Origin of the sequence: Methylobacterium sp. GXF4 (genome assembly GCF_000272495.1) — a bacterium.
GTDB lineage: Bacteria > Pseudomonadota > Alphaproteobacteria > Rhizobiales > Beijerinckiaceae > Methylobacterium > Methylobacterium brachiatum.
This window is the reverse complement of record NZ_AKFK01000058.1, coordinates 55,943-110,868: the sequence shown is the minus strand read 5'-3', so window position 1 is coordinate 110,868 and position 54,926 is coordinate 55,943. Positions and strand designations below refer to the sequence as shown.

At 70.6% G+C, this 54,926-nt stretch carries 52 protein-coding genes and 1 pseudogene (1 of these 53 cut by a window edge); 33 read left to right on the top strand and 20 right to left on the bottom strand.

Annotation, left to right across the window (positions count from 1 at the left end; translation table 11 throughout):
- Positions 1 to 34 precede the first annotated feature (34 nt).
- Both WYO_RS13675 and WYO_RS13670 read right to left on the bottom strand, forming a co-directional pair.
- Positions 35 to 598: an isochorismatase family cysteine hydrolase gene (locus WYO_RS13675; protein ID WP_047170821.1), complete on the bottom strand. Its 564-nt coding sequence runs from the start codon at positions 596 to 598 to the stop codon at positions 35 to 37.
- Positions 599 to 767: 169 nt separating this feature from the next.
- Entirely contained in the window at positions 768 to 1,277 is a 510-nt protein-coding gene (locus tag WYO_RS13670; RefSeq protein ID WP_007563347.1) for a ferritin-like domain-containing protein, read from the bottom strand.
- Between the two features lie 302 nt (positions 1,278 to 1,579).
- On the opposite strand from WYO_RS13670, the gene WYO_RS13665 reads away from it, so the two are divergent.
- Positions 1,580 to 3,253: a hypothetical protein gene (locus WYO_RS13665; protein WP_007563345.1), complete on the top strand. Its 1,674-nt coding sequence runs from the start codon at positions 1,580 to 1,582 to the stop codon at positions 3,251 to 3,253.
- 15 nt (positions 3,254 to 3,268) lie between these two features.
- Here the strand turns inward: WYO_RS13665 and gstA are convergent, their stop codons facing one another.
- The gene (gstA, locus tag WYO_RS13660) at positions 3,269 to 3,898 is read right to left on the bottom strand and encodes a glutathione transferase GstA (protein ID WP_007563343.1); all 630 of its coding nucleotides are present in this window, start codon (positions 3,896 to 3,898) and stop codon (positions 3,269 to 3,271) included.
- A gap of 150 nt (positions 3,899 to 4,048) precedes the next feature.
- On the opposite strand from gstA, the gene WYO_RS13655 reads away from it, so the two are divergent.
- Positions 4,049 to 4,372 (top strand): helix-turn-helix domain-containing protein, encoded by a 324-nt coding sequence (locus WYO_RS13655; RefSeq protein WP_039902901.1) that lies wholly within the window; start codon positions 4,049 to 4,051, stop codon positions 4,370 to 4,372.
- 28 nt (positions 4,373 to 4,400) lie between these two features.
- Here the strand turns inward: WYO_RS13655 and WYO_RS13650 are convergent, their stop codons facing one another.
- Positions 4,401 to 5,000, bottom strand: coding sequence for a PAS domain-containing protein (locus WYO_RS13650; RefSeq protein WP_007563339.1), 600 nt, complete (start codon positions 4,998 to 5,000; stop codon positions 4,401 to 4,403).
- A 416-nt stretch (positions 5,001 to 5,416) separates the two neighbouring features.
- On the opposite strand from WYO_RS13650, the gene WYO_RS13645 reads away from it, so the two are divergent.
- From WYO_RS13645 to WYO_RS13605, 9 genes are all read left to right on the top strand, one after another.
- Positions 5,417 to 5,923, top strand: coding sequence for a hypothetical protein (locus tag WYO_RS13645; protein WP_039902899.1), 507 nt, complete (start codon positions 5,417 to 5,419; stop codon positions 5,921 to 5,923).
- 230 nt (positions 5,924 to 6,153) lie between these two features.
- Positions 6,154 to 6,417 (top strand): hypothetical protein, encoded by a 264-nt coding sequence (locus WYO_RS13640; RefSeq protein WP_007563335.1) that lies wholly within the window; start codon positions 6,154 to 6,156, stop codon positions 6,415 to 6,417.
- Between the two features lie 186 nt (positions 6,418 to 6,603).
- Positions 6,604 to 6,927, top strand: coding sequence for a hypothetical protein (locus WYO_RS13635; protein WP_007563333.1), 324 nt, complete (start codon positions 6,604 to 6,606; stop codon positions 6,925 to 6,927).
- Positions 6,928 to 7,345: 418 nt separating this feature from the next.
- Positions 7,346 to 8,461, top strand: coding sequence for a branched-chain amino acid ABC transporter substrate-binding protein (locus WYO_RS13630; protein WP_007563331.1), 1,116 nt, complete (start codon positions 7,346 to 7,348; stop codon positions 8,459 to 8,461).
- 140 nt (positions 8,462 to 8,601) lie between these two features.
- Positions 8,602 to 9,699 (top strand): branched-chain amino acid ABC transporter substrate-binding protein, encoded by a 1,098-nt coding sequence (locus WYO_RS13625; protein WP_047170820.1) that lies wholly within the window; start codon positions 8,602 to 8,604, stop codon positions 9,697 to 9,699.
- A gap of 183 nt (positions 9,700 to 9,882) precedes the next feature.
- Positions 9,883 to 10,773, top strand: a complete 891-nt coding sequence (locus tag WYO_RS13620; RefSeq protein ID WP_007563327.1) for a LysR family transcriptional regulator — start codon at positions 9,883 to 9,885, stop codon at positions 10,771 to 10,773.
- 116 nt (positions 10,774 to 10,889) lie between these two features.
- On the top strand, positions 10,890 to 11,660 hold the full coding sequence (locus tag WYO_RS13615) for an HpcH/HpaI aldolase/citrate lyase family protein (protein ID WP_007563325.1): 771 nt from the start codon (positions 10,890 to 10,892) through the stop codon (positions 11,658 to 11,660).
- 14 nt (positions 11,661 to 11,674) lie between these two features.
- Complete coding sequence (gene garD, locus WYO_RS13610) at positions 11,675 to 13,243, top strand: galactarate dehydratase (protein ID WP_007563323.1); 1,569 nt, start codon at positions 11,675 to 11,677, stop codon at positions 13,241 to 13,243.
- A gap of 65 nt (positions 13,244 to 13,308) precedes the next feature.
- Entirely contained in the window at positions 13,309 to 14,523 is a 1,215-nt protein-coding gene (locus WYO_RS13605) for a PepSY-associated TM helix domain-containing protein (protein WP_007563320.1), read from the top strand.
- Positions 14,524 to 14,670: 147 nt separating this feature from the next.
- On the opposite strand, the gene WYO_RS13600 is transcribed toward WYO_RS13605, so the two are convergent.
- From WYO_RS13600 to WYO_RS13575, 6 genes are all read right to left on the bottom strand, one after another.
- Positions 14,671 to 16,851 carry a TonB-dependent siderophore receptor gene (locus WYO_RS13600; RefSeq protein WP_039902898.1) on the bottom strand — a complete coding sequence of 727 codons (2,181 nt, stop codon included), beginning with the start codon at positions 16,849 to 16,851 and terminating at the stop codon, positions 14,671 to 14,673.
- Between the two features lie 461 nt (positions 16,852 to 17,312).
- The gene (locus WYO_RS13595) at positions 17,313 to 17,933 is read right to left on the bottom strand and encodes a TetR/AcrR family transcriptional regulator (RefSeq protein ID WP_007563316.1); all 621 of its coding nucleotides are present in this window, start codon (positions 17,931 to 17,933) and stop codon (positions 17,313 to 17,315) included.
- Positions 17,930 to 18,229 carry a hypothetical protein gene (locus WYO_RS13590; protein WP_007563315.1) on the bottom strand — a complete coding sequence of 100 codons (300 nt, stop codon included), beginning with the start codon at positions 18,227 to 18,229 and terminating at the stop codon, positions 17,930 to 17,932. The genes WYO_RS13595 and WYO_RS13590 overlap by 4 nt, the downstream gene beginning before the upstream one ends.
- Before the next feature lie 263 nt (positions 18,230 to 18,492).
- A complete protein-coding gene (locus WYO_RS13585) occupies positions 18,493 to 20,328 on the bottom strand; it encodes an NADPH-dependent assimilatory sulfite reductase hemoprotein subunit (RefSeq protein WP_007563313.1) in 1,836 nt (611 codons plus the stop codon).
- A gap of 216 nt (positions 20,329 to 20,544) precedes the next feature.
- Positions 20,545 to 22,314, bottom strand: coding sequence for a flavodoxin domain-containing protein (locus WYO_RS13580; protein WP_007563310.1), 1,770 nt, complete (start codon positions 22,312 to 22,314; stop codon positions 20,545 to 20,547).
- A gap of 110 nt (positions 22,315 to 22,424) precedes the next feature.
- Positions 22,425 to 22,940, bottom strand: coding sequence for an Lrp/AsnC family transcriptional regulator (locus WYO_RS13575; RefSeq protein WP_039902897.1), 516 nt, complete (start codon positions 22,938 to 22,940; stop codon positions 22,425 to 22,427).
- Positions 22,941 to 23,208: 268 nt separating this feature from the next.
- Between WYO_RS13575 and WYO_RS13570 the strand changes: the two genes are divergently transcribed.
- Genes WYO_RS13570 through cysN form a run of 3 tightly spaced genes read left to right on the top strand, consistent with a single transcriptional unit; the run spans position 23,209 to position 26,374 of the window.
- A complete protein-coding gene (locus WYO_RS13570) occupies positions 23,209 to 24,021 on the top strand; it encodes a phosphoadenylyl-sulfate reductase (RefSeq protein WP_007563306.1) in 813 nt (270 codons plus the stop codon).
- The gene (cysD, locus tag WYO_RS13565) at positions 24,018 to 24,965 is read left to right on the top strand and encodes a sulfate adenylyltransferase subunit CysD (RefSeq protein ID WP_007563304.1); all 948 of its coding nucleotides are present in this window, start codon (positions 24,018 to 24,020) and stop codon (positions 24,963 to 24,965) included. The genes WYO_RS13570 and cysD overlap by 4 nt, the downstream gene beginning before the upstream one ends.
- On the top strand, positions 24,965 to 26,374 hold the full coding sequence (gene cysN / locus WYO_RS13560) for a sulfate adenylyltransferase subunit CysN (RefSeq protein WP_007563302.1): 1,410 nt from the start codon (positions 24,965 to 24,967) through the stop codon (positions 26,372 to 26,374). The genes cysD and cysN overlap by 1 nt, the downstream gene beginning before the upstream one ends.
- Before the next feature lie 119 nt (positions 26,375 to 26,493).
- Here the strand turns inward: cysN and WYO_RS13555 are convergent, their stop codons facing one another.
- The 3 genes from WYO_RS13555 to WYO_RS13545 all read right to left on the bottom strand — a co-directional run bounded on the left by WYO_RS13555 (position 26,494) and on the right by WYO_RS13545 (position 28,193).
- Positions 26,494 to 27,519 carry an LLM class flavin-dependent oxidoreductase gene (locus tag WYO_RS13555; RefSeq protein ID WP_039902924.1) on the bottom strand — a complete coding sequence of 342 codons (1,026 nt, stop codon included), beginning with the start codon at positions 27,517 to 27,519 and terminating at the stop codon, positions 26,494 to 26,496.
- A 61-nt stretch (positions 27,520 to 27,580) separates the two neighbouring features.
- Positions 27,581 to 27,916, bottom strand: coding sequence for a type II toxin-antitoxin system RelE/ParE family toxin (locus tag WYO_RS13550; RefSeq protein WP_007563299.1), 336 nt, complete (start codon positions 27,914 to 27,916; stop codon positions 27,581 to 27,583).
- The gene (locus WYO_RS13545; RefSeq protein ID WP_007563297.1) at positions 27,909 to 28,193 is read right to left on the bottom strand and encodes a ribbon-helix-helix protein, CopG family; all 285 of its coding nucleotides are present in this window, start codon (positions 28,191 to 28,193) and stop codon (positions 27,909 to 27,911) included. The genes WYO_RS13550 and WYO_RS13545 overlap by 8 nt, the downstream gene beginning before the upstream one ends.
- Positions 28,194 to 28,350: 157 nt before the next feature.
- Here WYO_RS13545 and WYO_RS13540 point away from each other — a divergent pair, with 157 nt between their 5' ends.
- Positions 28,351 to 29,553 carry a pyridoxal phosphate-dependent aminotransferase gene (locus WYO_RS13540; RefSeq protein WP_007563295.1) on the top strand — a complete coding sequence of 401 codons (1,203 nt, stop codon included), beginning with the start codon at positions 28,351 to 28,353 and terminating at the stop codon, positions 29,551 to 29,553.
- Positions 29,554 to 29,629: 76 nt separating this feature from the next.
- On the opposite strand, the gene WYO_RS13535 is transcribed toward WYO_RS13540, so the two are convergent.
- A complete protein-coding gene (locus tag WYO_RS13535; protein ID WP_007563293.1) occupies positions 29,630 to 29,956 on the bottom strand; it encodes a type II toxin-antitoxin system PemK/MazF family toxin in 327 nt (108 codons plus the stop codon).
- Complete coding sequence (locus WYO_RS13530; protein ID WP_007563291.1) at positions 29,953 to 30,174, bottom strand: antitoxin MazE family protein; 222 nt, start codon at positions 30,172 to 30,174, stop codon at positions 29,953 to 29,955. The genes WYO_RS13535 and WYO_RS13530 overlap by 4 nt, the downstream gene beginning before the upstream one ends.
- Positions 30,175 to 30,263: 89 nt before the next feature.
- Here WYO_RS13530 and WYO_RS13525 point away from each other — a divergent pair, with 89 nt between their 5' ends.
- The 3 genes from WYO_RS13525 (at position 30,264) to WYO_RS13515 (ending at position 32,918) form a co-directional block, all read left to right on the top strand.
- On the top strand, positions 30,264 to 31,106 hold the full coding sequence (locus WYO_RS13525; RefSeq protein ID WP_007563290.1) for an NAD(P)-dependent oxidoreductase: 843 nt from the start codon (positions 30,264 to 30,266) through the stop codon (positions 31,104 to 31,106).
- Positions 31,107 to 31,526: 420 nt separating this feature from the next.
- Positions 31,527 to 31,865 carry a hypothetical protein gene (locus WYO_RS13520; RefSeq protein ID WP_007563288.1) on the top strand — a complete coding sequence of 113 codons (339 nt, stop codon included), beginning with the start codon at positions 31,527 to 31,529 and terminating at the stop codon, positions 31,863 to 31,865.
- A 102-nt stretch (positions 31,866 to 31,967) separates the two neighbouring features.
- Complete coding sequence (locus WYO_RS13515) at positions 31,968 to 32,918, top strand: DMT family transporter (RefSeq protein ID WP_007563286.1); 951 nt, start codon at positions 31,968 to 31,970, stop codon at positions 32,916 to 32,918.
- A 25-nt stretch (positions 32,919 to 32,943) separates the two neighbouring features.
- Here WYO_RS13515 and WYO_RS13510 read toward each other — a convergent pair whose 3' ends face one another.
- Complete coding sequence (locus tag WYO_RS13510) at positions 32,944 to 33,213, bottom strand: hypothetical protein (RefSeq protein WP_007563284.1); 270 nt, start codon at positions 33,211 to 33,213, stop codon at positions 32,944 to 32,946.
- A 340-nt stretch (positions 33,214 to 33,553) separates the two neighbouring features.
- On the opposite strand from WYO_RS13510, the gene ileS reads away from it, so the two are divergent.
- The 5 genes from ileS (at position 33,554) to WYO_RS13485 (ending at position 41,020) form a co-directional block, all read left to right on the top strand.
- On the top strand, positions 33,554 to 36,520 hold the full coding sequence (ileS, locus tag WYO_RS13505; RefSeq protein WP_085985792.1) for an isoleucine--tRNA ligase: 2,967 nt from the start codon (positions 33,554 to 33,556) through the stop codon (positions 36,518 to 36,520).
- Positions 36,521 to 36,731: 211 nt separating this feature from the next.
- A complete protein-coding gene (lspA, locus tag WYO_RS13500) occupies positions 36,732 to 37,229 on the top strand; it encodes a signal peptidase II (RefSeq protein ID WP_007563280.1) in 498 nt (165 codons plus the stop codon).
- A 160-nt stretch (positions 37,230 to 37,389) separates the two neighbouring features.
- A complete protein-coding gene (locus WYO_RS13495) occupies positions 37,390 to 38,055 on the top strand; it encodes a hypothetical protein (RefSeq protein ID WP_007563278.1) in 666 nt (221 codons plus the stop codon).
- 159 nt (positions 38,056 to 38,214) lie between these two features.
- Positions 38,215 to 39,624 carry a pitrilysin family protein gene (locus tag WYO_RS13490; RefSeq protein WP_007563276.1) on the top strand — a complete coding sequence of 470 codons (1,410 nt, stop codon included), beginning with the start codon at positions 38,215 to 38,217 and terminating at the stop codon, positions 39,622 to 39,624.
- 103 nt (positions 39,625 to 39,727) lie between these two features.
- Positions 39,728 to 41,020 carry a pitrilysin family protein gene (locus WYO_RS13485; protein ID WP_007563274.1) on the top strand — a complete coding sequence of 431 codons (1,293 nt, stop codon included), beginning with the start codon at positions 39,728 to 39,730 and terminating at the stop codon, positions 41,018 to 41,020.
- A gap of 3 nt (positions 41,021 to 41,023) precedes the next feature.
- On the opposite strand, the gene WYO_RS13480 is transcribed toward WYO_RS13485, so the two are convergent.
- Together WYO_RS13480 and WYO_RS29030 are read right to left on the bottom strand one after the other, a co-directional pair.
- The gene (locus WYO_RS13480) at positions 41,024 to 41,344 is read right to left on the bottom strand and encodes a HigA family addiction module antitoxin (RefSeq protein WP_007563272.1); all 321 of its coding nucleotides are present in this window, start codon (positions 41,342 to 41,344) and stop codon (positions 41,024 to 41,026) included.
- A 40-nt stretch (positions 41,345 to 41,384) separates the two neighbouring features.
- A pseudogene (locus tag WYO_RS29030) lies at positions 41,385 to 41,714 on the bottom strand (type II toxin-antitoxin system RelE/ParE family toxin).
- 162 nt (positions 41,715 to 41,876) lie between these two features.
- Between WYO_RS29030 and WYO_RS13470 the strand changes: the two are divergent.
- Together WYO_RS13470 and WYO_RS13465 are read left to right on the top strand one after the other, a co-directional pair.
- Positions 41,877 to 42,839: a ring-cleaving dioxygenase gene (locus WYO_RS13470; protein ID WP_007563270.1), complete on the top strand. Its 963-nt coding sequence runs from the start codon at positions 41,877 to 41,879 to the stop codon at positions 42,837 to 42,839.
- Between the two features lie 254 nt (positions 42,840 to 43,093).
- On the top strand, positions 43,094 to 43,867 hold the full coding sequence (locus tag WYO_RS13465) for a ferredoxin--NADP reductase (RefSeq protein ID WP_007563268.1): 774 nt from the start codon (positions 43,094 to 43,096) through the stop codon (positions 43,865 to 43,867).
- A 118-nt stretch (positions 43,868 to 43,985) separates the two neighbouring features.
- Here the strand turns inward: WYO_RS13465 and WYO_RS13460 are convergent, their stop codons facing one another.
- Positions 43,986 to 47,456: a DUF3971 domain-containing protein gene (locus WYO_RS13460; protein WP_007563265.1), complete on the bottom strand. Its 3,471-nt coding sequence runs from the start codon at positions 47,454 to 47,456 to the stop codon at positions 43,986 to 43,988.
- Between the two features lie 176 nt (positions 47,457 to 47,632).
- Between WYO_RS13460 and WYO_RS13455 the strand changes: the two genes are divergently transcribed.
- The 8 genes from WYO_RS13455 to WYO_RS13425 all read left to right on the top strand — a co-directional run bounded on the left by WYO_RS13455 (position 47,633) and on the right by WYO_RS13425 (position 54,304).
- Positions 47,633 to 48,100 carry a peroxiredoxin gene (locus WYO_RS13455; RefSeq protein ID WP_007563263.1) on the top strand — a complete coding sequence of 156 codons (468 nt, stop codon included), beginning with the start codon at positions 47,633 to 47,635 and terminating at the stop codon, positions 48,098 to 48,100.
- Positions 48,101 to 48,168: 68 nt separating this feature from the next.
- On the top strand, positions 48,169 to 49,335 hold the full coding sequence (locus WYO_RS13450) for a M23 family metallopeptidase (RefSeq protein ID WP_007563261.1): 1,167 nt from the start codon (positions 48,169 to 48,171) through the stop codon (positions 49,333 to 49,335).
- Positions 49,336 to 49,391: 56 nt separating this feature from the next.
- Positions 49,392 to 49,952, top strand: coding sequence for a Uma2 family endonuclease (locus WYO_RS13445; protein ID WP_007563259.1), 561 nt, complete (start codon positions 49,392 to 49,394; stop codon positions 49,950 to 49,952).
- A gap of 61 nt (positions 49,953 to 50,013) precedes the next feature.
- Complete coding sequence (locus WYO_RS13440) at positions 50,014 to 50,577, top strand: Uma2 family endonuclease (protein WP_007563256.1); 564 nt, start codon at positions 50,014 to 50,016, stop codon at positions 50,575 to 50,577.
- A gap of 62 nt (positions 50,578 to 50,639) precedes the next feature.
- Complete coding sequence (locus WYO_RS13435) at positions 50,640 to 50,981, top strand: hypothetical protein (RefSeq protein ID WP_007563255.1); 342 nt, start codon at positions 50,640 to 50,642, stop codon at positions 50,979 to 50,981.
- Between the two features lie 121 nt (positions 50,982 to 51,102).
- Positions 51,103 to 51,954, top strand: a complete 852-nt coding sequence (locus WYO_RS13430; protein WP_007563253.1) for a DUF1206 domain-containing protein — start codon at positions 51,103 to 51,105, stop codon at positions 51,952 to 51,954.
- A gap of 91 nt (positions 51,955 to 52,045) precedes the next feature.
- Complete coding sequence (locus tag WYO_RS31560; RefSeq protein WP_007563251.1) at positions 52,046 to 52,204, top strand: hypothetical protein; 159 nt, start codon at positions 52,046 to 52,048, stop codon at positions 52,202 to 52,204.
- A 96-nt stretch (positions 52,205 to 52,300) separates the two neighbouring features.
- Positions 52,301 to 54,304 (top strand): SDR family NAD(P)-dependent oxidoreductase, encoded by a 2,004-nt coding sequence (locus WYO_RS13425; RefSeq protein WP_007563249.1) that lies wholly within the window; start codon positions 52,301 to 52,303, stop codon positions 54,302 to 54,304.
- 51 nt (positions 54,305 to 54,355) lie between these two features.
- On the opposite strand, the gene blaOXA is transcribed toward WYO_RS13425, so the two are convergent.
- Positions 54,356 to 54,926, bottom strand: the 3' portion of a protein-coding gene (gene blaOXA / locus WYO_RS13420) for a class D beta-lactamase (protein WP_244424166.1). 167 nt of this gene lie beyond the right edge of the window; 571 of the gene's 738 nt are visible here — the last part of the coding sequence; its start codon lies off the right edge, out of view; its stop codon occupies positions 54,356 to 54,358.

The following is a 54,926-nucleotide window of genomic DNA, read 5'->3' as shown; positions in this document are numbered from 1 at the left end:
CAGAGCTTGACTATAACAGTGCAGTGCAGCGCGCTTACGGCCAGCGTTCCAGGATCTCGTCGGTGGTGAGGGTCAGGACTTGGTGCCCGTAGCGCATCCGGTACATCACCATGAGGGCGTCGTGGGCCTCGTCGCAGGAGCTGCACAGGCCGTCCGTGGCCAGCACGATGCGGTAGCCGAAATCGACGCCGCCGAGCACGGCGGCCAGCACGCAGACATCGGTCTCCGCCCCGGTGACGATCAGGGTGTCGACGCCCTGCGCCTGGAGGCGCGCGTCGAGGTCGGATTCGAGCCAGGGCGAGTAGACGGTCTTGTCGATCACCGCGGCGGGCGGGACCAGGCGGGCCAGATCCGGGACCAGTTCGATCAGTCCCGGATCGAGTTCGGCGCGGGTCATGCCCGACCACCGCTCCGAATAGGTCGCCCAGGTGCCGCGCCCCTCGCCGGGCCGGGCGGCCGGGATGAAGCGGGTGAAGACGGTCCGGTCGGGATGGGCCTCGGCCAGCCGGCGCACCTGCGGCAGCACGCGCGCCATCCACGGGGTCTGCCAGTCGGTGGGCTCGGCGAACATGCGCTGCATGTCGACGCAGAGATGCATGCAGGACCGGCCGAGGGGCTCGGTCGCGGATCCTCCGCTGTCGTCCGCATGCGCGTCGGGCGATGACCCGGTCTCGGTCCGTGCGTCCGCGCTCACGCGCATGGGCGGCGATGTTCCTGCGGGGGATATGGGCGGCCGGCCCCGAGCGGGCCGGCCGGGATCGGTCGCGTCAGCGATCGGCCTTCTCGCCGGCCGTGGTCAGCGCGAGGTAGCGCTCGGTGGTCGGCTTGATCAGCGACCGCACCGCCTCGGCCATGCCCTGCTCCTCCTTCAGCGATTGCTGGAAGCCGGTCCGGTGGGCCTGCTGGCCGGCCGCGTCCGCGATCGTGAGCAGCGACTCGTAGGCCGCGATCTCGAAATTTTCGAAGGCGTGGTTGGCGTAGGTGTTCTTCAGGATCTCGTCCTGGGCGGGCGCGTGGCCGAGCGCCATCATGTTGCCGACGAAGCCCAGGAACCCTTCCTTCAGCGCCGAGGGACCGTCGCCCAGGCTCTGCAGGGCTTCCTCGAGGCGCTGGCGCTGGCCGTGCGTCTCCTGGATGTGCCGGCGCAGGGCCTGCTCCATCTCCGGATAGCGCTCCAGGCGCTCGACCTGCCGCTCCATGATCTGCAGGGCCTGCATCTCGACGGCATGGGTGTTCTTGAGGGCCGTGACGTAGATCGAGCGTATGTCAGAGGTCATGCTGCTGTCTCGCGATGGTTGTGGATCGTGACGATCCGATCTCGGGGACAACGCCGCGGCGTCACGGCCAAGTTCCGGTCGGAAGGTCGCAGCCTCCGCCCCGAGCGGCCCCGGACGCGCCCGCCGAGCGCGTGGCCTCCGGGTCACAGCGACCCGGTCACCGCGCGCAGAAGATGGCTTTCCGGCCGGGCGTGGGGATTAAAGGTGGTGCCGTCACGCCCGCGTCGCAGAACCAGCCCGACAAGGCCGGAAACCCACCTCCGGTCCGCCTGCCGGACCGCGCCTGAACGGGGTGACGCTCGATGTCCCGCGTCCGTCTTTCGGGGGCCCTGGCCCTCGCCGCCGGCCTCACCGCCCTCCCCGCCCGCGCCCAGGACGCCGCCGCGATGGCGGCCCGGATGGACGCGATGCAGCGACAGATGCAGGCCCTGCAGCAGGAACTCGCGGCCCTGCGCCGGCAGGCGGGCGCGCAGCGCAGCGCGCTCGCCGGCGAGACCCGCGCCCGCCGGGCCCTGTCGCATGAGCAGGAGCGCCTCGCCGCACGGACCGAGCGTCAGCAGCGGGTGGCGCAGGTGGGCGGCCCCGGCGGGGCGCGGCCGGCCGCCTCCGAGCATACGCCGGTGATCCTCGCCAACGACCTGGTCTGCAACGCCGGCAGCTACGCGCTCGGGCCGGCGATCTGCTTCACTCCGGGGGGCTTCGTCGAGCTGGCGGGCGTGTTCCGCAATCCCAACCTCGTCTCGGACGTCGCGAGCGACTTCAACGGCATCCCGTTCCGCAACAGCCCGCAATCGCGCGAGAGCGAGTTCCGGTTCTCGGCCCGGCAGAGCCGGCTGAGCGGCCTGTTCACCGCCAAGGTCGAGCCGACGCTTCAGATCTCGGGCTATTACGAGATCGACTTCCTGGCGGCCGGGACCACCTCGAACTCGCGCGAGAGCAACAGCTACGTGCCGCGGGTCCGGCAGATCTTCGCCACGGTCGACGCCCTGGATTCCGGCTGGCACGTCCTGGCGGGCCAGGCCTGGAGCCTGATCACCACGGATCTCGCCGGGATCACGGCGCTCAAGGAGCAGGTCCCGCTCACCATCGACGCGCAATACGTGCCGGGCTTCAACTGGACCCGCAATCCGCAGGTGCGGGTGGTCAAGGATCTGGCGCCGGGGCTCTGGGCCGGCCTGTCGGCGGAATCGCCCCAGAGCGTCCTGCCGCCGAGCCCGTTCGCCGCCCCCGGCCTGGTCAACCTCAACAACACCGGCGACGGCGCCGGCCTGCTCAACACCGCGACCACCTACTCGACCAACAGCGCCCCCGACATCGTCGGCAAGCTCGCGGTCGAGCCGGGCTTCGGCCATTACGAGGTCAAGGGGCTGGTGCGTTTCTTCGACGACCGCCTGAGCGCGACGAACATTACGGCCGCGACCCGCCTCCCCGGCCGCTCGGACAGCGCCCTCGGCTACGGCATCGGCGGCGCCGCGACCCTGCCGGTGATCGACAAGATCCTCGACGTCCAGGTCAGCGGCCTCGTCGGCGAGGGCATCGGCCGCTACGGCTCCGCGCAGCTGCCGGACTTCGCCCTCAAGGCCGACGGGTCGATCGCCCCGATCCCGGCCTTCCAGCTGCTGACCGGCGCGGTCGCCCATATCCAGCCCGGCACCGACGTCTACCTCTATGCCGGCTGGGAGCACGCGTCGCGGGCCGGGGCCCGCAACGTCACCGGCTACGGCGCGCCCACCCTGGTGGTCACGGGCTGCGCCGTCGAGGGGGCGGCGAGCGGGACCTGCCAGGCGGAGAGCCGCGACATCCGGCAGATCACCGGGGGCTTCTGGCACGACCTGTACAAGGGCGCGTATGGGCGGCTCGTGGCGGGCGCCCAGGCTTCCTACACGGAGCGCGACGCCTTCCGGGGCGCTTCCGGAGCCCAGCCCTCCGCCCACCTCGTCACCGGGTTGGCCTCGCTGCGCTACTATCCGTTCTGAGGGCCCGGCCGAGGCTTAGCGCAGCCCCTCCGCCTGCAGGGCCTGCCGCACCGCGGGGCGCCCGCGCACCCGGCCGTACCAGGCCTGGAGGTTGTGCAGTTCGTCGAACTGGATGTCGGCCCGGTAATACGAGGTCAGCCACGGGGCCTGGCCCCAGCCGGTGAGCGCGAACAGGTAGGCGTCGGCGACCGTGAACGTGCCGCCCATCAGGAAGTCCCGCCCGGCGAGCTGGGCGTCGATCCAGGCATAGCGCGCCGCGAGCCTGGGCTTGGCGGTCTCGACCCAGCGCCCCGCCAGCCGGGCGTAGAGCAGCGGAATGAAGCCCTTGTGGATCTCGGAATTGAGGAATCCGAGCATTTCCTGGAGGCGGTAGCGAGCGAGGCTCCCGTTTTCCGGGGCCAGGCGCGCCTCCGGCTTCAAGTCGGCCAGGTATTGCAGGATCGCGGGGCCCTCCCGCAGGACCGAGCCGTCGTCGAGGGCCAGCGCCGGGACGTAGCCGTGCGGGTTGATGGCGCCGTAATCCTCCCCCGCCTCCGTCCTGTGCGTGGCGTGATCGACGCGGCAGACGGTAAGGTCGAGCCCGAGCTCGTGGGCGACGATGTGCGGCGCGAGCGAGCAGCTCGCGGGGATGTAGTACAGCTTCATGGATAGACTCGGAAAACGCGCTGTTGCGGCGATGTCGGAAACCGTGGTTTCCTGAGTTATGCCTAGCGCAGACGAGATGATGGCGGAAGAACGCAAGAGTTTGAGCGTTGGGCACAAGAATTATACTGTGCCCGGCCGGGGTCCAGGCCGATGAGGGAGACCGTGACGGGCTGCTCCGTAGAGCACGCGATGCACCTGCTCGGCGGCCGCTGGCGGCTGCTCCTGGTGTCCTACCTGATCGATGGGCCGAAGCGCTTCAACGAGCTCCGGCGCGACATGCCGGGCATCTCGCAGCGGATGCTCACCCTGGATCTGCGCGCCCTCGAAGCCGCCGGCCTGATCAAGCGCACCGTGTATCCGACGACGCCGGTCAAGGTGGATTACGCGCTGACCGAGGACGGCCTGCGCCTGAAGAAGGTCGTGGCCGTCGTCCAGGAATTCGGCTTGTGGCTGAAGCAGCGTAACGCGGTCTGAGCGCCGCCCCGGCCCGCGCCCGTCGCGGTCAATGCAGGGACGGATTCGGCCCGGAGCGCTGCCGGTCGGCCAAGTGCTTGCCGATCTCGAGCAGCAGGGTCTCGGTCAGGGCGACGATGCGCGGGTCGCCGAATTCCGACACGGCGTTGTGCAGGGACAGGCACAAATCGGCGGTCTTGTTCAGCGCGTCCTCGATCGTGCGCCCGTCCCGGGTCGCGAAGGCGGTTCTGGTGGGCTTGCTGTCCGAGATCTCGACGACGACGCCCCGGCCGGTCGTGGGATGGCCGGCCTCGTCCAGGTAGAAATGCCCGCGGGTGAAGAGCCAGCGCAGGCGGCCTTCCGGGGATTGCACCCGGTATTCCGCGGTGTAGGAGCCGCCGGATTGCACGCAATCCAGGATGACCTGCGAGATGTGCGCCTGGTCCTCGTGATAGACCGCCCTCAGGATCTCGGCCAGGCTCACCCCGGCCCTCGACCGGGCCGGGCTGATGTTGAACAGCAGCGCCGTGACCGGATCGGCGCGCGCGTCGTCGTTGACGATGTCCCACATCCAGAACCCGACGCCGCCGGAGGCGTCGAGCGCCGCGATCAGGGCCGCCTCGGAGACGACATCGTCCGAATGGTCCAACAGGATATCCCCCGATATCGGTATCGTACGCCCGCGCATTGCCGGTTACTGAACCTGCGCGGGCTTAGGAGCCGGATGTAACAGAAATCGTCGGGCGAATAGAGCGCGTCGGCAACAGCCGCGCTTGGCTCGGGCGCGGCGCGCCGTCGGACCGGGACGCCGTCCGCATCGACGGATGGGGCGGCGTTCGGTCCCGGAGGTCCGGCCGTTGCAGGGCTGCAGCGCACCGAAGCGGGGCGTGCGAGGGCGTGCAGCCGAGGCCGGGAACGAAGGCTGTGGATCGCAGAAGGTACCGCTAGATTTGCCTTTCAGGGCCGAAACCTTTATAAAATCCATCAATTCGGTTCAAAAAAATGAACTTAGGCTAGATCATGTCAGCGTTGCGGTATATTCTTCTCGGACTCTCCGTCCTATCGTTGGCGGTCGTGCTGGTCTTCTGGACCGTCAGCGGGCACGTGGCCGATCTGGGGGTGTTTTTGGTGACGACGTTTCTGGTCGCCAACAGCATTTATATTTTATTCTCCAGCCCGACATTGCGCGTGAGCTCTGTCTTCGATCGTGCGGCGACGGGGCTTGCTTTCGCGTCGCTCGAACTGCAGCACCAGGCCCAGGAGGCCAAGATCCGGGAAGCCGAGGCCGAGCGGATCCGGGCGGAAGAGGCCGAGCAGAACAAGTCTAAGCTGCGGGCGGCCGAGGAATTCATCAGCTACGTGCGCCAAAACCCGCTGATGCGGGGCCGGCAAGCCGTCGCGGTCAAGCAGATCACGCTGCGCAACGACTCGAAAAGCATCACGCTGCCGGCCCTGGAACTGCCGCGCCCCGCCCCGTCGGAGCTGAACGGCCAGCCCCGTGGCGATCTGGGTGCGACGAGCGTCAGCCACCCGCTGCCGACCCCCGGCGCGGTGCCGCGCCTGGAAGCCTGATCGGCCTCAACCGCCTCAACCGCCTCTCCAGCGGCGGCCCGGCGGCCGCCGGGGATTCGCGCCCGTCACGACCTCGCGATCAGGCGCGCGGCGTCGCGCCCGGTCCGGGCCGCCACGGAACCATCTCGGCAGCCTGCGGCTTGCTGGGCTGGACCCGGGAAGGATTTGCTCCGCTCACGGTTCCTAGAGAAACCACCGCCCCCCGATGGCGGCACGAGAGGAAACATCCTTTGCGCACCACGATCCTCACCGCGGCCCTGCTGGCCGCCCTCGGCGCCGCCGTCGCGACCCCCGCTTCCGCCGCCCCGCTCGCGCCCGGCGCCGTCGCCGCCCCGGCCGATATCGTCTCGACCGTCCAGATGGACCGCATGGAGCGCCGGATGGAGCGTCGCCACATGGAGCGCCGGATGATGCGCCGGCACATGGAGCGTCGCATGATGCACCGGGAGATGCGTCACCGCATGATGCGCCGCGAGATGATGCACCGCATGTAAGGCGGGACGCCGCCCGGGCCGCGTCCCGGGTCGCCCATCGCAGGCCCGGCCGTGGCGGAGACCGCGGCCGGGCCTTTTTCATGCGCCGCGCCGCCGCCGGATCCGGCGCGCCCGAGACGGCTCCGGAGGCCGATCGAACCATCTGCGGCGCACCGCGTTTCAAGCCTCCGATAGGAGACAGGTACGATGAAAGCGTTTTTGGCAGCGGTCGCCGTCGGCTTCGGCGTGATGTCCGCACTCGGTCCGGCTCAGGCGCAGCGCGGCCCCGATTACGGCTACGGGGATCGGGATTACGGCGGCCGGGATCGCGACGACGATTACCGGGGGCGTGACCGCGGCTATCGGGGGGATCGCGGCTACGGCGAGCGCGCCTATGGCGGGTTCGACGAGCGCGAGTACCTGCGCTGCAACCCGGATGTCCGCCGGGCGGTGTCGAACGGCCAGATGGAATCCGGCGCGGCGCATTACCGGACCTTCGGGCGTCGCGAGGGCCGCCGCCTGAGCTGCTGACCGGACCGCCGGCACGCGGGGCTGAGGCCGCGATCGGTCTCGCTTTCGCAGACGACGGGACATGACAGGGCCTCCTCGGCGCCACGTGCCGGGGAGGCGTTTTCGCGCGCTGAAACCCCGGCCTCGGGGGCGTTCCCGGGCCGTGCCGCCGCCGAGCGGTGCTCGCCACCCCACACCCTCATTCCGCGAGCCAGGCCCGCCCGCGTCGCGGCTTCGGCCCTGGAACCGCGTCAGATGAAACCCGCGCGCGGCATCCCGAATGCTTGCGGCCTTGACGGCGGGTCAGGTTGAAAACAAGCTCAAGCCTGTGTCGCCATAGATCGGTGGGCGGCCCACGAGTCTGGTCGCGCTGTTGCCTCAGGCTGCAGACGCGGCTTCATCTTTGAGCGCGGGGGCGGGCGTGAGAACAATACTGTCGATGGCCATTGCTGGTCTTCTGACGATCGGTGCCGTGCAGGCCCAGGAGAAGAGCGGCCCGCTGAAGATCGGTATCTCCGCCGGCGTGACTGGGCCCTACGCGGCCTTCGGCGTGCAGGTGAAGAACGGCGCCAGCCAGGCGATCGAGGACATCAACAAGGCCGGCGGCATCAAGGGCCGCTTCTTCGAGGCGGTCTACGGCGACGACGCCTCCGACCCGAAGCAGGGCGTCTCGGTGGCCAACAAGCTCGCCGCGGAGGGGGTCAAGATGGTGGTCGGCGCCTTCGCCTCGAGCGTGTCGATCCCGGCCTCCGACGTCTATCTCGATGCCGGCATCGTCCAGGTCACCCCGGCCTCCACGAACGTGAAGTTCACCGAGCGCGGGATGTGGAACACGTTCCGCACCTGCGGCCGGGACGACCAGCAGGGCGTCGTGGCCGGCACGTATCTGGCCGCGCACCTGAAGGACAAGCGCATCGCCTTCGTCCACGACAAGTCGGCCTACGGCAAGGGCCTGGCTCAGGAGACGCAGATGACGCTCAAGTCCAAGGGCGGCAAGGAGGTGCTGTTCGAGGGCGTCAACCCGGGCGAGAAGGATTACTCGGCGCTGGTCTCCAAGTTGAAGTCGGCCAATGTCGACGTGGTCTATTACGGCGGCTTCCATACGGAAGCGGGGCTGATCCTGCGCCAGATGCGCGACCAGGGCCTCAAGGCGACGATGGTCGGCGGTGACGGCCTCGCCCCGAAGGAATTCGTGCAGATCGCCGGCGACGGCGCCGAGGGTACGCTGATGACCTTCTCGCCGGATGCCCGCAAGAACCCGAACGCCCAGGCGGCGGTCGCCGCGTTCAAGGCCAAGAACATCGATCCCGACGCCTACACGCTCTACGCCTACGCGGCCGTGCAGGTGCTCGCCCGCGCCGTGGCCGAGACCGGCTCGAGCGAGGGCAAGGTGCTGGCCGACTGGCTGCACCAGGGCAAGACGATCGACACCGTGGTCGGCCCGATCGCCTACGACAAGAAGGGCGACCTCACCCGGCCCGACTACGTCATCTATGCCTGGAAGAAGGGCCCGGACGGCCGGATCGACTACGCCGGCAACGAGGTCGCGCCGTAGGACCGGCGCTACGCCGTGACGCGCGCGCCGCCGGATCGGCGGCGCGTTCCGGGTAACCGCCCCGTCCTGCCCCGGGGGCGCCCTGTTCGATCTGGGAGCGTATCGTGAGAGCAACCCTGGCGTTTTGTCTCCTTGGGCTCCTGACGGCGGGCGCCGCGCAGGCGCAGGACAAGGGCGGACCGGTGAAGATCGGCATCGCCGCGCCGCTGACTGGCGCCTACGCGGCCTTCGGGGCGCAGGTGAAGAACGGCGCCAGCCAGGCGATCGAGGACATCAACAAGGCCGGCGGCATCAAGGGCCGGACCTTCGAGAGCGTGGTCGGCGACGACGCCTCCGACCCGAAGCAGGGCGTCTCGGTCGCCAACAAGTTCGCCGGCGCCGGAGTCAAGATGGTGGTCGGCACCTACAATTCCGGCGTGTCGATCCCGGCCTCCGACGTCTATCTCGACGCCGGCATCATCCAGATCACCCCGGCCTCCACCAACGTGAAGTTCACCGACCGCGGGATGTGGAACACCTTCCGCACCTGCGGCCGGGACGACCAGCAGGGCGCGGTCGCCGGGGCGTATCTGGCCGATCACTTCAAGGACAAGCGCATCGCCTTCGTCCACGACAAGACCCCCTACGGCAAGGGCCTGGCCGACGAGACCCAGAAGGCGTTCAAGGCCAAGGGCGGCAAGGCCGTGATGGTCGAGGGCATCAACCCGGGCGAGAAGGATTACTCGGCGCTGGTCTCCAAGCTGAAATCCGCCACTGTCGATCTGGTCTATTACGGCGGCTACCACACCGAGGCCGGGCTGATCCTCCGGCAGATGCACGACCAGGGCCTCAAGGCGATCGTGGCGGGCGGCGATGCCGTGGCCGACAAGGAATTCGCCCAGATCGCCGGCCCGGCCGCCGAGGGCACGCTGATGACCTTCCCGGCCGACCCGCGTAAGAACCCGAACGCCCAGGCGGCGGTGGCCGCGTTCAAGGCCAAGAACATCGATCCCGAGGCCTTCACCCTCTACGCCTACGCGGCGGTGCAGGTGCTGGCCAAGGCGGTGGCCGAGACCGGCTCCGCCGACGGCAAGGCGCTGGCCGACTGGCTGCACCAGGGCAAGCCGGTGGAGACCGTCATCGGCCCGATCGCCTACGACACGAAGGGCGACATCACCCGGCTCGACTACGTCATGCACGTCTGGACGAAGGGCCCGGACGGCAAGATCGACTATTCCGGCCACGAGCTGACGCCGTAAGGGCGCTGCCCTGCGAATTTCGGGGCTGCGCGCCCCGAACCCCGCCACAGGGCCGCGGGCCCTTTGGAATCCCGGGACCCGTGCGTCGATCCGGCGGAGGCGGGTACCTCTATCGGTCGAACGACCGTGGGGCGCCGAAGCCTTATGATCCCGCTCCGCGTCGCGACGCGCAGGGGAGAACCGATGTTCGATTTCAGCCAGCTCCGGTGCTTCGCCGCCGTGGCGGAGGAGCTGCATTTCGGGCGCGCGGCCGCCCGGCTGAACATGACCCAGCCGCCCCTGTCGCGGCAGATCCAGGTGCTGGAGCGGATCCTCGACGTGCAGCTCCTGGAGCGGACCAGCCGTTCCGTCCGGCTGACCGCGGCCGGGCGCAGCTTCCTCCCGGAGGCGCAGCGCATCCTGCGGCTGGCCGAGACCGCGACCCACGTCACCCGCCAGGTGGCGGCCGGGCGCGCGGGGGTGCTGAAGCTCGGCTTCACCGCGGCCTCGGCCTACGACTTCCTGCCCCGCCTCGTCACCGCGCTCCGGCGGGCCTTGCCCGACGTCACGCTCGCCCTGCGCGAGATGGTCAGCCGGGATCAGCTCGAGGAGCTGCTCGCCGGCCGCATCGACGCCGCGCTGGTGCGCCCGCCGGTCACCCATCCGGACCTGATCGCCGTCCGGGCGCTGGCCGAGCCCATGCTGGCGGCGCTGCCGGCCGGAAATGCTTTGGCCGTGCGCGCGCATCTCACCCCGGGCGAGCTCGGCGGCGAGCCGCTCATCGCCTACGCGCCGAACGAGGCCCGCTACTTCCACGACCTGGTTCAGGCCCTGCTCGCCGAGGCCGCGGTGGAGCCCCGGATCGTGCAGCGGCTCACCCAGATTCACTCGATCCTGGCCCTGGTCCGGGCCGATCTCGGCATCGCTCTGGTGCCGGCGGCGGCCGAGCGGCTGCGCTTCGAGGGCGTGGTGTTCCGGCCGCTGCTGCTGCCCGCCCCCCGCCCCGCCGAGCTCGTCCTGGCCTGGCGGCGCGACGCGGACGAGCCGCTGATCGCCCGGCTGGTCGCGATCCTGGCGGAGCTGCCCGCGCCCTGATCCATGCGCTTCCGGCATCGATCGATCCAGCCTTTGGCTTTGACGCGCGGCCGAAAGGCTGCGCCTGATACGGCAAGACGGCGCGCAGACGCCCGGAGCCGCCCGGAGGGATCGCGATGGACAGACTCACCAACCGCTTCAAGGCCGCCCTCGGCGAGGGGCGCCAGCAGATCGGCCTGTGGTGCAGCCTCGCCAGCCCGATCTCCACCGAGATCGTCGCCGGCGCCGGGTTCGACTGGCTGCTCCTCGACATGGAGCACTCGGCCAACGACCTGCGGGATATCTACGTCCAGCTTCAGGCGATGATGGAGAACGCCACCAACCCGGTGGTGCGGGTGCCGAGCGACGATCCGATCACCATCAAGCGCATCCTGGATGCCGGCGCGCAATCGCTGATGATCCCCAATATCGACGATGCCGCGCAGGCCGAGCGGGTCGTGGCCGCGACGCGCTACGCGCCCCGCGGCATCCGCGGCTTCTCGCAGGCCCCCCGGGCCGCCCGGTTCGGCCGCATCCCGGACTACCACACCCGCTGCGAGGCCGAGATCTACGTGATCGTGCAGGTCGAGTCGCGCCGCGCCCTCGACAATCTGGACGCGATCGCCGCCGTCGAGGGCGTGGACGGCGTGTTCATCGGACCCGGCGACCTCTCCACCAGCCTCGGCTATCTCGGCCAGCAGGGCCATCCCGAGGTGGTCCGCACCATCGAGGACGCGGTCGGCCGGATCGTCACGGCCGGCAAGCATGCCGGCATCCTCACGCCGAGCGAGGAGCTGGCCAAGCGCTACATCGCGGCCGGCACCCGGTTCACCGCGGTCGGCTCGGATCTGGGGCTGCTCGCGCGCAACGCCGAGGCGCTGGCCGGCCGCTTCCGCACCGAAGGCTGAGCGAGGAACACCCGATGCAGGCCGAGACCGACAGCGCGATCCGCGAGCGCCCGGCCGGGGACGTGCCGCGCACGATCCGGCTGAGCGCGCGCGACAACGTCGCCATTGTGGTCAACGCCTTCGGGCTGCCCGCCGGCACGACCTTCCCGGACGGGCTGCGGCTCACCGAGTTCGTGCCGCAGGGTCACAAGGTGGCGCTCAGTGACATCCCGGAGGGTGGGGAAGTGCGCCGCTACGGCGAGGTGGTCGGCATCGCCACGCAGGACATCCCGCGGGGCGCCTGGGTCGAGGAATCCCGGGTCGCGACCCCGGTTGCCCCCGCCCTCGACGCGCTGGAGCTCGCCACCCGGGTGCCGGCTCCCTTAGCGCCGCTCGAGGGCTACACCTTCGAGGGCTACCGGAACCCGGACGGGTCGGTGGGCACCAAGAACATCCTGGCGATCTCGATCAGCGTGCAATGCGTCGCCGGCACCCTCGACGTGGCGATCCGGCGGATCAAGCAGGAGCTGCTGCCGCGCTTCCCCAACGTCGACGACGTAGTCGGCCTCACCCACGCCTATGGCTGCGGCGTCGCCATCAACGCCCCCGAGGCGGTGGTGCCGATCCGGACCCTCCAGAGCCTGGCCCAGAACCCGAATTTCGGCGGCGAGGTCATGGTCGTGGGGCTGGGCTGCGAGAAGCTCGTCTCGGAGCGGCTGCTGCCCGATGGCGGCGCGGCCGGGGACGGGGTGGTCCGCCTCCAGGACGAGCGCCACCAGGGCTTTTCCGCGATGCTCGACAGCATCCTGGCCATGGCGGAAGCCCGCCTGGAAGTGCTGAACCGCCGCACCCGCGAGACCTGCCCGGCCTCCGAACTCGTGGTCGGCCTGCAATGCGGCGGCAGCGACGCCTTCTCGGGCGTCACCGCCAACCCGGCGCTCGGCTTCGCGGCCGACCTCCTGGTGCGCTGCGGCGGCACCGTGCTGTTCTCCGAGGTCACGGAGGTGCGCGACGCGATCCATCTCCTGACCCCGCGGGCCAAGAACCCGGAGGTCGCCCAGGCCCTGATCCGCGAGATGGCCTGGTACGATGCCTATCTCGCCAAGGGCGAGGCCGACCGGAGGGCCAACCCGTCGCCCGGCAACAAGAAGGGCGGCCTCAACAACATCGTCGAGAAGGCCCTGGGCTCGGTCGCCAAATCCGGCACCGGCGCGATCTCGGGCGTCCTGGCGCCGGGCGAGCGGGTGCGCGAGAAGGGGCTGATCTTCGCCGCGACCCCGGCGAGCGACTTCGTCTGCGGCACGCTCCAGCTCGCCTCGGGGATCACCCTGCAGGTGTTCTCCACCGGCCGCGGCACGCCCTACGGTCTCAGTCAGGCCCCGGTGATCAAGGTCGCGACCCGGACCGAGCTCGCCGAGCGCTGGTCCGACCTGATCGACCTCGATGCCGGCCGCATCGCCACCGGCCAAGCCACGATCGAGCAGGTCGGCTGGGAGCTGTTCCACCTGATCCTCGACGTAGCGAGCGGGCGCAAGCAGCCCTGGTCCGACCGCTGGGGCCTGTTCAACGACCTGACCCTGTTCAACCCGGCGCCGATCACCTGAAGCCCGGGTGCATGCGGCGGGGCGTCGCATGCGCGGCCGGACTCTGCTAGGCATCCGGCACTGCCATGACGCTGCCGATTCCCGCCCCCCGGACCGTTCTCTTCCGCCTGCACTGGGCGCTCGGCCTCACCGCCGGCTTCGTGCTCGCCCTCATGGGCGTGACCGGGGCGCTGATGAGCTACGAGGAGGCGATCACCGCCTTCGCCAACCGCGACCGGACGCGGGTCGAGGCGGGGGACCGGGTGCCCCTCGCCCCCACGGCCCTCGCCGCCCGGATCGATGCCCAGGCGGACGGCCGCCGGGTGAACGTCCTCACCCTGTCGGACGACCCGCAGGCCAGCGTGTTCGTGCGCTTTGCCCGGGATCCCGAGACCCGCGCGCGGCCGCCCTCAGTCTATGCCGACCCCTATGACGGCGCGGTGCTCGGGCCGGTGCGGCTCGAGGCGGCGTTCACGACGGTGCGGGACCTGCACCGCTGGCTGCTGCTCCCCGGCGGGTCCAAGGGCTGGGGCCGGACCATCACGGGCGCCTGCACCCTGGCCCTGATCGCCTTTCTCGCCACCGGCCTCTATCTGCGCTGGCCCAAGGTCCATCGCTGGCGGATCTGGCTGAAGCCGAGCCTGTCGCGGCCCGGCCGGCCGCGCTGGTGGTCCCTGCACGCCGTGGCCGGGACCTGGCTGACGCCGGTCTACCTGGTCATCGCGCTGACCGGCCTGACCTGGTCCTACCCGTCGTTCAAGGACGGGGTGACCTGGCTGCTCGCCGGGACGCCGGAGCGAACGAAGCCCGCCCGCAGGGCCGGAAACCGGGAGGTGTCCCCGGCGCCGGAGGCCGGGTCCGAGCCCGCCCTCGACCGGGCCTGGGCGGCGTTCCGGGCCGGCGAGGGGCAGGAGGCCGGCCTCGTGATCCTCACCCTGCCGGGGGCCGACACGAAGGCGATCCGCATCCGGTGGCTGCCCCGGGGCGTCGACGCCTTGAGCGCCCGCAACGAGGCGCGCTACGACGCCGCCACGGGGGCGCTGCTCGCCACCGAGCACGCCGCCGACACGCCGCTGGGGCGGCGCCTCATCGAGAATGCCCTGGAGGTGCATCGCGGCCGGTTCTTCGGCAGCCTGGTCGCGCTGCTGTTCTGCCTGGCGGCGCTGTCCCTGCCGGGCTTCGCCGCCACCGGCCTGACCCTCTACATCCTGCGCCGCCGCGCCGCCCGCCGGCGCCGCCCCGCGCCGCCCGTGCGCGCGGCAAACCCCCACCGCGAGCCCGTCGGCTGCACCGGCCGATAGGAGCGCGGGGAAGACCGGGTTCCCAAAGGGCTCAGCCCTTTGGCGGGGTTCGGGGGCGGAGCCCCGAGATGCCAAGATTCCGCTCTGGACCCGCACAAGATCCGAGACCTTGTGGAACCACGACTTTGGCCGGCCCGGCCGCGCGGCTCACATCCGCGCGGTGATCGTCGCCAGGACCGTGAAGGGCGCGCCGGGGGTATTATTGAACTGATTGGTCGGCTGCTCGATGTAACGCGCGTTGGTCAGGTTGCGGACATTGACCGAGAGCCGGTAATGCGCGTTGATGTCGTAATACACCGCCGCGTCGACCCGATTGTATGCCCCGACCTTGTAACTGTTGTTGAGGTCGCCGAAGCGCTGGCCGACATGGGTGATGCCGAACCCAAGGCCGAGCCCTCGCAGGGGACCGGCCTGGACATCGTAGGTCGTCCACACGCTGCCGCTGAAGGCCGGCGCGCCGACGAGGCGGTTTCCGACCGCGAAGACCCTGTCCTTGGTGATCCGCGCATCGAGATAGCCGACGCCGCCGATGACCTTCCAGCCCGGAAGGATCTCGCCGGCCAGATCCGCCTCGACACCCTCCGAGCGCTGTTGGCCGGTGATCACCGAAAAGCCCGTGTTGACCGGGTCGTTGCCGGCGACGTTGTCCCGGGTGATCCGGAAGGCGGCCGCGCTCAAGGTCAGGTCGGGGCTGATGTCGATGCGGGTTCCGACCTCGACCTGCTCGCCGGTCTCGGGCGCCGGGTTGACGACGTTGAGCACGTTCGCGGTCTGGGGCACGAAGGAGGTGGCGTAGCTGGCATAGAAGGTCAGGGGCTCGAACGGCCGATAGATCAGGCCGACGCGCGGCGAGGCGCCGAACAGCTCCTGCTCGGGGGGCTGGGTCTTCGAACCCGGCAAGCGGGCAAAGAAATATTGGGTGCCGAGATCGAACCGAGCGCCGAGCACGAGCTGCAGCTCGGGCGTGAGGGCGATCTGGTCCTGCAGGTAGAAGCCGAACAATTCGAGCTTCTGCTTCAGGTCTTGCTGGAGCGAGAGCGCCCCGGGGATCCCGCCAAAGACCGGATTGAAGAAGCTGACCGGGGTGTAGGAGCCCTGCTGGGAATAGGCGTGGCGGAAACCGTTGGTATATTCGAAGCCCACGAGGGCGGTGTGAGCGAAGCCGAGCGTGTCGAACTTCATCACCGCCTCGGTCTGGGTATCCACGGCGGCGAAATGCGAGTCGATTGAGACGTCGCGGCGCGTGACCTGGGTGCCGGCATTGGTGACGCCGGTGGCGCGGGCCGCAAACGTGTTGAAGGCGCCCCATTGCCCGTTGATGACTTGCCGCAGCGTCAGGTTCTCATTGACGTCGTGCTCGGCCCGCATCGTGATCGCATTGAACTCGCCGTAATAGCGCGAGGACGGTTCGCCGTAATACCGGCGGATGTTGTCGAGCGGCACGCGCCCGCGAAACGCGATCAGTCCCTCGTCGTACTGAGTGCGCTGGCTGGTGGCTTCCGCGTTGATGTAGACCCGGGTGTCGGCGCTCGGCGTCCAGCTCAGGGCCGGTGCAATGAAGACGCGGCGATTGGTGTTGTCGCCGATATTGCGGAAGGTCGGATCCTCCTGCGCGGCGACGGTAAGACGCGCGGCGAGACCGTCGATGGACGGGATCGCGCTCGAGACCGAGCCCTGGAACCGCCGGAAGCCGAAGCTGCCGCCCTGGACGCTCGCATCCGCGGTCGGCTCCAGGGTCGGCCGGCGGGTGACGATGTTGACGACACCGCCCGGATCGCCCCGGCCGAACAACACGGAGGCCGGCCCCTTGATCACCTCGACCCGTTCGGCGTTCGCGAGGTCGCGTTCCACCGGGTAGAAGTTGATCGCCGGGTTGGTCAGGACGCCGTCGATCGCGAAGACCTGCGTGGAGAAACCGCGGATGACGTAGTTCTGCGAGCGCCCCTGGACGGTGCTGCCGGGTGTCACGTTGCTGACATTGGTCACGGCATCGGTCAGGCGCAGATCCTGCTGGTCCGTGATTACCTGGCGCGGGACGATGTTGATCGATTGCGGGGAGTCGCGCACCGGCGTGTCGGTCTTGGTCGCGGTCGCCGAGCGCGTAGCGCGGTAGCCCACGACCGGGCTGTCCGCCCGCTCTACGGCCGGGCCAGTGCCGGTGACGCTCAGCTCCGAGAGGACGACCTCGTTCTGAACGGCATTGGATTGTGCGTGAACGACAGTCGTCGATGCCAGAAGCAGGGTGATTGCCAGTCCGGGCGGCGTAGACGCGAAAGAAATCCGTCCGGTTCTTGCAGCAAAAATTCGATTTTCGTAACCCTGCGGCATAGTTTTTAGTCGTTCTCAAGAAGATCGTCGCCTTGAGGCGCTTCGATCCTTGAGTACGATTGCGGTTCCGTTTCAATGCTTGATTGTAAGTGCTGCGCTCGGGGGCACGGGATCTCATCCAGCGTGACCGGCGTGTCACACATTGCCATTGGAATAACTTCAAATTCGACCGGATATGCCTACTTTAACGTGCGCAGCGCCGATGGTGCACGTCCAAACGTGGATCCGGGCCGTCACTGCGATCCGGATCCCACCGGAACAGTGACGCTGTTCGAATCAGCGTCGGGCGCAGGTCACGCCTGTAACGGGGAGAGGCGCGCCGCGCAGCTGGGTGCAGCCGGCCGGCCCGCATGAGGGGGGGATTGCAGGCCGGCCGGCCTACCGCGCGCCGCGTCCGGGCGCGCGATCTCGGGGAGCGTCCGGGCCGGGCCCGATGGTGGGGCGATCGGGCCCGGGGCCGCTCAGGCGAGCGCGGTGATCCGCGGCCCGGCGCGGGTGGCGCGCGGCAGGCGGCCGTCGAGGCCGGTCTCCAGCAGAGTGTGGAGCTGGGCCACCGCGGGGGTCGGGTCGTAATCGGGCAGGATCGCGCGGCTGACCAGGATCCCCTTCATCAGCGGGGCGAGCAGCGCGTAGAGATGGTCCGGGTCGCAATCCGGGCTGGTGGCCAGCGCCGCGAAGGTCGCGGTGAACCAGTCGCGGGTCTCCGCCTCGGTCCGCGCGGTCAGGTCGGCGATGGCGGGGTTGCGGGTGGCCTCGGACCAGATCTCCATGCGCAGCACCGCGGCCTCGCGGGTGACCGACACGAAGTACCGCGCGATGATGTCGAGCAGGGCGCCGCGCCGGTCGCCGCTGCGCTCCATCTCGGCGACGCGCTCGGCACCGCGCGCGCATTCGCGCTCGACCAGGCCGACGACCAGGGCCTCCTTGGATTCGAAGTAGCGGTAGAAGTTGCCCGGGCTCATCGCGGCCTCGCGGGCGAGGTCCTGCATGGTGGCCCGGTGGAAGCCGTTGCGCACGAAACAGGCTTCGGCGGCGTCGAGGATGTGCTCCCGCCGTGCCTCGGCGCTCGCCGTCACGGTCACGGGGCGAACTGCGCGACCGCGGCGACGCGGCTCTGGTCCTTCGCAGAGCCGGTGGCGGCGCAGGCCTGGGCCGTCTGGCTCAGATCCGCGCAGAGGCGCGCCTGCCAGCCCTTCGGGCCCGCCCCGGTCCAGCTGATCAGCGCCATCCAGGCGAGGACCAGCACGGCCGCGAAGGTGAGGTTCGCCGGGGTGCAGAACGCCCGAAGGGTCGTGAGGAGATGCGTGGCCCCCGTCCCGGACGGATCGAACCGGTCCTCATCCAGATCGGACCAACGGCCTTCGAGCGACAGAGCCATGGCTCACTCCTGCTTGCCTCTCCGTCGTAATGAACGCTCATTCTCACGTCAATGAACGTTCGTTCTCAGGAGGCGGCCGCGAGCCGATATGGTTTCCGAATCTTGGCTTCGCGGCCGCCGCGTCAACGCAAGTGAGGTGAGGGCATCCGGTTCGGGGCCTCGCCCCGGAACACCCCGCCCCTGCCCCGGAGCGGCCGGCCGACCTTAAGAAGGCCGCTCGTTCGGAGCCGAGGGCGCCGCCCCGGCTCCGGAGCCGTGTCGGCTCAGGCGTGGCCGGCCGGCTTGAGCGCGCCGGTCCGGTCGTGGAAATCCGGCCCGTTCACCGTGCGGGCGACGTGGCCGGCCCGGATCAGGTAGTCGCCGAAATGCTCGCCGGGCTTCCGGCCCTTCGCGAAATCGGCAAAGAGCGGATCCAGCGTATCGCGGATCTCGGAGGCCGCGACGTCTTCCTTGTAGAGCTTGCCCAGCCGCGAGCCGTCGAAGGCGGCGCCGAGATAGAGGTGGTAGCGCTCGGGTCCGCGGCCGACGAGGCCGATCTCGGCGATGAACGGGCGGGCGCAGCCGTTGGGGCAGCCGGTGGAGCGGATCGTGATCTCCTCCTCGGCGAGCCCGTGCGTGGCGAGGCTCTCCTCCAGCTCGGTCATCAGGCTCGGCAGGTAGCGCTCGCTCTCGGCCAAGGCGAGGCCGCAGGTCGGCAGCGCCACGCAGGCGATGGAGTTGCGCCGCAGCGCCCCCGCGCCCTTGGTGATGCCGTACTGGTCGACCAGGGCCTCGATCGCGGCGCGCTTGGCCCCGGGGACGTTGGCGATGATCACGTTCTGGTTGGCGGTGAGGCGGAAATCGCCCTCGTGCACCTCGGCGATCTTGCGCAGGCCGGTGAGGAATTGCGGGCCGTCCTCGTAATCCTTGATCCGGCCGGAGGGGATGTAGAGGGTCAGGTGGTGGCGGCCGTCATCGCCTTCGGTCCAGCCGAAGCGGTCGCCGTTGTTGGTAAAGGTGAAGGGCTTCGGCGCGCCGAGCGTCTTGCCGATCCGGGTCTCCACCTCGGCCCGGAAGGCGTCCAAGCCGTAGCGCTCGATCGTGTACTTCAACCGGGCGTTCTTGCGGTTCTTGCGGTTGCCCCAGTCGCGCTGGACGGTCATCACCGCCTCGGCGACCTTGATGGCGTCCTCGGGCGCCACGAAGCCCATCACGTCGGCGGTGCGCGGGAAGGTGTCGGGCTCGCCATGGGTCATGCCCATGCCGCCGCCCACGGTGACGTTCCAGCCGGTCACCTGGTTCTTCTTGTCCAGGATGGCGATGAAGCCGAGATCGTGGGCGAAGATGTCGACCTCGTTGGAGGGTGGCACCGCCACGACGATCTTGAACTTCCGCGGCAGGTAGGTGCGGCCGTAGACCGGCTCGACCTCTTCCTCCTCGCCGCCGACCACGCGCTCGCCGTCGAGCCAGATCTCGCGCCAGGCGCTGGTCTTCGGCAGCAGGCTGTCCGAGATGTCCTTGGCGAGCCGGTGGGCGGCCTTGTGGGCGCCGACCTGGGCTGGGTTGGTGGCCGCCATGACGTTGCGGTTCACGTCGCCGCAGGCCGCGATCGTGTCGAGCAGGGCCGCGTCGATGGCCGCCATCGTGCGCTTGAGGTTCGACTTGATCACGCCGTGATACTGGAAGGTCTGGCGCGTGGTCGCCCGCAGGGCGCCGCCGGCATAGGTGACCGCGATGTCGTCGAGCGCCAGCCACTGCTTGGGGCTGATCACGCCGCCGGCGATGCGCAGGCGGATCATGAAGCTGTAGGCCTTGTCGAGCTTCTTCTTGGTCCGCTCCGGGCGCAGGTCGCGGTCGTCCTGCATGTACATCCCGTGGAACTTCACGAGCTGCCCGTCATCCTCGGAGATCGCCCCGGTGGCGTGCTTCAGCAGGCCGTCGGCCAGGCCGCCGCGCAGATAGCCGCTGGCGATCTTGATGTGCTCGTTGGCGGCGAGCTGGGCGGCGCGGGCCGCCTCGGCATCGGTGATCGGCCGGTCCTTGGGCGGCGTCTCGTAGACGCGGGGAGCCGGGGTCGGAGCCAGGGCCGGGGCGTCGTCGCGGGGGCTGTGGTCGTCCATGGGATCACTTCCAAAGTCTTGACTGCGTCCCCGCCCCCTGGGCGGGCGGGATCGTCACACATCCTGGTCTCAAAGGTCCGAGAGCGTCTGCGGGTGCGAGGCCGAGCCCCGCCGACGGGCTCCCCCCGATGCATCGGGGCTCCGCCCTGACAACCCGCCAAAGGGCGACACGCCCTTTGGAAACCCGGACCGACCCGTGCTGCGTCGGCCTACGGTCTAGTAAACGTCCTGCTGGTAGCGGTGGCTGCGCTCCAGAGCCGCAACCTGCGCCTCGGCATCGGCCGGGCTCAAGGATTTGGCGGTCTCGTAGGCCCGCACCACCGCGGCGCGCACGTCCTTGGCCATGTGCTTGGCATCGCCGCAGACGTAGAAATGGGCGCCGCCCTCCAGCCAGGAGACCAGCTCCTTGGCGTTGTGGGTGATCCGGTCCTGCACGTAGATCTTCTCCGGCTGGTCCCGGGAGAAGGCCACGTCGATCTTCGTCAGCGACCCGTCCTCCAGGGCCTCCTGCCATTCGAGCTGGTACAGGAAGTCGTGCAGGAAGTGGCGGTCGCCGAAGAACAGCCACGAGCGGCCGGGCGCCTCGATGGCGCGGCGCTCCTGCACGAAGGCGCGGAACGGGGCGACGCCGGTGCCGGGGCCGACCATGATGATGTCGGTGGCCGGATCCTGCGGCAGCCGGAAATGCCGGTTCGGCTTCAGCCGCACCCGCAGCTTGGCGCCGTCCCGGATCCGGTCGGCGACATGCACGGAGGCGACGCCCGAGCGGGCCCGCCCATGGGTCTCGTAGCGCACCGCCACGATGGCGAGGTGGACCTCGTCGCCCACTTCCTTGCGCGAGGACGCGATCGAGTAGGCGCGCGGCGGCAGCGGCCGGGTGATGGTGTTGAGGTGCTCAGGCGTCAGCGTGGCCGGGAAGGTCGCGAGCAGGTCGATCAGGTGCCGCCCCTCGATCCAGGCCCGGGCCTCGCCGCTGTCGATCAGCTTCTGCGCGTCCGCGTGGCCGGTCGCCTTGACGAAGCGCTCGATCGTGGCGGCCGACAGGGTGGTGATGTCGCGCTCGGCCAGCAGCGCCTTGCGCAGGGCCTCGTCGCCCGACAGGCCCGCGGCGCCCAGGATCTCGTCCACGAGCTGCGGGTCGTTCTCGGGGAAGATCTCTAGCGAATCGCCGGGCTCGTAGGCCGGCGCCCCGTCCTCGAAGGCGAGCGCGAGGTGGATCGTCTCCTTGTCCGAGCGCGAGGAGTTGAGGTTCACGTGCTCGACGACCTCGACCACCAGCGGCTCGCGGCTCGGCTCGGCATCGTCGTCCTCGCCCGCGGCGGCGCGGGCGAAATCCACCGCCACGACGTTGTCGGGCGTCTCGGCCGACGCGAGGGCCTTGAGGGTGTTCTTGATCCAGTCGGCGGCCGGCTTCTCGAAATCGAGGTCCAGGTCGGCGCGCTCGGCGGCGCGCTTGCCGCCCAGGGCCTCGAAGCGCGCGTCGAGCGCCTTCCCGATGGCGCAGAACTCCGCGTAGGAGGTGTCGCCCAGGGACAGGACGGCGAATTCCACCCCGTCGATGCGCGGGGCGCCCTCCCCCATCAGCTCGCCATAGGCGCGCACGGCCCGGGCCGGCGGCTCGCCCTCGCCCCAGGTGGCCGCGATGGCGACGAGCTTGCCCGCCTTGGGCAGGGTCGCGACGTCGAGATCGGAGAAATCCACGACCTTCGGCTTGAAGCCCTGCTTGCGCGCCAGCTTGGCGACGTTGCCGGCCAGCGCCTCGGAATTCCCCGACTCGCTGGCGTAGACGATCGTCAGCGGCTCGGCGGCCTTGGGCGGGGCGGCCGGGACGGCGGCCGGCTGGCCGCCGGCGGCATCGAGGCCCGCCAGGAAGCCCGCGAGCCACGCGCGCTGCACGGGGGTCGCGCTGCCGAGCACGGCATCGAGGCTGGCGCGCTCGCCGTCGCCGAACGGGGCGGTGCGCGGAAGGAGATTCTGGCGTGCCATCAGGGGACCATGTCGTGGCCTACGGGGCCGGTGTCAATCGAAAACGTTCTTTTTGCAGAACGCGCCTGAACTAGGATATTGCATTCGTTGCGCCGCAATAAAAGAGAAGATCATTCTCCAACGACGGCGAGGACCGGGGCGGTGCCGGGGAGATGGCGTCCGGTCTTGGGCGGGGCCGGAAGCGGCAGGGCTGTGGTGGACTTGACCTTCTCCATGGCGAATCGCGAGGTGACGTTCTTCAACGGCAGCACCGCGATAAGCTGCTTGTAGAAGCTGTCATAGGCCTGCATGTCGGCAACCACGACGCGCAACATATAATCCACGTCGCCGGCCATCCGGTAGAATTCCAGCACCTCGGGCATGGCCGAGATGGTCGCAGCGAAGCGCTGCAGCCATTCCTGGGAGTGGTCGGCGGTCTCGATCGAGACGAACACCGTGAGCCCGAGGCCGAGCTTGACCGGGTCGAGCACCGCGACCCGCCGGTCGATCACGCCGTCGGCCTCCAGCTTCTGGATGCGCTTCCAGCACGGGGTCTGAGACAGACCGACGCGCTCGCCGATCGCCGCGATGGAGAGGGTCGCGTCCGCCTGCAGCAGGGCCAGAATCTTCAGATCGATGGCGTCCAAAGTCGTCTCCGTGGGATCCATCCACGCTGGGCCGCGCGCGGGAAGTGTAGGCGTTTTACAGGGCCGCCGAGAAGAATCTTTTGTCGTGCGGGGTCTCGGGTGCGGAGGAACGGGGTGCGCCACCGCACGCCAGGACGCCCGGATATGCCCGACAAGCAACCCGCGGCGCCTTGACTTCGTTCGTTATAGCGAACATTTCGACCCTTCGACAACAGGGTGCGGCGCGGTCTGCGCCCTTTCCCACGATCCAACCTCAGGACATGTCGCGATGACCCGTCCGGACCGAACGATGGCCGACTCCCTCGCGGAAAGGTTGTCCGGGCTCGACCTGCCAGGCCGGCTCCACCTGATCGCCGCCGAGATCCCCGGGCGCCTCGTCTTCACCACGAGCCTCGGCGTCGAGGACCAGGCGCTGACGCACGGGCTGGCGATGGCCGGGCTGGCGAAGGGCCGCGTGGAGATCGTCACCCTCGATACCGGCCGGCTGTTCCCGGAGGCCTACGACACCTGGGCCGAGACCGAGTCGGCCTACGGCATCCGGATCGCGGCCTACGCGCCGGACCGGGGGGCCGTGGAGGCGTTCATCCGCCAGGAGGGCATCAACGGGTTCCGGCGCTCTGTCGCGGCCCGGCAGGCCTGCTGCGGCTTCCGCAAGGTCGAGCCGCTCGGCCGCGCCCTCGACGGGGCGAGCGGCTGGCTCACCGGCCTGCGTGCCGGCCAGTCGGCCAACCGCGCCGAGACGCCGCTCGCCGCGTTCGATCCCGCCCGCGGCCTGATCAAGCTCAACCCCCTGGCCGACTGGTCCCGGGCTCAGGTTGACAGCTTCGTGCGCGAGAACTTCATTCCCTACAACGTGCTGCACGATCGCGGCTTCCCGTCGATCGGCTGCGCCCCCTGCACGCGCGCCGTGAAGCTCGGCGAGCCGGAACGCGCCGGGCGCTGGTGGTGGGAGCAGGAAGAGAAGAAGGAGTGCGGCCTGCATGTCGGCCGCCCCGCCGCGTCGATCCAGCCGGGCCAGGAGCCCGCGATTTTCGAGAGCAATCCAGACGTGAAGACCCGCCAGCCGGAATTCGCCCGATGAGCGCCGCCCTCGCCCCCGTGCCCCCGGGCGCCCCCGCCTCCGCCGACCGCCTCAGCCACCTGAAGCGGCTCGAGGCCGAGAGCATCCACATCTTCCGGGAGACGGTCGCCGAGACCGAGAACCCGGTGATGCTCTACTCGATCGGCAAGGATTCCTCGGTGCTGCTGCACCTGGCGCTCAAGGCCTTCGCGCCCGGCACCCTGCCGTTCCCGCTGCTCCACGTCGACACGACCTGGAAGTTCCGGGAGATGATCGCCTTCCGCGACGCCCGGGTGAAGGAGCTCGGCCTCGACCTCCTGGTCCACACCAACCCGGACGGGCTCGCCCGCGGCATCGGGCCGGTGAGCCACGGCTCCGAGGTCCATACCGACGTGATGAAGACCCAGGCGCTGCGCCAGGCGCTCGACAAGCACAAGTTCGACGCGGCCTTCGGCGGCGCCCGCCGGGACGAGGAGGCGAGCCGCGCCAAGGAGCGGATCGTCTCCTTGCGCACCGCGCAGCACCGCTGGGATCCCAAGCGCCAGCGCGCCGAGCCCTGGCACCTCTACAACCTGAAAAAGAAACGCGGCGAGTCCCTCCGGGTGTTCCCGCTGTCGAACTGGACCGAGCTCGATATCTGGCTCTATATCGAGCAGGAAAACATTCCGATCGTGCCGCTCTACTTCGCCGCCGAACGCCCGGTGGTGGAGCGCGACGGCCAGCTGATCATGGTCGACGACGACCGCCTGCCGCTGGAGCCCGGGGAGGTTCCGCAGCAGCGCCTCGTCCGCTTCCGGACGCTCGGCTGCTACCCGCTCACCGGCGCGGTGGAGAGCGACGCGGCGACCCTCCCGGAGATCGTCGGCGAAACGCTGGCGGCCCGCACCTCGGAGCGCCAGGGCCGGGTGATCGACAAGGACGGCGCGGGCGCCATGGAGCGCAAGAAGCAGGAAGGCTATTTCTGATGACGGTGCACCAAGCTCCCACCGCGTTCAGCGACCGCGCCGCCACCTATCAGGCGTTCCTGGCCGCCCACCAGAACAAGGCCGTGCTGCGCTTCATCGCCTGCGGCTCCGTGGATGACGGCAAGTCGACCCTGATCGGCCGGCTCCTGCACGACACCAAGCAGATCTTCGACGACCAGATCTCGGCGCTCCAGCGCGATTCCCGCCGCCACGGGACGCAGGGGCAGGAGATGGACCTGGCCCTGCTGGTCGACGGCCTCCAGGCCGAGCGCGAGCAGGGCATCACCATCGACGTCGCCTACCGGTTCTTCTCCACCGACAAGCGCTCGTTCATCGTCGCCGACACCCCCGGCCACGAGCAGTACACCCGCAACATGGCCACCGGCGCCTCGACCGCCGACGTGGCGGTGATCCTGGTGGATGCCCGCCAGGGCCTGATCCGCCAGACCCGGCGCCACGCCCTGCTGGTCTCGATGCTGGGCATCCGCCGGGTGGTGCTGGCGGTGAACAAGATGGATCTGGTCGGCTGGTCGCAGGACAAGTTCGACGCGATCCGGGCGGGCTTCACCGATTTCGCCCGCGGGCTGAACTTCACCGAGGTGAAGGCGATCCCGCTCTCGGCCAAGAACGGCGACAACGTCGTGGAGCCGGGCATCGCCGCCCCCTGGCACACCGGCGGCACCCTGCTCGAATACCTGGAGACCGTGCCGGTGCACGCGGAGGCGCTCAACGCCCCGTTCCGCATGGCGATCCAGTGGGTCAACCGGCCGAATTCCGAGTTCCGCGGCTATAGCGGGCGGATCGCCAGCGGCCGGGTCCGCCCCGGCGATGCGATCACGATCCAGCCTTCCGGCCGGACCTCGACGGTGGCGCGGATCTACACCGCCGACGGCGACCTGCCCGAGGCCGGCGAGGACGAATCCGTGACCCTCGTGCTGGCCGACCAGATCGACGCCTCCCGCGGGCAGGTGATCGCGGCGTCCGGCGCGCCGCTGCGGGTGGCGGAGCAGTTCGAGGCCCGCCTGTTCTGGGCGGCCGAGACCGAGCTTGCGCCGGGGGCGAGCCTGCTCGCCAAGATCGGCACCGCCACGGTCAACGCCACGGTGGAGGGGATCGTCTCGCGGATCGATCCCGAGACCGGCAATCCGGGTCCGGCCGAGCGCCTCGCCGCCAACGACATCGCCGACGTGGCCCTGCGCCTCGACCGGCCGGTGGCGGTGGATGCCTACGCGGCCAACCGCGAGACCGGCAGCCTGATCCTAATCGACCGGGAGACTACCGACACGGCCGCCCTCGGGCTGGTCCTGGCGCCGAAGGGCGAGGCCGCCCCGGCAGCCGCCGCCGCGTCGGCCGCTGGCGAGAAGGCTCCCGGCCTGCTCGGTCGCCTCGGCCGCCTGTTCGGTCGCTGAGGCGGGAAAAGGTCCCGGATCCACAAGGTCCGGGACCTTGTGCGGGTCCGGGGCGGAGCCCCGGTTCATCGGGGCTTCGCCCCGATACCCCACCAGAGGGCTTGCCCTTTGGAATCCCCCTAAGCTGCTTCCGAGACCGCGCCGAGGCCCCAGGCCTGGGCCAGCCGCGTATAGGAGTCGTGCCGGGCCGCCTGATCGGGGATCGCCGTGACGATCATCAGCTCGTCGGCCTGCGTCCGCGCGACGAGATCCGTGAGCGTCGCCCGCAGGGTCTCCGGGCCGCCGACATGCAGCTTGTCGCGGCCGCGCTCGATCTGGGCCTGCTCCGCATCGGAATACGGATAAGCCAGCGCTTCCTCCAGGCTGGGCAGCGGGCGGTACTCGCCGCGCTCCCGCCGCAGGGTCGACAGCCGCGCGCTCGCCGCCAGACGCTCGGCCTCCGCATCGGTGGCGCCGCAGATCGCCGCAACGGCCAGGATCGCATGGGGCCGCTCGCCGAGGCGGGTCGGCCGGAACAGGCGGCGATAGGCCAGCATCGGCGCCTCGGCCGGCATTCCGGAGAAGTGCTGCGCGAAGCCGAAGCCGCAGCCGATCTCGCCGGCGAGCTGGGCGCTGTAATCGGACGAGCCGAGCAGGAAGATCGGCGGCAGCGGCACTCCGGCGGGGCTCGCCTGGATCTTGGCGAAGGGATGCCCGTCCGGGAAGCCGCCGTCCCAGAACAGCAATTCCTGCAGGCGGTCGAGGAAATCGTCGTTGCCGCCCTGGCCGGGCGCCTCCCGGCGGCGCAGCGCCCGGGCGGTGAGCCCGTCGGTGCCGGGCGCACGCCCGAGGCCGAGATCGATCCGGCCCGGGAACAGGGCTTCCAGCACCCGGAACCGCTCGGCCACCATGAGCGGCGCGTGGTTCGGCAGCATGATGCCCCCCGAGCCGACCCGGATCGACCGGGTCGCGGCCGCGATCTGGCCGATCATGATCTCGGGGGCCGGGCTCGCCACGTTGGGCAGCGCGTGGTGCTCGGCCAGCCAGTAGCGCCGGTAGCCGAGACCATCGACGTGGCGCGCCAGCGCCAGCGTGTCGTGCAGCGCCCGCGCCGGGGTCGAATCGGCGCTGACGAAGGAGAGGTCGAGGACGGAGAGCGGTGTCATCGACATGAGATGGGGAGGCGGGTGGGCCGGTGCGAGGGCAAGACGATCCGCCTCGGCGCGGTCAAGGCGCCGGCTCGTCGTCCGACCGGTCGCCCCGGTACAGGGCCTCGAAATCCCGGCCGCCGTAGAACACGTTGGTGATCATCACCCGCACGGCTTGGACCCGATAGGCGATGATTGCGGATCGCTCGAACGGCACCGTCCGCAAGCCGGGTTCCAGGTCATCGCGCGGACGACCGCCATGGGGCGCATCGCCGATGCGCCGGCAACGCGCGATGATCCGACGGATGAAGCCCTCGGCGATGTCGTTGTCGCGGCTTGCGTGAAGTACGACACCGAAGATGTCCGCGAGATCGATCCTGGCGTCACGCCGGAACGCGACGGGCAGCCTACGCACGGCGGCGATCGTCCCGGGCCTGGGCGAACAGAACTTCCATCTGCGCCTCGACCTCGTCGGGACTCAGATCGGGGCTGGGGTCGTCCAGAGAGCGGCGGATGCGGGCGCGGATCGCGTCGAGGCGTTCCGCATCCTCCCGGCGCCGGCTCTGCCAGGCCTGCACCGCATCCTCCAGGGCGTCGCCGAGCGAGGCGTATTCGCCGGCCTCCACGCGCTCGCGCAGGGCGCGGACCGTCTCGGGGGGCAGCGTGACGCTGATCGTCTCGGCGGGTGGCATGAATCGCCCTCGTCAATCGCCCTCTTCAGATCGGCATGATCTTAGCATGAAATCGGGCGGGCCGCGCAGCCTTGTCCGCACCGCACCGTCGGCCTAGGGTCCCGGCCGCATCGCGGGCGCCCGAGCCCGCCGCGCCCCTCACGGAGATCGAAACGCCATGGCTCTCCTCGCCGACGTCCTCTCGCGGGTGAAGCCGTCCGCGACCATCGTGATGACCCAGAAGGCCCGGGACCTGAAGGCGTCCGGCGTCGACGTCATCAGCCTGTCGGTGGGCGAGCCGGATTTCGACACGCCGGACCACATCAAGCAGGCCGCGATCGAGGCGATCCACCGCAACGAGACCCGGTACCCGCCGGTCTCGGGCATCGTGCCCCTGCGCGAGGCGATCGTGCGCAAGTTCAAGCGCGAGAACGGGCTCGACTACAAGCTCTCGCAGACCATCGTGGGCACCGGCGGCAAGCAGGTGCTCTACAACGCCTTCCTGGCGACCCTGAACCCCGGCGACGAGGTGGTGATCCCCCGCCCCTACTGGGTGTCGTATCCGGAGATGGTCGGGCTGTGCGGCGGCACGCCGGTCTTCGCCGACACCGACATGGAGCACGGCTTCAAGCTCCAGGCCGAGGAGCTCGACCGGGTGCTGACGCCGAAGACCAAGTGGATCGTGCTCAACTCGCCGTCGAACCCGTCCGGGGCCGCCTATACGCGCGACGAGATGAAGGCGCTCACCGACGTGTTGCTGCGCTATCCCGACGTGCACATCCTGACCGACGACATCTACGAGCACCTGACCTACGGCGACTTCGCCTTCGTCACCCCGGCCCAGGTCGAGCCCCAGCTGATCGAGCGGACGCTGACCATGAACGGCGTCTCGAAGGGCTACGCCATGACCGGCTGGCGGATCGGCTACGCGGCCGGGCCGGAGACGCTGATCAAGGCGATGGACTTCGTCCAGGGCCAGCAGACCTCCGGGGCGAGCACCATCGCGCAATGGGCCGCGGTGGCCGCCCTCGACGGCCCGCAGGACCACCTCGCGAAGTTCCGGGCGGCGTTCCAGGGCCGGCGCGACCTGGTCGTGTCGATGCTCAACCAGACCAACGGCCTGACCTGCCCGACCCCGGAAGGCGCCTTCTACGTCTACCCGTCCTGCGCGGCGCTGATCGGCAAGACGACCGAGGCCGGCAAGACCATCGAGACCGACGAGGATTTCGTCACCGAGCTGCTCCAGGCCGAGGGCGTGGCCGCCGTGCACGGCTCGGCCTTCGGGCTCGGCCCGAACCTGCGCATCTCCTACGCGACCTCGAACGCCGTGCTGGAGGAAGCCTGCCGGCGCATCCAGCGGTTCTGCGGTTCGCTGCGCTAGGTCCCCCGGATGGGCTCGTCCGTGGCGGGGCCGTGCTTCGGAGTCTGTAAACCACCCGTGGGACGGGATCGCCGGATCAGTCGGCGATCCCGAGGACCAAGGCGAGCATCCGGTTCAGGGTGGCGAGCGTATCGCGCTCCAGGCGACCGATGGGCGGGCTGCATTTCGCGCGCTGCATGGCGATGATCTTGTCGATCATGATCTGCGAGATGCTGCGCAAACCGTTTGTCGGCGTTGGTTCGACGGTCAGCCGGAAGAGCGGAGCGTCGCGCAAAGTGCTGGTGAGGAGGCAGACGAGGATACTGTCGGTCTCGACGAGCCAATCGGACTGAATGACGAGGGCAGGACGCGGCTTGCCGTAGGATCCGGGCGGTGAGACAGTAACGATGTCACCGCGCGTCACGGTTCGGGCCAGTCGAAGGCCGCCGCGATGAAGTCCAGGGCTTCAGCCTCCTCGGGTGCGCCCTTCAAGAGGGCGGCCTGCCGAGCGGCCTCCTCCTTGAAGCCCGGCGCCGACGGGTCTGGAACCCAGATGCGCAGGAGCTTCATACCATCGCGCCGCGGCGCCTGACGATAGCGCTGGGCCTTCGACTGTCCTTCCCGGGGTCTGATTTGCGGCATGGAATGGCGGGTCCGATCGCGCGCTATACTAGGCCTCGGCCGCGTTCGTGACTACCATACTCCGATCTCTGAACTCTCGTGAGCCTCCCATGCCCACCATCGCGGTGATCGCCCCCGGGGCCATGGGCAGCGCCATCGGGGCGCGGCTCGTCGGGCACGGCGCGCGGGTGCTGACCGCCCTCGAAGGGCGCGGAGCGGCGAGTCGGGCGCGGGCCGCGGCGGCCGGCATGGCCGATGCCGGCCTCGACGACCTCGCAGCCGCCGACATCCTGCTGTCGATCGTGCCGCCTGCCGACGCGGAGGCCCTGGCCCGGCATCTCGCCCCCGCGCTGGCGGCGGCCCCGCGCAAGCCGGTCTATGTCGACGCCAACGCCGTCAGCCCGGGCACGATCGCGCGGATCGCCGCGATCGTGGCGGAAACAGGCGCTCCCTTCCTCGACGGGGCGATCCTGGGTCTGCCGCCCAAGCCCGGCAGCAAGGGGCCGCGCGTCTACGTCTCGGGCGACGACACCGCCCCGGTGATGGTCCTGCGCGATCTGGGTCTCGACCTGCGCGTCTGCCCCGGCGGTGTCGGCGCGGCCTCCAGCCTCAAGATGAGCTATGCCGGCCTCAACAAGGGTCTCACCGCGCTCGCCGCGATCATGATCCTGGCCGCCGAGCGCGCCGGGGCCGGGGCGGCGCTGCAGGACGAGCTCGCCGAGAACGAGCCGGTGCTGCTCGCCCGCCTCGCCAAGGCGCTGCCCGACATGGCGCCCAAGGCCTATCGCTGGGCCCCCGAGATGGGTGAGATCGCCGATTTCCTCGGGCCGGATGCGGCCGGGCGGCAGGTCTTCTCGGGCTATGCCGCACTCTACGCGCGCCTCGCCGCCGAGACGGGAGAGCCCGAGATCGCCGCGCTGATACGCTTCGCCGCGGCCGCCGCGGAGCGCTGATCGCCGCGGGTGGGCCGAATCGGCCGCCGCTCTGTTGCCGGCTCGGCTGCCACCCTCTACACGGACGGTCCCCGCGGCCGATGCGCCTGAAGGTTTCGCGAGCCCGCTCGGGCCTGCATGGTAGCGGGGCCGGCAGTGACGGGGTGGTCCGGACCAGTTCTCTGGGCCAATCCTGTGAGGCTCAGTGGGCCGAGTCGCTGCAGGAGTGTCGGGAGCGCGGGGAACAGGAACCGCGGGCTCGGCGCAAGGCCCACATAGAATTACCGCGATCCGGGACTGGCGGCGCCGATCCGGCACCCTGCCCCGATCCGGGACAGCCCGGTCGGGCACGGTTGCAGCTTCGTTCACGCTCCGGCGCGATGATACGACGAGGCCGGGGATCCGGTCCGGCGTAACCGCGTTCTTTCGGGCCTGACGACCATGAGAGCCCTGCTCACCGGCGGCATCAAGGCGATCCTCGGGATTGCCGCCATCTCCACCGCCGCCCATTGGACCCTGCGCGTACAGCGCGAATCCGCTTCCGCGAGTCCCATCGCGGCCTTCGCCAGCACTCCCGACCCGGTCGCGACCGGCTCCATCGAGCCGCGCCGACCGGTGAGCGCGGCACCGATCGTGCCGGCCGCCGTGCCCGCCCCGGCCGCGGGCCTCGACCAGGGCCACCTGGCCGCTTTGATCGCCGGCGCGACCCCGGCCAAGGCCAAGGTCGCCAAGGCGGCGACCAAGACCGCCGCCGCCGAGAAGGTCGTGGCCAAGCGCTGAGCCGGCGCACCGTGCCGGCTGCATACTTCCCCTGCGCCGCGACGGGTGCCGCCGCGCAGGTCAGCGTGGCAGGAATACAGGCCTCCATCGGATTTGGCAGGCATGAGCACGCAGGTCGCGACATCCGTCGCCCACGACAGGGACCCCGCCCGGGCGGCCCCGTCACCTGACCTCGCGCGCCGAAGGCGGATCGTCGGCATCGCCCTGATGTGCGGCGCCGTCGCGTTCTTCGCGGGCCTCGATGCCAGCGCCAAGACCCTGGCGCGGGGCGGCGTCGACCCGCTGGTCACCACCTTCATGCGCTACGCCGCCAGCGTCGCGATGATCTCGCTGTTCATCAACCCGGTGCGCACCCCCGGGGTGGTGAAGAGCCGGCGGTTGACGCTGCAGATCGTGCGCTCGCTGCTGCTCTTCGCATCCACGGCCCTGAACTTCCTGGCGTTGCGCTACCTGCAACTCGCCGAGACGATCTCGATCCAGTTCGCCGCCCCGCTCACGGTGGCGCTGCTGGCGGGGCCGCTGCTCGGCGAATGGTCGTCGCGGGGCCGGATGGTGGCGATCGGCGTCGGCTTCATCGGCGTTCTGGTGATCGTGCGGCCGGGACTGGGCGGGATGCATCCGGCCGCCCTGCTCTGCGTGGCCAACGTCGTGGTCTACGCCTTCTACGCAATCATCACGCGCAAGCTCGCAGCCTACGATTCCACCGCCACGACCATGTTCTATACCGGTCTCGCGGGCTTGGCGCTGATGGCCCCGCTCCTGCCCTGGATCTGGACCAGCCCGGCCAATCTCGGCCACTGGGCGCTGCTGATCGCGGTCGCGCTGTTCGGGACGATCGGGCACTGGCTGCTGGTCATGGCGCATGCCCGGGCGCCGGCCAACGTGCTGGCGCCGTTCATCTATACGCAGCTGCTGTGGTCCGTGACGCTGGGCTTCCTGCTGTTCGGCGACGTGCCGAGCCGCTGGACGGTCGCCGGCGCCATGATCGTGGTCGGCTCCGGCCTCTATCTCTTGGCGCAGGAGACGATCCGGCGGGACAGGCCGGCCGCCTGAGGCGACCGGCCGGGTTCAGGCTCGCTTAGCGGCCCATGCGCTCCTGGCGGTCCAGACGCTCCTCGCGCCGGTCCTCGCGGGCGCGGCGGGCCGGATCCGTGTCGGTGCCGAGCACGCCGCCGACGGTGCCGGTAGCCGCACCCACCGCGCCGCCCACGACACCGCCCACCGGGCCGGCCGCGGCCGAGCCGTCCTCGACGCCGCGCTGGGCGCCCCGGGCCGTGCCCTGGGCCTCGGCGCCGGACGCGAAGGCCAGCGGGGCAAGGGCGAGGGCGGCGATCATCAGCTTCTTCATGGTCAACTCCTGGTCGTCGATCGGGATGGGCTCCGCGGCCCGCGGGTCGCGGAGGGCGTACCGGTCAACGGTTCAGGTGCCGAAAGGTCTCATCCGGCATCGCGGGGCCGCCCGCTGGCATCGGGAAGGGGCCGCTGCTAGAGAACGGGTCATGTTCGCTTCGCATGCTCTTTGCGGCCTGGGCCGCAGGCTTCGAATTATGGGCCCGGCCTCCGCGTAGATGAGCGCCCGCTTCGGCGAGGCCGCGCGGAAGTCCGGGATCCTGATGCCGCTCGCCCTGCCCAGATTCCTGTATCCGGCCGGCCCATTGCCGCCGGCCCGACCGCCGATGCGAGATCCGATGACCACCCCCGAGACCGCGGCTGCCCGCGACTATTCCAAGACCCTGTTCCTGCCGCGCACCGAGTTCCCGATGCGCGCCGGCCTGCCGACCCGGGAGCCGCTGCTGCTCGAGCGCTGGGCCGCGATCGACCTCTACGGGAAGATCCGCGCCGCCGCCGCGGGACGGCCGCGCTTCGTGCTGCATGACGGCCCGCCCTACGCCAACGGCAACATCCATATCGGCACGGCGCTCAACAAGATCCTCAAGGACGTGGTGGTGCGCTCGGCCAGCGCGCTCGGCCTCGACGCCAACTACGTCCCCGGCTGGGACTGCCATGGCCTGCCGATCGAGTGGAAGATCGAGGAGCAGTACCGCGCCAAGGGCCGCAACAAGGACGACGTGCCGGTGATCGAGTTCCGGCAGGAATGCCGGACCTTCGCGGCCCACTGGCTCGACGTGCAGCGGGGCGAGTTCAAGCGTCTGGGCGTCACCGGCGACTGGGACCATCCCTACGCCACCATGGCCTACCCGGCCGAGGCGGTGATCGCCGACGAGCTGATGAAGTTCTCGATGAGCGGCCAGCTCTATCGCGGCTCCAAGCCGGTGATGTGGTCGGTGGTCGAGAAGACCGCTTTGGCCGAGGCCGAGGTCGAGTACGAGGAGCATGTCAGCGACACGATCTTCGTCGCCTTCCCGATCCGGGACGGGGCCGATGCGGCGCTGGCGGACGCCAGGGTGGTGATCTGGACGACCACCCCCTGGACCATGCCGGGCAACCGCGCCGTCGCCTACTCCAAAAAAATCGCCTACGGGCTCTACCGGGTCACGCAGGCCCCGGCCGAGAACTGGGCGACCCCCGGCCAGACCTACGTGCTGGCCGACAGCCTGGCCGCCACCGTGTTCAAGGCCGCCCGGGTCGAGGCGTTCGAGCGCGTCGGCGACGTGCGTCCCGAGATGCTGGCCGGCCTGACCCTGGCGCACCCGCTCAAGGGCCGCGGCTACGACTTCGCGGTGCCGATGCTCGACGGCGACCACGTCACCGACGAATCCGGCACGGGCTTCGTCCACACGGCGCCGAGCCACGGCCGCGAGGATTTCGATCTCTGGATGTCCAGCGGCCGGCTGCTGCAGGAGCGCGGCATCGACACCGCGATCCCCTACACGGTGGACGCCGACGGCGCCCTGACCAAGGCCGCGCCGGGCTTCGAGGGCACCCGGGTGCTCACCGACAAGGGCGAGAAGGGCGACGCCAACAAGGCGGTCATCGCCGCGCTCACCGAGGTCGGGGCGCTGGTCGCCCGCGGCGTGCTGCGCCACCAGTACCCGCATTCCTGGCGCTCCAAGAAGCCGGTGATCTTCCGCAACACTCCGCAATGGTTCATCGCCATGGACCGGCCGGTGGACAGCCTGTGCAACCGGTCCCTGCGCGAGGTCGCGCTCCAGGGCATCGAGGAGACCCAGTGGGTCCCGCCCCAGGGCAAGAACCGCATCAACGGCATGGTCGGCAACCGGCCGGACTGGGTGGTCTCGCGCCAGCGCGCCTGGGGCGTGCCGATCACCGTGTTCGTCCACCGGGAGAGCGGTGAGATCCTCAAGGACGCTGCCGTCAACGCCCGGATCCGCGACGCCTTCAAGGCCGAGGGGGCCGATGCCTGGTTCCGGGACGACGCGGCGCAGCGCTTCCTGGCGCCGGACCACGACCCGGCCGCCTACGAGAAGGTGACCGACGTCCTCGACGTCTGGTTCGATTCCGGCTCCACCCACGCCTTCGTGCTGGACGATCCGGAGGCGTTCCCGGCTTTGGCCGGGGCGCGGCGCGTCCGCGACGGCGGCCGGGACCGGGTGATGTACCTGGAAGGCTCCGACCAGCACCGGGGCTGGTTCCAGTCCTCGCTGCTCGAATCCTCCGGCACCCGCGGCCGGGCGCCCTACGACATCGTCCTGACCCACGGCTTCGTGCTCGACGGCAAGGGCCTGAAGATGTCGAAGTCGAAGGGCAACGTCGTCGCGCCGCAGAGCATCATCAAGGATTCGGGCGCCGACATCCTGCGCCTGTGGGTCGCCGCCTCGGACTACACCGACGACCTGCGGATCGGCCCGGAGATCATCAAGACGTTTGCCGAGACCTACCGGAAGCTCCGGAACTCCCTGCGCTGGATGCTCGGCTCCCTGGCGCATCGCGTGCCGGGCGACGACGTCGCGATCCAGGAAATGCCGGAGCTGGAGCGGCTGATCCTGCACCGGCTGGCCGAGCTCGACGGCGAGATCCGCGAGGCCTACGCGACCTACGACACCAAGCGGGTCGTGGCCCTGCTCAACGGCTTCATGACCGGCGACCTGTCGTCGTTCTACTTCGACGTGCGCAAGGACGCGCTCTACTGCGACCCGATCTCGTCGGTGACCCGCCGGGCGGCCCTGCAGGTGATCGACGAGACCTTCCGCCGGGTGGTGGTCTGGCTGGCTCCGGTGCTGGCCTTCACGGCGGAGGAGGCCTGGCTCGACCGCTACCCGTCGCCGGACGGCTCGGTCCATCTCCAGACCCTGCCGGAAACCCCGGCGGCGTGGCTCGACCCCACCCTCGCGGAGCGCTGGCAGAAGATCCGGAAGGTGCGCCGGGCCGTGACCGGCGCCCTGGAGATCGAGCGCGCGGCCAAGCGGATCGGCGCGAGCCTGGAGGCGGCCCCGACCGTCTACGTCTCGGATCCGGAGCTGCTCGCCGCCCTGGAGGGCTGCGACTTCGCCGATACCTGCATCACCTCCGCGATCACCGTGGTGGCCGGCGAGGGGCCCGCGGAGGCGTTCCGGCTCGACGAGGTGCGCGGCGTCGCCGTGGTGCCGAAGCCGGCCGAGGGCCGCAAATGCGCCCGCTCCTGGCGGGTCAGCCCCGCGGTCGGCAGCGACCCGGAATACCCGGACGTCACGCCCCGCGACGCCCAGGCCCTGCGCGAGTGGGACGCGGCCCACCCGGAGGCCAGCGCGGCGTGATCGTACCCGCGACATTACCCTCCCCCCTCTGCGGGGGAGGGTGGCCCCCGAAGGGGGTCGGGAGAGGGGAGCGCCGTTTCCGGACGCGGCGGGGCCGGCATGACGGGCACAGCCTCGCTCTGCACCGCCGCTCCCCTCTCCCCCCCTGCTGCGCATGCCTCCCTCCCCCGCCGAGGGGGGAGGGAGGCATGCGCGTGTCGGGTCCCCGCCCATGACCCCCACCCGCGCCGGCCTGCTGGCCCTGCTCGTCACCCTGGTCCTCGACCAGGCCTCCAAGCTCGGGCTCTATTTCGGAACCGACCTCGTGCTGACCCAGCCGTGGCGGCTGGCGCCGTTCGCCGACTTCGTGGTGGTCTGGAATCGCGGCGTCTCCTACGGCCTGTTCCAGCAGGAGAGCGGGTTCGGGCGCTGGTTCCTCGTCGTCCTGTCACTCGCCGCTGCCCTCGGCCTCGGCATCTGGATGACCCGGGCCGGCTCGCGGCTTCTGGCGGTGGCGCTCGGCCTGATCGTCGGCGGCGCGCTCGGCAACGCCATCGACCGGGCCGCCTACGGGGCGGTGTTCGACTTCGTCCACCTCCATGCCGGCGGCTGGTCCTGGTACGTGTTCAACGTGGCGGACGCCGCGATCGTCGCCGGGGTGATCGGCCTGATTCTCGACAGCCTGAGTCCAGCCGGGCGGGGTACGCCGCAAGGGGCCTCGCGCCCGTGATTCCCGCAACAGATCGGCCCTGCCCGCCCCAAGCCTCTGGTGCAATGCGGTCAAGGCGCCATACGATCGCCGGAAACCGGTCTCAGGCCGGGACCCGTCGGATCAGGCCGCGTGGCGGCCGTCCCCGCGCCGGACTCCCGGCCGGAACCCGTGAGGCAGCATGACCGGGCACCGCAGGCTTCGTCTCATCCTCCCCGCCGTTGCGGTCGCGCTGTCGCCGCTGCTGGCCTGCGGCGCGCAGGCCCAGGAGCGGGGCGAGTTCATGCGCGACGCGCTCTCCGGCATCGGCCTCCTGGAGAAGCGCCAGGACCCGATCGACTATCACGAGCGCCCGCCGCTGGTGATGCCGCCCAAGCTCGACGGCAAGGCCCTGCCCCAGCCCCGGGCCCGCTCCACCAGCACCGCCTGGCCGAAGGATCCCGAGATCGTCGAGCGCGAGCGCGCGGCGGCCGAGCGGCGCCGCCCGGTCGGCAACCAGGCCCGCGGCCGCTACGACGACAACAACGCCACGCTCTCTGTGGACGAGATCCGCGGCGGCCGCCGCGCCGGGGCGAACGTCACCACCGAGGCCGAGCGCAAGCCGGGCGACACCAACCGCGACGACAGCCTGCTCAGCCCGTTCGACCTGCTGAAGGGCAAGAGCGCCAATGCCGAGCCCTCCGATGTCGAGCCGGCCCGGGACGTGCTGACCGACCCGCCGACCGGCTACCGGCAATCCCCGAAGAAGTTGGCCCAGCCGCCGTCCCGGGACCCGATCAACAATGCCAGCCGCGACCGCGAGGAGGCCGATCCCCGGGCCTATCAGCGCCAGCGCGCCCAGCAGTAACCATCCGGCTGTGGCGTCGTTGCAACGGCGCCCCGGCATGGCAACATGACATGTCTGTCCCGGTACGGCTCTTGCCGGCCGGAGACGAGGACGGCCCCGATCCATCCGAGCGTCCCAGGCGGGCGTCGGCGGCACCGGGGCCGGCAAAAGGAAAGCGGAATGCACCTGTTCAGGAAGGCGACGCCCACCCTCTTCCCGCCGCGTCCGGGCTCGCCGTATGGCGGCAGCGCCGGCCGGGGCGAGGCCGCGCCGTTCGGGCGCTCCGAGGCGGGCGGGCCCGAGGTCACGGCCTTCACCCTCGACAACGGCCTCGACGTGGTGGTGGTGCCCGATCACCGGGCCCCCGTGGCGACCCACATGATCTGGTATCGCAACGGCTCGGCCGATGATCCGTTGGGCCAGTCGGGCATCGCCCACTTCCTCGAGCACCTGATGTTCAAGGGCACCGAGAAGCACCCGGTCGGCGCCTTCTCCAAGGCGGTCTCGGGCCTCGGCGGCCAGGAGAACGCCTTCACCAGCTACGATTACACCGCCTATTTCCAGCGGGTCGCCCGGGACCATCTCGGCACCATGATGGCGTTCGAGGCCGACCGCATGAGCGGCCTCGTCCTCGACGACGCCGTGGTCGCGCCCGAGCGCGACGTGGTGCTGGAGGAGCGGCGCATGCGGGTCGAGACCGACCCCTCCGCCCAGCTCTCCGAGGCGATGGCCGCCTCGCTGTTCGTGCACCACCCCTACGGCATCCCGATCATCGGCTGGATGCACGAGATCGAGGGCCTGAACCGCGAGCACGCGCTGGCCTATTACAAGCGCTTCTACACCCCCGAGAACGCGATCCTGGTGGTGGCCGGCGACGTGACCCCGGACGAGGTCCGGCGCCTGGCCGACGAGACCTACGGCCGCGTCGCCCCGCAGGGCGCCCGCCCCGAGCGCCTGCGGGCCCGCGAGCCCGAGCCCAAGGCCCTGCGCCGGGTCGCGGTCGCCGACCCGAAGGTCGAGCAGCCGACCCTGCAGCGGCTCTACCTGACCCCGTCCTGCATCACCGCCCGCGACGGCGGCTGCCACGACCTCGAGCTGCTCGCCGAGGTTCTGGGCGGCGGCTCGACCTCCTACCTCTACCGCAAGCTGGTCATGGAGACCGGCCTCGCGGTGAATGCCGGCGCCTGGTACATGGGCTCGGCGATCGACGAGACCCGGTTCTCCGTCTACGCGGTGCCGGCCGAGGGCGTCTCCCTGGAGACGCTGGAGGAGGCGGTGGACAAGATCCTGCGCCGCGCCCCCGCGGAGGCGCTCGGCGCCGAGGCGATCGAGCGCGCCAAGACCCGGCTCGTGGCCGAGACCGTCTACTCCTCCGACAGCCAGTCCTCGCTCGCCCGGATCTACGGTTCGGCGCTCGCGATCGGCGAGACCATCGAGGAGGTCCGCCGCTGGCCGACCGATATCGAGGCGGTCTCGCAGGAGCGACTCAAGGCCGCCGCCGAGCGCTGGCTGACGCCGTCCCGCTCGGTCACCGGCTACCTGACCAAGGCTCAGGACCCCGACGCCCCGGTCGCGATGGCCGCGGAATAGGTTTTCGGGCGCGTCCCGGCGGGCGGTTTCACCCCCGTCGGGACCTGCATCAGGCCGCGAGACCACTCCGCCGCCGCCCGTGACGAAATAAGAAGAGGTTCCCATGAGCGTCGCCGAGAACTTGGTCGACACCGCCGCCCCCGCCAGCTCGCCCACGACGGCCCTGCCGGTGACGACCGCCGCCGGCATCGAGGCGTGGCACGCCGAATCCCCGGTCGTGCCGATGATCGCGCTGGCCTTCACCTTCGAGGGCGGCGCCGCCCAGGACCCGGCCGGCAAGGCCGGCTGCGCGCAGATGCTGGCCCGGCTCCTCGACGAGGGCGCCGGCGACCTGACCTCCGACGCCTTCCAGGAGCAGCTCGCCGCCCGGGCGATCGAGCTGTCCTTCCATGCCGGCCCCGACGCGATCGGCGGCTCGCTCAAGATGCTGGTCAAGCATGCCGACGAGGGCATCGCGCTCCTCGCCCTGGCGCTCGCCAAGCCGCGCCTCGATCCGGACGCGATCGAGCGCGTCCGCGGCCAGGTGATCGCCGGCCTGCGCTACCAGCAGAACGATCCGGGCGTGCTGGCCTCGCGCCGGTTCTTCAAGGAGGCCTTCGCCGGCCACGCCTACGCCCGGCCCTCCTCGGGCACGGTGGAGAGCGTCGCCACGATCACCCGGGACGACCTCCTGGCGATGCATGCCCGCATCATCGGGCGCGGCCGGGTGAAGGTCGCGGCGGTGGGCGCCATCGGGGCCGAGCAGCTGGCCGAGGGCCTGAACCGTGCCTTCGGCTCCCTGCCGGAGGCCGGAGAGCTCAAGGCGGTGCCGCGCACCGAGGTGCAGGATCTCGGCCGGCGCATCGTGGTCGATCTCGACGTGCCGCAATCGGTGATCCGCTTCGGCATGGCCGGCGTGCCCTGGCGCGACCCGGACTTCATCCCGGCCTACGTGCTCAACCACATCCTGGGCGGCGGCGCCTTCACGTCGCGCCTGTTCCAGGAGGTGCGCGAGAAGCGCGGGCTGGCCTACTCGGTCGGCACCTCGCTGGTCAGCCACCGCTCGGCCGCGATGACCTGGGGCTACACCGCCACCAAGAACGAGCGCGTCGGCGAGGCCCTGTCGGTGATCGGCGACGAGATCGGCCGGCTGATCGCCGACGGCCCGGACGACGACGAGTTGCAGAAGGCCAAGGACTACCTCACCGGCTCCTACGCGCTCGGCTTCGACACCTCGACCAAGATCGCCCACCAGCTGGTGCAGATCGCCTTCGAGGAACTGGGCATGGACTACATCGCCCGCCGCAACGCCCTGGTCTCGGCCGTGACCCAGGCCGATATCCGCCGCGCCGCCGCCCGGACCTTTGCGGACGGCCGGATGCTGGTGGTCGCCGCCGGCCGGCCGGTGGGGCTCTGACGCTCAGGCTGCCGCGGGGGCGAGCGGGGCGATCCGTTCGATCTCCGGCCCGAGGGTGCGCGTCAGCGTCTCCACCTCGTACTGGCGCTGGAGGTTGAGCCAGAATTCCGCGCTCGTGCCAAAATAGCGGCCGAGGCGCAGGGCCGTATCGGTCGAGACCCCGATCTGCTCGGAGGCGATCCGCTCGATCCGGGTCCGCGGGACGCAGCAGGCCCGCGCCACCGTGCCGGCCGACAAGCCGAGGGGAATCAGGAAGTCCTCGCGCAGCACCTCGCCGGGATGCAGCGGCGGCAAGACGGTGTCGGTCTCGTACGCGATGGCCATCGGGGATCTCCCGTCCGTCGGAGTGGGGCGATGCCCCTGGTCAATGGTAATCGACGATCTCGACCTCGGCCGGACCTGTCACTGTCCAGCGCAGGCAGATCCGGAATTGATCGTTGATCCAGATGGCATGCTGCCCAGCGCGATCGTGCGTCAGTGGGTGAAGCCTGTTGCCCGGCGGCACCTTCAGATCGTTCAGGGACGCCGCCGCATGGATCTAGCGTAGTTTGCGCCGTGCGACCTTGAGGATCGCAAAGGGGATGCCTCTGGGATGGCGTCCGCGGAACACCGCTTCCGTCGCGTCGTCCGCGAAGCTCTGAATCGCCACGCCATCGCTCCGCCTCTGACTTCGATGTATCAACGAGAGATACATCAAGTCAAGAGCTTTGTATCTGTCGATGATACGGCTTCAGGGGGGCTAGGAATGAAGCCTCTCAAATCCCCTTACGCCCACTGCATTCCAGCCGTGCGCTCGCAACGCCGTCGCCCGAACCCCACGTGACGCGGATCGGAGCGGGGACCCACACGGAAAACCATGCAGCTCACCGGCATCCATCACCTCACCGCGGTGACCGCCCGCGCGGCGGAGAACGTCGCGTTCTACACCGGCACGCTCGGCCTGCGGCTGGTGAAGAAGACCGTGAACCAGGACGACGTTTCGGCCTATCACCTGTTCTACGCGGACGGGCTGGCGAGCCCCGGCAGCGACATCACCTTCTTCGACTGGCCGGCGCCCCGGGAGCGGCGCGGGTCGAACAGCATCACCCGCACCCATCTGCGCGTGCCCGGCGAGAGCGCGGTGGCGTGGTGGCACGCCCGCCTGCGCGAGGCCGGCCAAGAGGTTGGAATCGTGCTGGCCGAGCCCGCCCTGCGCGACGGCCGCCTAACCCTCGAATTCGAGGATCCCGAGGGCCAGCGCCTCGCCCTGGTCGATGACGGCGGCACCGGCCCGGAGCATCCCTGGGACGCCTCGCCGGTGCCGGCGGCCTACCAGATCCGGGGCCTGGGCCCGATCCGCCTGTCCGTGCCGGACCCGGCCCGCACCGCTGCCGTGCTGACCGATCTGCTCGGCATGCGCCGGGAGCGGAGCTTCGAGACCGGCGACGGCCCGGTCGCGGTCTACGCCATGGGTCCGGGCGGCCCGGCCGCCGAGATACAGCTCCTGGCCGATGCCGCGGCGCCGGCACAGCAGGGCGCCGGCGCGGTCCACCACGTCGCCTTCCGCATCCCCGACGCGGAGTACGAGGCGTGGGCCGACCGGCTGAAGGCCGCCCGGGTGCCGAGCAGCGGGCCGGTGGACCGCTACTACTTCCGCAGCCTGTATTTCCGCGAGCCCAACGGCATCCTGTTCGAGATCGCCACCGACGGCCCGGGCTTCACCGCCGACGAGCCCCTGGAAAGCCTGGGCGCGCGCCTCGCCCTGCCGCCGTTCCTGGAACCGCGCCGGGCCGAGATCGAGGCGGGGTTGAAGCCGCTCCGTCCGGTCGTCGCGGGTTAAAATATTCGAACGATTCCAGGCCATTCACTTCTTGCGCGGGTGTGATCCTGGCGCGCCTTGACGGGCGTGCTGCAACTGCGAAAGAAGCACCCGAGAAGAAGCACCCGATTTGGGTTTGACAGCCGGGTCCCGGTGCGCGTGCGCGCGGGGTCCGACCCTGCCCCGCGGGACGGCGACGATCCGCCGAACCTCATGCGCCCCGAATCGCCGGGGGCATGGGCCGAGCATCAGAGGATTCGAGGACTGATCCGTCGATGAGCAAGTTCTACGAGGAGCGCGTTCTGTCGGTGCATCACTGGACCGAGAACCTGTTCTCGTTCCGCACCACGCGGGACCCGGCGTTCCGCTTCCGCAACGGCGAGTTCACCATGATCGGCCTCGAGGTCGAGGGTCGGCCGCTGCTGCGCGCCTATTCGGTGGTCTCGGCCAATTACGAGGAGGAGCTCGAGTTCTTCTCGATCAAGGTCCAGGACGGTCCGCTGACCTCCAAGCTCCAGCACCTCAAGGTCGGCGACCCGATCATCGTCGGCAAGAAGCCCACCGGCACCCTGGTGCTCGACAACCTGCTGCCCGGCCGGAACCTCTACCTGCTCGGCACCGGCACGGGCCTGGCCCCGTTCATGTCGATCATCAAGGACCCGGAGAGCTACGAGCGGTTCGAGAAGGTCGTGCTGGTCCATGGCTGCCGCCAGGTCCAGGAGCTGGCCTACGGCGAGACCATCACCGAGGCCCTGCCGAAGCACGAGTTCCTGGGCGAGATGATCTCGAGCCAGCTGATCTACTACCCGACCGTGACCCGCGAGCCGTTCCGCAACCGCGGCCGGATCACCGACCTGATGGTCTCGGGCAAGCTCTTCTCCGATATCGGCCTGCCGGCCATGTCGGTGGAGAACGACCGCTTCATGCTCTGCGGCAGCCCCGACATGATCCGCGACACCCGCGAGCTGCTGAGCAGCGGCGGCTACGAGGAAGGCAACCACGGCGAAGCCGGCCACTACGTGATCGAGAAGGCCTTCGTCGAGAAGTAGTTGCTCTGGACTTTGCGTTCAGCCCGGTGCGGTCCGCCGCGCCGGGCTTTTTTGTGCTTCCGCGACGGCGCTCGCAATGACGGTGCGGCACGGAAACGGCCCCCGGGATGGGATGCCGTTACCGCTCGCCCTGCGGCACCGCCGGCACGCCGTCCGCGAAGGGGCCGCCGCCGGCGCTGAACAGCTTGCGCAGGAAGCCGGGGGCGATCGCCGAGAGCGGGTTCACGCTCACGTCCGGGGAGGAGAGCTTGCCGGAGACGCGGAAATTGACCGCGAACAGGCCCTCATTGTGCCCGCCGCCCAGCAGCGGCCCGAGCAGCGGCAGCTGCGAGGCGACGTTGTTGAGCCCGTAGAGCGGCACGAAGGTGCCGTTCATGTCGGTGCGCTCCCGGCCGGTATCGAGCCAGCCCGACAGGGTGAAGCCCATCGCGGCGTTGGAGATCGCCGCGTCGCTGAATTCGACCCGGCTGCCGCTGCGCACGAAATTCGCCCGCATCCGGTCGAAGGTCACGTCGCCGGCCGCCCGGCCCGGGGCGATGCGGCGGCCGCGGGCCGATTCCGCCTCGGCCGGCTCCGGCCCCTGCGCCATGATGCTCGACAGGGCCGGCTCGTTGCGGAGCGAGAAGTCGCGGATCTGGACCACGCCGGATTGCGGGCCGTCATTGAGGCCGATCCCGGCGGTCAGGCGGCCGCCATACATCCGCCGGTAGACGTCGACGAAGCGCAGCGTCGCGCCGGCATCGGACGATTCCACGGCGAGCATCGGCACGCCGCGCTCGCCCCTTGTGACCGTGGCGGCGAACGGCGCCGCGCGGAAGCGCCCGGTGATGTTGGCCGCCCGCAGGGTCCGGCCGTGCAGCGACAGCCGCAGGTTGGCGTTGGTCAGGGCCTCGTCGTTGAAGCCCGCCACGATCGGCACCTGGATGTCGGCATCGATATCCTTCGGGTTGGGATCCTTGGTCTCCTTGCCGCCCTTGGCGTCCGGGCCGCCCAGCGACTTGAGGAACGGCCGGGCATCGACCACGGCGCCGCGCACCACGACCTTGTAGCCGCTGCCGGTGCGGTCGAGGCTCACCCGCATGTCGTCGCCCGGCGACAGCTTGACGCTCGTCAGGTCGGCGCGCTCGAGGCCGCCCTCGGGGCTGATCGTGAGGCTGCCGCGGGCGGCGGCCGGGGCGGCGTCGAGGGCGAAGTCGCGCAGCTCGTAGGTCTGGCCGCCATCCACCAGCGTGAAGCTGACGCGGCCCGGCTTGCCCGCCAGCTTGGTCAGCCCGGGCACCAGCCCGTCGATGCCGGCCTTGGCGAGATCCGCCTCGACCCGGATCGGCGGCTTGCCGGAGCCCGGCCGGCCGATCGGCACGACGGCGCGGATTGGGATCGTTCCCGAGAGCTGCGGCGCGGTCGGCAGGCCCTTCTTGCCGCGCAAGGCATCGTCGAGGGCGAGGTTGACCACCGCCTCGCCGGGCTGGCCGACCTTGGGCTGGCGCAGATCCACCGAGATCGGCGCGCCCGCGACCCGGCCGTCGCCCTTCAGCGTGAAGGCGCCGCGGTCGTACAGCAGGGAGAACTTGCCGGATTCCAGGCGGTCCTTGCCCATCACCTTGTCGACCGAGAGGTCGGAGAGCGTTCCCGACAGGGTCACGGGCAGGTTCGGCAGGTCGGGCACGTGCTTGAGGTCGAGGGGGAAATCGACCCGCAGGTCGGCGTTGCCCTTGATGGTGGCCGGGTCGAGATCGACGCTCATCAGGCTCTTGAACAGCTTCGCCTGGAGCACGGAGGCCATGCCGTCCGCGCCGCCGGAGAGCCGCATGCCGATCTGCGCCACCACCCGGTCCGGCGTGATCTGCGGGATCACGAAGCTGCCGTCCGAGATCGCCAGCCCGCGCCCGTCCGGGCCGCGGACCTCGGCGGTCACGTTGCGCACGGTGGTCGAGCGCCCGGTGATGGTCCCGGAGACGTTGCCCTTGACCACCGGCGGCGCGTCCGCGGTGACGTCCAGCGCCGCGTCCGAGACCCGGAAATCGATATGCACCGCGTCGTCGGGGGCGGGCTCGCCCTTGGTCGCGGCAGCCAGCACCGTCCCGGACATCTTCACGCGGATGTCGACGGAATCGATCCGGCCCCGGCGCAGCTGGTCCACCAGGTAGGTGCGGGCCGGCGGCGCGATATGCTCCGGCCACAGGCGCAGCCCGGTCCGGACCTCGCCGTCATGGCCGAGGATGCGCAGGGTCAGGCCGCCCTCGTCGGCGGTCGTGCCGATCGTGCCGGTGATCACCCCCTGCACGCCCGGCGCCGAGACGTTGAGCGCGTCGATGGCGATGCCGCCGTCGCGGCCGGTGAGCTGCGCGTCCAGCGCGTCGATCTTCACCGGCGCGTCCTGCGCGGTCGCCCCCCGCAGGGTCGCGTCGCGGCCCGACAGCGTCGCGGTCCAGGCGGTGGCGGCGTCCGGCGGGCTTCCCGTCCAGGCCCCGGTCAGGTGCACCGCGTTGCCGGCGCCCCGGTAATCCAGCCCGGTGAGCGACATGACCCGGCCGGCCTCGTCCCAGTTCAGGGTGGCGTCCAGGCTCTCGACCGTGACCGGGTTGAAGTCCTTCTCCTCGATCAGGAAGGTGCCGTCGCCGGTATGGACCTTGGCGCTCATGGTCTTGATGCGCCCGCCCGCCAGGCTCACGTCGGCCCGGGCCGAGAGCTTGAGGTCGGTGGTCAGTGGCAGGCCCGACTGGCCCGAGAGCAGCAGCAGGTCGGGCACCGGCAAATCGTCCAGGGTGATCACGCCCGAGCGCGCGTGTTCCGTGTCCTCCTGCCCCGCGCCGCCCTCCCGCAGGGAGCCGCCGAAGCGCCACTCGCCGTGCGGTCCGTCGAGCCGCAACTCGAAGTTGCGTGTTCCGTTCACCGGATCGCGCCCGAACAACCCGTTGACCCGGGCGAACACCGCCCGCTCGCGGCCGTCATCGTCGATCAGCCGCAGGCGCGCATCGGTGAGGCGGGCGCGGTCGAGGGCGCCGACGATGCCGCTGGAATCGAGCACCACGCCGAAGATCGACGCCACGGTCGCCGAGAGCGGCGAGACCTTGCCCCGGGCGTCGTCCACGCTCGGCAGGGTGTGCGGCTCGATATCGACCGGGTGGTTGGCCTCGGAGGCCGCGAACGCGATCGAGCCGTCGCGGTGGACGAGGGCGGTGGTCTGGGTCTCGCGGAACTCGATCGAGCGCGGCTGCAGGTTGAGATGCAGGAGCCCCCAGGGATCGAGGCTGACCAGGGCGAGCGGCGCCCGCACCACCAGGTCGCCCTGCGGGTTGCGGATGTCGAGGCCGGAGAAGCGCAGGCTCAGGGCGTTCTCGCGGTCGAGCTCGAGGCTGCTGCCGCGGATCGCGATGCTCCAGCCCGGCCCGATCCGCTCGGCCACGGCGGCCGCGACCCGGCGCGACAGGGCGTCGATCTGCAGCGGGCCGTTCGACAGGCGCAGCACCGCCAGCCCGATCCCGCCGCCGACGAGCAGCACCAGGGTCAGCGCGCCGACGAGGCAGAACCCGCCCCAGCGTCGTGCCCTCCCCCGAGGCTTGCCTGCCAAGGTCGTCTCGTCCGCCATCGGGACCCTTGTTCCGGGTGCTTCGCGCGCGGAACTCCGCGGCCGGTGGATCGAAGTGCGGCCGCGCTTTACAGCGGGCCTGACTCCGAGTTCTGGTCGGGCGGCGCGGCGCAACCTCATGGAGCTGCCGCGCACGGCGGGACTGCACACCATCAATCGGCCGAAAGGAAGGCACGATGCCATTGTCAGAGGGCGATCCGGCCCCCGATTTCGACCTCCCCGCCTCGGGCGGAGGACGGGTCGCGCTGTCCGCGCTCAAAGGTCACAAGATCGTGCTCTACTTCTACCCGAAGGACGACACGAGCGGCTGCACCCTGGAGGCGCAGGACTTCAACGGATTGCTGCCGGCCTTCGCGGAGGCCGACGCGACAGTGATCGGCCTGTCGCCGGATCCGGTGAAGAGCCACGACAAGTTCTGCGGCAAGTACGGCCTCGCCTTCCCGCTCGCCTCCGACGAGGACAAGGGCGTGCTGGAGGCCTACGGGGTCTGGGTCGAGAAGAGCATGTACGGGCGCAAGTACATGGGCGTGGAGCGCACCACCGTGCTGGTCGATCGCGCGGGGCGCATCGCGAAGATCTGGCCGAAGGTGAAGGTGCCCGGGCACGCCGAGGCTGTGCTGGAGGCCGCCCGGGCGCTGCCCTGACCAGGCGCGGCGCGACGGATCCTTAACCCTAAGCGGGTCTGAATGGCGGCTCCCACGGGGCCGTCTTGATGCATCGCCCGCCGCTTCCGAAAATCCTAATTGCCGGCTTCGCCCTCGCCCTGATCTGGGCGCTCGGCGCCTCCTACCTGATCGTGTTCCACGACGACGTGCTGGCCGGGTTCGTCGCCCGCCAGGGGGCGATGCGGGACGCCTACGAGGCCCGTCTCGCCGAGCTGCAGGACCGGCTCGACCGGGCAGGCCGCGACCGGGCCGGGGCCGAGACGAGCTTGGCCGAGCGGGTCGCGGCGGCGCTGGAGCGCCAGGCCGAGCTGGAGCGGCGTCAGGCAGCCCTGGCCGCCCTCGGCGCTCAGGTCTCCGATCCGCTCACCACCGGCGCGCTGCCGCGTCCGGAGGCGGACCCGGACGGGTTCAGCCTGCGCCCGGCCGAGGCGGGCACCCGGCCGCGCTTGCCCGCCCTCCCCCGCCGCAGCGCCATCGATGCCGAGACCGGTCTGATCCGGCTGGAGGCCCGCCTCGACGGCCTGCGGGCCGCGCAGGGCGAGCGCCTCGCCCGGGTGGTCGAGCGGGCCGGCGACACCGTCCGGCGCCTGCGCGGGCTGATCGGCCGCACCGGCCTCGACCCCGACCGCCTCGACCGTGCGGCGGCCGGCGGAACCGGCGGCCCGCTGGTTCCCCTCGGTCCCGACATGCTGGACGGGGCCGGCGTCGCGAACAGCTTCGCGAGCAACTTGGACCTGGCCCGTCGGACGCTCGGTGACGGCGAGCGCCTGCACCAGCTCGTCGCCACTCTGCCGCTCGGGCGGCCGACCCGCGGCGAACCGGTCGTGTCGAGCCCGTTCGGGACCCGGCTCGACCCGTTCACCCGGTGGCTGGCGCTCCATACCGGCCTCGACCTCAAGGCCGAGTCCGGCGAGCCCGCCCGCGCTACCGCCCCCGGCCGGGTGAGCGCCGCGGATTATGCCGGCGGCTACGGCAACATGGTCGAGGTCGACCACGGCCACGGCGTCGTCACCCGATTCGGCCACCTCGCCCGCATCCTCGTCCGGCCCGGCCAGCGCGTCGGCGCGGGGGACGTGGTCGGCCTCGTCGGCTCGACCGGACGCTCAACCGGGGCGCACCTGCATTACGAGACCCGGATCGACGGCGAGCCGGTCGACCCGCAGCGCTTCCTCGAGGCCGGCGGCGATCTCGCGGCGGTGCTCGCAACCGACTGAGCCGTCGCCGGAATCAGAGACTCATGGTATCGTGGCGCCTCCGATCGGAGGCCGCCATGGCATGGGCTGGGAGGCGCGACGCCCGCATGAGCGTCGCCGAATACCGGCGCTGGGTCGAGCCGCGTCCGGACGAGGAGCGCTGGGAATTGCTCGACGGCGAGCCGGTGCTGATGGCACCGCCCAGTGCTCGGCACCAGCGCATCGTCCTCAACATCGCGCAGCATCTCGATGCGTTGGCAAAAGAGCGCGGCTGCGGCGCCTATCCGGGCCTCGCCATCCTCAGCGACGCGATGGACGATTACGCGCCCTACCCGGATGTGGTGGTCCATTGCGGGTCGATGCCGCCCGGCGGCTACGTCGACGACCCGCTGCTGATCGTCGAGGTGCTCTCGCCCGGCACCATGACCAACGACCGGGGCCGCAAGCTCGCCTTCTACGCCACCGTCCCGAGCCTTCAGACCCTGCTGATCGTCTATCAGGACGAGGCCCGGATCGAGGTCTGGCGCCGGGATGCCGGGTGGACGATGCGGGTTGCCGGGCCGGGCGAGGCTATCGCCCTGCCGGAACTCGGCGGTGTCCTGCCGGTGGGCGAGGCCTACGCCCGCGTGGCCTTCTGAACCGGCGCTGTTGCGGGCGCCGTCGCGGGTGCTACCATCGCGCCCGGATCGGAGGGCGGCGATGGCGTTGGCCGCGAAGCGCGACACGCGCATGGGATTTGCCGCGTTCAGGCGCTGGGCGGAGGATCGCCCGGACGAGGAGCGCTGGGAGTTGCTCGACGGCGAGCCCGTGCTCATGTCGCCGCCGCGCGAGCGCCATCAGCGCATCGTCATGAACCTGGCCGGGCGCCTGGATGCCCTCGCCGAGCCGCGGGGCTGCCGCGCCATGCCGGGCCTGGGGATCGTCAGCGCCGAGCAGGACGATTTCGTGCCGATCCCCGACGTGGTGGTGCGCTGCGGACCGCCGCTGCCGGACGGCTACGCGGAGGATCCGCTGCTGGTGGCCGAAGTGCTGTCGCCGTCCACGATGAGCTTGGACCGGGGCCGCAAGATCGACTTCTACCGCACGGTCCCGAGCCTCAGGGTCCTGCTGATCGTCTATTCCGACGAGCTGCGGGTCGAGGTCTGGCGCCGGGGGCCCTCCGACTGGACCGTGCAGGCGCTGGGCCCCGGCGGCAGCGTCGCGCTGCCGGAACTCGACGGCACCGTGCCGGTATCCGACATCTACCGCGGCCTCGCCGACTGAGCCCCGCACCCGATCGCAACGCGCCGGTCTCACCGGCCCAGCAGAGCTTCAAGGCAACCGACTTGCCCCATTTCGAAGATTTCTACGCGGCCAAGCTGCGCGGCGCCCTCGGCGTGACGGACGCGGAATCGGTGCTCGACCTGCGCGGCGCCAACCGGGCGACCGCGGAGGCGTCCCTCAAGGACATGCTGGAGCGCAGCCGCTTCGCCAAGGGCAAGACCGTGGCGATCCGCCTGGACCCGCCCCCGGAAGGCGGCGGCGAGACCCTGTTCCAGCCGGCGGGCCGCCTGCTCCTCGACGCGAAGCGCCGCGGCCTGATCGAGCGCCTGCACACCCTGCCGGCCCAGGACGGGCTCGGCTTCTACGTCGCCCTGGCCGGTCGCTCGGAGCGGACGCCGATGTGATCCGGGCGATCGGTATCGAGCTGGCAACGGATCGGGTCCGGGCATCCGGGCGTTGACCGGTCCCGCATCATCGGATCCCGCCCGTGCCGAACCTGATCCCCTGCCCCGACCGGTGCCGCGCATGACGCCCGTTCCGGGCGGCCGCAACACGATCGAGCGCATCGCCCGTTTCGGCTACGGCGCCCGCGGGATCGTCTACGTCGTGGTCGGCGCCCTGGCCCTGCTCGCGGCGATCGGCCAGGGCGGCCGGGCGGGCGACAGCAAGGATGCTCTGCGCGCCGTCCTGAACGGGCCGTTCGGCGTGGTCCTGGTCGGGCTGATCGCCCTGGGGCTCGCCGGCTTCGCGCTCTGGCGCCTGGTCGAGGGCGTGACCGATGCCGACCGCCGGGGCACGTCCGCCAAAGGGCTGGCGGTGCGCGGCGCGCATCTCATCAGCGCCGTGATCTATCTCGGCCTGGCCGTCAGCGCGGCCTCGCTCAGCCTCGGCCTCGGGATGAGCGGCGGCGACGGCGTGCATGACGGCACCGCCTGGCTCCTGGCCAAGCCCTTCGGCCGCTGGCTCGTGGCGCTCGTCGGCCTCGGCGTGATCGGCGGCGGCTTCGGGTTCCTCGGCAAGGCGTGGCGGGGCGACGTCACCGACCGGCTCGCCCTCGATGCCCAGGCCCGCGACCGCTGGGCCGGGCCGGTCGGGCGCTTCGGCTACGCGGCCCGGGGCATCGCCTTCCTGATCATCGGCGGCTTCCTAGTGGCGGCGGCCTGGCATCAGCGCTCGTCGGACGCGAAGGGCCTGGCCGAGGCCTTCGCGCTGCTGCGCGCCCAGCCCTATGGCTGGATCCTGCTCGCGCTGGTCGCGGCCGGCCACGCCGCCTTCGGGGCGTTCGGGCTGATCCAGGCCCGCTACCGGCACATCGACGCGCCCGACATCGACCGGGTGGACGATGCGGCCGGGGCGGCCGTCCGGGCGCTGCGGTGAAAGATAAGTCTTTGTAAATCGTCGCCCGTGCCCCATGTAGAGTTCACCCTCCGCGCAATCCCGTGCCCTGGGCGACGATGCGGAGACGATAATGGCGAGGACTCTGATTACGGGTAAGGCGCAGACCGTAACGACGGAAGACTTCAACGAGCGCGTCCGCGTCCTGCTCGTCGACAAGATTTACCCGCTGAAGGGCCGGACCTACCAGAAGAATTTCAAGACCGGCTTCTCCGGCGCGATCGTCAAGTAGGGTACGCCACCGGCCGGGTGCCCCCGGGGCGTCCGGCCCCGCGTTGACAGGGCGGATGCCGCGGCGGATACCGCGCGGCACCCCATCCGGCCCCCGATGCAGCAGCGCTTCTACAAGATCGCGGTGATGGTGGCCCACGACCTCGCGGCGACCGCCGCCGCCGTGGTGCTCACCTTCCTGTTCCGCTTCCAGGGCGGCATGCTGGACGAGCGCCTGCACGCCCTGCCGCTGCTGCTGCCGCCGTTCCTGCTCTTCGCCGGCCTCGTCTATGCCCGGTTCCGGCTGTACCGGACCAAGTGGCGCTTCGCCTCGCTGCAGGATCTCGCCGGGATCGTCCGGGCGTCGAGCGTCCTGGCGCTTGCCCTGCTGGTGACCGACTGGGTCCTGGTCTCGGCCGACCTCTACGGCTTCTACTTCTTCGGCAAGATCGCGATTTTTTTGTACTGGGTCCTGCAGATCTTTCTGCTCGGGGGCGCGCGCCTCGCGTTCCGGTACCTGAAGGACACCCGCTCCCGGCAATCGAGCGCCCGGGCCGCCACCGTGCCGACACTACTGCTCGGGCGCGGCGGCGATATCGACGTGCTGATCCGCGCCATCGAGACCGGCTCGGTCAGGAAGCTGGCGCCCCGCGGGATCCTGTCGCCCCGGGCGGACGAGACCGGGCAATTCATGCGCGGCGTGCCGGTGCTCGGCGGCTTCCGGGACCTCGAACGGGTGGTGGCGGAGCTGGCCGCAGGCGGCGAGCCGGTCCGGCGGCTGGTGGCCGCCCCGAGCGCCCTGGTGCCGGAGGCCGCCCCCGACGACCTCATCGCCCGCGCCCGGCGGCTCGGCCTGCCGCTGGCCCGCGTGGTCGGGCTCGGCGAGGGCGCGCAGGGGCCCGAGCTGGCCCCCCTCGAGATCGAGGACCTGCTCCTGCGCCCCACCGTGGCGATCGACCGCCCGCGCCTCGAGGCGTTCCTGGCCGGCCGCCGGGTGGTGGTGACCGGCGGCGGCGGCTCGATCGGCTCGGAGATCTGCCTCCGGGCCGTGGCCTTCGGGGCCGCCGCGGTGCTGGTGCTCGAATCCTCCGAGCCGGCCCTGCACGGCATCCTCAGCCACCCGGCGATCCTGTCCGCGGAGGCGGCGGTGACCGGCGTGCTAGCCGACATCCGCGACCGGGACCGGACCCATCAGGTCATCGCGGCGTTCCGGCCCGATTGCGTGGTCCATGCCGCCGCGCTCAAGCAGGTGCCCTATCTGGAGCGCGACTGGCAGGAGGGCATCAAGACCAACGTCTTCGGCTCGATCAACGTCGCCGAGGCCGCGGTGGCGGCGGGCGCCCGGGCGCTGGTGATGGTCTCCACCGACAAGGCGATCGAGCCGGTCTCGCAGCTCGGCGTCACCAAGCGCTTCGCCGAGATGGTCGCCCAGGCGCTGGACGCCGAGCAATCGGCCAGGCCGGACCATCCGACCCGGCTGATCGCGGTGCGTTTCGGCAACGTGCTCGGCTCGGTCGGCTCGGTGGTGCCGGTGTTCAAGGCGCAGATCGCCCGGGGCGGCCCGGTCACCGTCACGCATCCCGACATGGTGCGCTACTTCATGACCGTCCGCGAGGCCTGCGACCTCGTGCTGACCGCGGCCTCCCACGCCGACGGCGAGGGCCGCACCGCCCCGGAGGCGGAGCGCGCCGCGGTCTACGTGCTCAAGATGGGCCAGCCGGTGCGGATCGCCGAGCTCGCCGAGCGGATGATCCGGCTGGCCGGGTTCGAGCCGGGGGCGGAGATCGAGATCGCCTATACCGGCGCCCGGCCCGGCGAGCGGCTCAACGAGATCCTGTTCGCCCGGGAGGAACCCCGGGTCACCCTGCCGGGCATCGACGGCGTGATGGCGGCCCGCCCGGTCTTCGCCGACCGCGCCCGGCTCGACGCCTGGGTGGCCGAGCTGCGCGCGGCCGTCGCGGCGGGCGACCGGGCGGCCGCGGAGGCCGTGTTCGAGGCGGCGGTGCCGCATTTCCGCGAGCGCCACGCGCAACGGCCGGCGGGGCGGGAGCCGGCCTCCGCCGCCGGGGCGGCGATCGCGGACGCGTCGATGGCCGGTGCGCCGCGCGCCGCGATCGGTTGATCGGGCCGGCGGCTTCGAGATGGCAGACGGTCCTAGTGGCCCCTCGCAGGGTCAGCGTCCCGCCTCCGTCAGCACCTGCGGTAGCTCGGCGATCATCGCTGCACGCGCACGGATCCCAGCCGGCTCGGTCTCGCGCCGGTCGTCTTGGATGAGGCGCGCGAAGGCCATCGTCTGGGGACCGCGGCGTGCCCAGCCGACGAACCATCCATAGCCATGCGCTTCGTCGAGGGAGCCGTCCGGGTTGCGCGGGAAGCCGGTGCCGGTTTTGCCGTGGATCGCCCAGCCATCCGAGGGGGCCTCGATCCGCGTCAGGGTCTCGGTCATCGCCAGAGCCACCTCCGAGACGGGCAAGTCATGCCGGGCGAGCCGGCTCAGGAAAGCGACCTGCTCCAGCGGACTGATCGCCAGGGATGAGCTCAGCCACGCTCGCGTTAGACCATCCGCTTGGCCGGTATCGCCCGACACGTCCGCATTGCCGTACCCGAACCGGGTCACGTAGGCCCGGAACCGATCCGCTCCGAGGGCACGCGTGATCCGCTGTGAGTACCAGACTACCGAATCGCGGATCCAGCTTTCGGGATCGACGGTCTTTCGCCAAGCCGGATTCCAGGCGACGTCGCCC

What these genes read in the sequence shown, in the direction of transcription:
- WYO_RS13675 (WP_047170821.1), bottom strand. Translation starts at nt 598, where the DNA reads ATGCATCTCTGCGTCGACATGCAGCGCATGTTCGCCGAGCCCACCGAC.
- WYO_RS13670 (WP_007563347.1), bottom strand. Translation starts at nt 1,277, where the DNA reads ATGACCTCTGACATACGCTCGATCTACGTCACGGCCCTCAAGAACACC.
- WYO_RS13665 (WP_007563345.1), top strand. Translation starts at nt 1,580, where the DNA reads ATGTCCCGCGTCCGTCTTTCGGGGGCCCTGGCCCTCGCCGCCGGCCTC.
- gstA (WP_007563343.1), bottom strand. Translation starts at nt 3,898, where the DNA reads ATGAAGCTGTACTACATCCCCGCGAGCTGCTCGCTCGCGCCGCACATC.
- WYO_RS13655 (WP_039902901.1), top strand. Translation starts at nt 4,049, where the DNA reads ATGAGGGAGACCGTGACGGGCTGCTCCGTAGAGCACGCGATGCACCTG.
- WYO_RS13635 (WP_007563333.1), top strand. Translation starts at nt 6,604, where the DNA reads ATGAAAGCGTTTTTGGCAGCGGTCGCCGTCGGCTTCGGCGTGATGTCC.
- WYO_RS13630 (WP_007563331.1), top strand. Translation starts at nt 7,346, where the DNA reads ATGGCCATTGCTGGTCTTCTGACGATCGGTGCCGTGCAGGCCCAGGAG.
- WYO_RS13620 (WP_007563327.1), top strand. Translation starts at nt 9,883, where the DNA reads ATGTTCGATTTCAGCCAGCTCCGGTGCTTCGCCGCCGTGGCGGAGGAG.
- WYO_RS13615 (WP_007563325.1), top strand. Translation starts at nt 10,890, where the DNA reads ATGGACAGACTCACCAACCGCTTCAAGGCCGCCCTCGGCGAGGGGCGC.
- garD (WP_007563323.1), top strand. Translation starts at nt 11,675, where the DNA reads ATGCAGGCCGAGACCGACAGCGCGATCCGCGAGCGCCCGGCCGGGGAC.
- WYO_RS13605 (WP_007563320.1), top strand. Translation starts at nt 13,309, where the DNA reads ATGACGCTGCCGATTCCCGCCCCCCGGACCGTTCTCTTCCGCCTGCAC.
- WYO_RS13600 (WP_039902898.1), bottom strand. Translation starts at nt 16,851, where the DNA reads ATGCCGCAGGGTTACGAAAATCGAATTTTTGCTGCAAGAACCGGACGG.
- WYO_RS13590 (WP_007563315.1), bottom strand. Translation starts at nt 18,229, where the DNA reads ATGGCTCTGTCGCTCGAAGGCCGTTGGTCCGATCTGGATGAGGACCGG.
- WYO_RS13585 (WP_007563313.1), bottom strand. Translation starts at nt 20,328, where the DNA reads ATGGACGACCACAGCCCCCGCGACGACGCCCCGGCCCTGGCTCCGACC.
- WYO_RS13580 (WP_007563310.1), bottom strand. Translation starts at nt 22,314, where the DNA reads ATGGCACGCCAGAATCTCCTTCCGCGCACCGCCCCGTTCGGCGACGGC.
- WYO_RS13570 (WP_007563306.1), top strand. Translation starts at nt 23,209, where the DNA reads ATGACCCGTCCGGACCGAACGATGGCCGACTCCCTCGCGGAAAGGTTG.
- cysD (WP_007563304.1), top strand. Translation starts at nt 24,018, where the DNA reads ATGAGCGCCGCCCTCGCCCCCGTGCCCCCGGGCGCCCCCGCCTCCGCC.
- cysN (WP_007563302.1), top strand. Translation starts at nt 24,965, where the DNA reads ATGACGGTGCACCAAGCTCCCACCGCGTTCAGCGACCGCGCCGCCACC.
- WYO_RS13555 (WP_039902924.1), bottom strand. Translation starts at nt 27,519, where the DNA reads ATGACACCGCTCTCCGTCCTCGACCTCTCCTTCGTCAGCGCCGATTCG.
- WYO_RS13545 (WP_007563297.1), bottom strand. Translation starts at nt 28,193, where the DNA reads ATGCCACCCGCCGAGACGATCAGCGTCACGCTGCCCCCCGAGACGGTC.
- WYO_RS13540 (WP_007563295.1), top strand. Translation starts at nt 28,351, where the DNA reads ATGGCTCTCCTCGCCGACGTCCTCTCGCGGGTGAAGCCGTCCGCGACC.
- WYO_RS13530 (WP_007563291.1), bottom strand. Translation starts at nt 30,174, where the DNA reads ATGCCGCAAATCAGACCCCGGGAAGGACAGTCGAAGGCCCAGCGCTAT.
- WYO_RS13525 (WP_007563290.1), top strand. Translation starts at nt 30,264, where the DNA reads ATGCCCACCATCGCGGTGATCGCCCCCGGGGCCATGGGCAGCGCCATC.
- WYO_RS13520 (WP_007563288.1), top strand. Translation starts at nt 31,527, where the DNA reads ATGAGAGCCCTGCTCACCGGCGGCATCAAGGCGATCCTCGGGATTGCC.
- WYO_RS13515 (WP_007563286.1), top strand. Translation starts at nt 31,968, where the DNA reads ATGAGCACGCAGGTCGCGACATCCGTCGCCCACGACAGGGACCCCGCC.
- WYO_RS13510 (WP_007563284.1), bottom strand. Translation starts at nt 33,213, where the DNA reads ATGAAGAAGCTGATGATCGCCGCCCTCGCCCTTGCCCCGCTGGCCTTC.
- ileS (WP_085985792.1), top strand. Translation starts at nt 33,554, where the DNA reads ATGACCACCCCCGAGACCGCGGCTGCCCGCGACTATTCCAAGACCCTG.
- lspA (WP_007563280.1), top strand. Translation starts at nt 36,732, where the DNA reads ATGACCCCCACCCGCGCCGGCCTGCTGGCCCTGCTCGTCACCCTGGTC.
- WYO_RS13495 (WP_007563278.1), top strand. Translation starts at nt 37,390, where the DNA reads ATGACCGGGCACCGCAGGCTTCGTCTCATCCTCCCCGCCGTTGCGGTC.
- WYO_RS13490 (WP_007563276.1), top strand. Translation starts at nt 38,215, where the DNA reads ATGCACCTGTTCAGGAAGGCGACGCCCACCCTCTTCCCGCCGCGTCCG.
- WYO_RS13485 (WP_007563274.1), top strand. Translation starts at nt 39,728, where the DNA reads ATGAGCGTCGCCGAGAACTTGGTCGACACCGCCGCCCCCGCCAGCTCG.
- WYO_RS13480 (WP_007563272.1), bottom strand. Translation starts at nt 41,344, where the DNA reads ATGGCCATCGCGTACGAGACCGACACCGTCTTGCCGCCGCTGCATCCC.
- WYO_RS13470 (WP_007563270.1), top strand. Translation starts at nt 41,877, where the DNA reads ATGCAGCTCACCGGCATCCATCACCTCACCGCGGTGACCGCCCGCGCG.
- WYO_RS13465 (WP_007563268.1), top strand. Translation starts at nt 43,094, where the DNA reads ATGAGCAAGTTCTACGAGGAGCGCGTTCTGTCGGTGCATCACTGGACC.
- WYO_RS13460 (WP_007563265.1), bottom strand. Translation starts at nt 47,456, where the DNA reads ATGGCGGACGAGACGACCTTGGCAGGCAAGCCTCGGGGGAGGGCACGA.
- WYO_RS13455 (WP_007563263.1), top strand. Translation starts at nt 47,633, where the DNA reads ATGCCATTGTCAGAGGGCGATCCGGCCCCCGATTTCGACCTCCCCGCC.
- WYO_RS13450 (WP_007563261.1), top strand. Translation starts at nt 48,169, where the DNA reads ATGCATCGCCCGCCGCTTCCGAAAATCCTAATTGCCGGCTTCGCCCTC.
- WYO_RS13445 (WP_007563259.1), top strand. Translation starts at nt 49,392, where the DNA reads ATGGCATGGGCTGGGAGGCGCGACGCCCGCATGAGCGTCGCCGAATAC.
- WYO_RS13440 (WP_007563256.1), top strand. Translation starts at nt 50,014, where the DNA reads ATGGCGTTGGCCGCGAAGCGCGACACGCGCATGGGATTTGCCGCGTTC.
- WYO_RS13430 (WP_007563253.1), top strand. Translation starts at nt 51,103, where the DNA reads ATGACGCCCGTTCCGGGCGGCCGCAACACGATCGAGCGCATCGCCCGT.
- WYO_RS31560 (WP_007563251.1), top strand. Translation starts at nt 52,046, where the DNA reads ATGGCGAGGACTCTGATTACGGGTAAGGCGCAGACCGTAACGACGGAA.
- WYO_RS13425 (WP_007563249.1), top strand. Translation starts at nt 52,301, where the DNA reads ATGCAGCAGCGCTTCTACAAGATCGCGGTGATGGTGGCCCACGACCTC.